The sequence below is a fragment of the Rhodococcus sp. NPDC003382 genome, from assembly GCF_053589135.1.
This window is the reverse complement of record NZ_JBSFRH010000006.1, coordinates 114,122-171,481: the sequence shown is the minus strand read 5'-3', so window position 1 is coordinate 171,481 and position 57,360 is coordinate 114,122. Positions and strand designations below refer to the sequence as shown.

The window sequence follows — 57,360 nt, the reverse complement described above, 5'->3', positions numbered from 1 at the left end:
CGGACGACTCATCGCCCCGCTGAAGCGCACCCTCGTCACGGCCGGTGTCGTCCAGGCCGTCGTCACCCTGATCCAGCTCGCACCGTTCGTGCTCCTCACCGAACTGGCCCGCCGCATGCTCGACGGCGCACCGTCGTCAGCGCTGTGGCGCCTCGGGATCTGGACGGTCGGGCTGGTGAGCTTCGGTGTGCTGCTCGCGGCGGCCCTGTCCCTGTGGCTGCACACCGTCGATGCCCGCTTCGAACGCGATCTGCGGCAACGACTTCTCGGCAAGCTCGCGAAACTGCCCCTCGGCTGGTTCACCGCTCGCGACTCCGGCCGGATCAAACGACTCGTGCAGGACGACACCCTGTCCCTGCACTACCTGATCACCCACGCCGTGCCCGACGCGGCCGCCGCGGTCGTCGCGCCGATCGCCGTGCTGGTCTACCTGTTCACCGTGGACTGGCGGATCGCGCTCGCGATGTTCCTGCCGATCCTCGTCTACCTCGCGGCGATGATCATCATGATGACCCAGTCGGGGCCGAAGATCGCCCAGTCCACGCGCTGGGCCGAGCGGATGGACACCGAAGCCGCGGGCTACCTCGACGGCCAGCCCGTCATCCGGGTGTTCGGTGGTGCCGCGGCCTCCACGTTCCGGGCGCGCCTGCACGAGTACATCCGGTTCCTCGACGACTGGCAGCGCCCTTTCACCGGCAAGAAGACCCTGATGGATCTCGCGACCCGGCCGGCCACCTTCCTGCTGCTCATCACCGCCCTCGGCACCGTGCTGGTCAACGGCGGCACGAACCCGACGACGCTGCTGCCGTTCCTGTTCCTGGGCACCACCTTCGGCGCCCGCCTGCTCGGCCTCGGCTACGGCCTGTCCGGGCTGCGCGACGGCATGCTCGCCGCCCGCCGCATCCAGGTCGCGCTCGACGAACCCGAACTCGAGACTCGGAACCGCTCGGGTCGCCTCGGCGACGACGTCACCGCCGTGCAGTTCGACGGCGTCCGCTTCTCGTACCGACCGGGTGTTCCGGTGCTCGACGACATCTCCCTCGAGCTGGGCTCCGGCACGGTCACCGCGCTCGTCGGCCTGTCCGGTTCCGGTAAGTCCACGCTGGCGTCGCTGCTCGCACGGTTCCACGACGTCGACGAAGGCGCGATCCGCATCTTCGGCCGCGACATCCGCGAGCTGACCCCGGACGAGCTGTACAAGCAGGTCGGCTTCGTCTTCCAGGACACCCAGCTGATCCACGGCACGGTCCGGGAGAACATCGCGCTCGCCGTCCCCGATGCCACCGATCAGATGATCGAATCGGCCGCACGCAGCGCCTACATCCACGAACGCATCATGGAGCTGCCCGACGGCTACGACACGATGCTCGGCACGAATCCGCCGCTGTCCGGAGGTGAGCGGCAACGCATCACGATCGCCCGGGCGATCCTCGCGGACACACCGATCCTCGTGCTCGACGAGGCCACGGCCTACGCCGATCCCGAATCCGAGTACTTCGTGCAGCAGGCCCTGAGCCGGCTCACCGAGGGTCGCACCGTCCTGGTGATCGCCCACCGCCTGCACACCGTCGTCGGGGTCGACCGCATCGTCGTCCTCGACCACGGCCGCATCGCCGAGACCGGCACCCACACCGAACTGCTGGCCCGCGGCGGCCGCTACCGGAAGCTGTGGGATGCGGGCTCTCTTCCGTCCAGCATGCTCGCCGACGCAGATCAGGAGCCGGCCCGATGATCCGCACCCTGCTCACGCTGCTGCCGTCCGACAGCCGCCGCACCGTCGCCGTCCACCTGACGCTGACCGTCGTCGGCGTGTTGCTCCGTGCCGCCGGGGTCGTGCTGCTCGTGCCGCTCGTCGGCGCGCTGTTCGGCGAGACCCCCTCCGACGCGTGGCCGTGGCTGGGCGCGCTCGCCGCCGTCACCGTCGTCGGCTGGGTCGTCGACGCGTGGGGTTCCCGCTTCGGATTCGACCTCGGATTCGGGTTGTTGGCGCACGCCCAGCACGAGGTGACCGAGCGGATCGCCCGCATCCGGCTCACGTGGTTCACCGCCGAGAACACCGCGACCGCCCGTCAGGCCATCGCCGCGACCGGCCCGGATCTCGTCGGTCTGATCGTGTACCTGGTGACGCCACTGCTCGGTGCGGTGCTGCTGCCGCTGGCGATCGCGATCGCCCTCTTCCCGATCTCGTGGGTGCTCGGTGTCGCCGCGCTCGCCGGTGTCCCGCTGCTGCTCGGCGCGTTCCTCGCGGCGGGCCGGTTCTCCCGCAGCGCCGATCGCGTCGCATCCGACACCAATGCGGCGCTGACCGAGCGGATCGTCGAGTTCGCCCGCACCCAGCCGGCGCTGCGCGCGGCACGCCGCGTCGAGCCGGCCCGCAGCCACGTGGGCAAGGCCCTGTCCGAGCAGCACTCGGCGACCTTCCGGTTGATCCGCATGCAGATCCCCGGGCAGCTGGTGTTCAGCCTCGCCGCGCAGCTCGCGCTGGTGATCCTGGCCGGTACCGTCGCGGCGCTGACCGTCCGCGGCGACCTGGACGTGCCCGAGGCGATCGCCCTGATCGTCGTCATCGTCCGCTACCTCGATCCGTTCACCACTCTCGGCGATCTCACCGCCGGGGTCGAAGCGTCGATCACGACGCTGCGCAGGATCCGCGAGGTACTGGACGCGCCGGTCGTCGACGAGCCCGGGACGATGACGATCGTCGGCCATCCACCACGAATCGAATTGCAGGGCATCGGTTTCCGCTACGACAACGCTGCGGTGCTGGACGGTCTCGACCTGACGTTCGAGGCCGGCACCACCACCGCGATCGTCGGGCCGTCCGGATCCGGCAAGAGCACGGTCCTGGCGTTGCTGGCCGGCCTGCACGAACCTCACGCCGGGCGCATCCTCGTCGACGGCATCGACGCCGCGGACCTGGACACGATCTCCCGGCGCAACCTGGTGGGGGTGGTCTTCCAGCATCCGTACCTGTTCGACGGCACGATCCGCGAGAACATCCTGGTCGGCAACCCGGACGCGGACGACGCCGCACTCGCGACCGCCGCGACCCTCGCGCAGGTCGACGAGATCGTCTCCAACTCCCCCGACGGCTGGGACACCCGCGTCGGCGAAGGCGGCAGCGCGCTGTCCGGGGGTGAGCGGCAACGCGTTTCGATCGCGCGGGCGCTGCTGAAACCGGCACCGGTGCTGCTCGTCGACGAGGCCACCAGCGCGCTGGACACGGAGAACGAAACCGCGATCGTGCAGGCCCTGACCGCCGACCCGACGCCGCGCACCCGTGTGATCGTCGCGCACCGATTGGCCGGCATCCGCACCGCCGACCGGGTCGTGTTCCTCGAGCGCGGCCGCGTCGTCGAGGACGGCGGCGTCGACGAACTGCTCGCCGCAGGGGGCCGCTTCGCGGAGTTCTGGCGACAGCGCGACGCCGCGTCCGCATGGCGGCTGGAAACCTCACCCAAGGGGTAGTGCCGGGAGCCCCGGAAAGCTCGTAGGGTGCGCAATACGGGAAGTCCGTGCCGAAACCCGCCGTCCGGTTCCATGATGGATCCGGCCGGAATCCATCGATACCGGCCGGAGAGGACACCATGCCCACCGCTATCAACACCGCACCCGCGGTCACGCACGCCGCACTGCTCGGAATCGGGGCATACCGCCCTCGCCGCGTCGTGCCCAATGCCGAGATCGTCGACCGCATCGATTCCTCCGACGAGTGGATCCGGACCCGCTCGGGCATCGCCACCCGCCGCTGGGCCGAACCCGACGAGACGATCGTGTCGATGAGCGTGGCCGCCTCCCGCGAGGCGCTGTCCGCAGCCGGGCTGGACGTGGACCAGATCGACGCGGTCGTGCTGGCCACGTCGTCGCAGATGGTGCTCGGCCCCTCCGCCGGGGCGGTCGTGGCCACCGAACTCGGTATGCACGACACCGCGGCGTTCGACATCTCCGCGGGCTGCGCGGGCTTCTGCTACGCGCTGGGGAACGCGGCGGCCCTGGTCCGGGCAGGACAGGCCCGTCACGTTCTCGTGATCGGCGTCGAACGACTGTCGGATCTGCTCGACCCCACCGACCGCACGTGCGCGTTCATCTTCGCCGACGGGGCCGGCGCCGCCGTGGTCGGGCCCTCCGACACCGAGGGCATCGGACCGGTCGCGTGGGGCTCCGACGGCTCCCAGACCGACGCCATCAAGCAGGACAAGGACTTCGCGCGCTACTTCGCCGAAGTCGAGGCGGCGGGCGGCAGCGGGACCGTGCCCGAACGGCCCTACATCCGCATGAACGGTGCCGCGGTGTTCCGGTGGGCCGTCACGTTCCTGGAGAAGGCGTGCCGCGACGCCCTCGGCAAGGCCGGGGTCACCGTCGACGACCTGGACGCTTTCGTGCCACACCAGGCCAACAGCCGCATCACCGACGCGCTGGTTCGCGCGCTGGCCCTGCCCGATTCGGTCGCGGTCGCGGGGGACATCGCCGAGACCGGCAACACGAGCGCCGCGTCGATTCCGCTCGCGATGGAAGAACTCCTCCGGTCCGGCAAGGCGAAACCCGGCGACACCGCACTGCTGGTGGGGTTCGGCGCCGGGCTCGCGTACGCGGGGCAGGTCGTGAAGCTTCCCCCGCTCGGTTAGACGCCGGAACGACAGCGGCGCTGCGGCCCCCACCGGGGACCGCAGCGCCGCGTTCGGCTTGATTCAGTCCTTCGGACCACCGGCAACGTAGATGACCTGGCCGGACACGAAACCGGAACCCTCGGACGCGAGGAACGACGCGGTGTGGGCGATGTCCTCCGGCTTGCCGACGCGCGCGACCGGGATCTGCGCCGCGGCGGCCTTCTTGTAGTCCTCGAACGGGACGCCGACACGCTCGGCGGTCGCGGCGGTCATCTCGGTCTCGATGAAGCCCGGGGCGATCGCGTTGGCGGTGACACCGAACTTGCCGAGCTCGATCGCGAGGGTCTTGGTGAAGCCCTGCATGCCGGCCTTGGCAGCGGAGTAGTTCACCTGACCGCGGTTGCCCTGCGCGGACGTGCTCGACAGGTTGACGACGCGGCCGAACTTGTTGTCCACCATGTACTTCTGGCAGGCACGCGTCATGAGGAACGCGCCGCGCAGGTGCACGGCCATGACTGCGTCCCAGTCTTCGACGGTCATCTTGAACAGCAGGTTGTCGCGGGTGATGCCGGCGTTGTTGATCAGGACCGTCGGCTCGCCGAGTTCGGTGGCGACCTTCTCCACCGCAGCGGCGACGGACTGCTCGTCGGCGACGTTCGCGCCGACCGCGAGGGCCTTGCCGCCGACGGACTCGATGGCGGCGACGGTGTCGGCGCAGGCGTCGGCGTCGAGATCGAGCACGGCGACCTGGAGGCCGTCCTCGGCGAGACGCTTGGCGACGGCGGCACCGATGCCGCGGGCGGCTCCGGTGACGATGGCGGTGCGGACTGTCGAGCTCACTACGAAACCTCCAGTAGATGGTGAACGGTCAGTTGATGGTAAGGCCGCCGTCGACCGCGAGGGTCTGCCCCGTCACATACCCGGCCGCGTCGGACACGAGCCATACGAGGGTCGCGGCGAGTTCGGCCGGGTCACCGGTGCGGCCCAGGACGATCCGCGACTTCATGCTCTCGATGTAGCCCTCCGGGTACTCGTCGGTCATCTCGGTCGCGAAGAAGCCCGGGGCGATCGAGTTGACGCGGATGCCCTTGCGCAGACCCCACTGCTGCGCGAGGTCGCGGGTCAGGCCGATGACCCCGGCCTTGCTCGCGGCGTACGCGGCCTGCGGCAGGCCCGCGGTGGTGATGCCGAGGATCGAGGAGATGTTGACGATCGAGCTGCCCGGCTGCATGACGCGACCGGCGGCCTGCGCGGCCCAGTAGGAGCCGTTGAGGTTGATGTCGATGACGCGGCGGAACTGGTCCGGGGTCTCCTTCGTGGCGGGGACCGCGGTGCCGATACCGGCGTTGTTGACGAGGATGTCGACCTTGCCGAGTTGCTCGACGGCGGTGTCGACCATGCGCTGCGCCTGGTCCGGATCGGCGATGTCGGTTTCGACGGTGACGGCGCGACGGCCGGCGGCGCGGACGAGTTCGGCGGTCTCCGCGAGCCGGTCGGCGCGGCGGGCCGCGAGCACCACATCGGCACCGGCTTCTGCCAGCGCCTGCGCGAACGCGACACCGAGACCGGACGATGCGCCGGTGACGATCGCGACGCGATCGTCGAGGCGGAACCTGTCGAGAGCGGACACAGTTGTCTCCTCGGAAGTGACGGGGCTACCGATGTGTATAGCCCGGAGAGGTGGTGGAATTCAAATGGACACGCCCGAAAAACATTAAGCCGCATGCCTTTTCAGACATACGGCCTAACGGTGTGTTTGCCCTTGCCTATGCGGGCGTCAGCTCAGGCGCTCGAGGACCATCGCCATACCCTGGCCGCCGCCGACACACATGGTCTCGACGCCGAACTGCTTGTCGTGGGCCTGCAGGTTGTTGATCAGCGTGTTCGTGATGCGCGCACCGGTCATACCGAACGGGTGGCCGAGCGCGATCGCACCGCCGGAGACGTTGAGCTTGTCCTCGTCGATACCCAGCTCGCGGGCCGAACCGAGCACCTGCACGGCGAACGCCTCGTTGATCTCGAACAGGTCGATATCGGAGATCGACTTACCGGCCAGCGCCAGCGCCTTCTTCACGGCCTCGATCGGGCCGAGGCCCATGATCTCGGGCGACAGACCCGACACGCCGGTCGAGACGATCCGGGCGAGCGGGGTCAGACCCAGCTCCTTCGCCTTGGTGTCCGACATGATCACCAGCGCCGCGGCACCGTCGTTGAGCGGGCACGCGTTGCCGGCGGTGACCGTGCCGTCCGGGCGGAACACCGGCTTGAGCTGGCTGACCGCCTCGTAGGTGGTGCCCGCGCGCGGGCCGTCGTCGGTGGAGACGACGGTGCCGTCGGGCAGGGTCAGCGGGGTGATCTCCTTCTCGAAGAACCCGGACTTGATGGCATCCTCCGCGCGGTTCTGCGACCGCACGCCCCACCGGTCCTGGTCCTCACGGGAGATCCCGGTGTACGAGGCGACGTTCTCGGCGGTCTGGCCCATCGCGATGTAGACGTCGGGGAGCAGGCCGTCCCGGCGCGGATCGGTCCACGGGGTGCCGCCCTCGGCGAGCTTCGCGGTGCGGGCCTCGGCGTCCGCGTAGAGCGGGTTCTTCGTGTTCGGCAGTCCGTCGGCGTTGCCGGTGATGTAGCTCGACACCGACTCGACACCGGCGGAGATGAACACGTCGCCCTCGCCGGCCTTGATCGCGTGCATCGCCATGCGGGTGGTCTGCAGCGACGACGAGCAGTACCGGTTGACGGTCACACCCGGCAGGAAGTCGTAGCCGAGCTGCACCGCGACGGTCCGCGCGATGTTGAAACCCGACTGGCCGGCGGGCTGGCCGCAACCGAGGAGAAGGTCGTCGATCTCGGTGGGGTCGAGTTCGGGCACCTTCGCGAGTGCGGCGGCGACCATCTGGGCGGCCATGTCGTCGGGGCGCAACGACTTGAGCGAGCCCTTCATCGCGCGGCCGATGGGCGAACGTACTGCGGAGACGATCACTGCTTCGGGCATCGGAAGCTCCTTCGAAAAGAGTGGAGTATCGGGGACTACAGGCCGAGGTCGCGGCCGATGAGTTCCTTCATGATCTCGTTGGTGCCGGCCCAGATCTTGGTGACGCGGGCATCCTTCCAGGCACGGGCCACACGGTACTCGTTCATGAAGCCGTAGCCGCCGTGAATCTGCACGCAGGCGTCGAGAACCTCGGACTGCGTCTGCGCCGTCCACCACTTGGCCTTGGCGGCGTCGACGGCGCTGAGCTCACCGTCGGCGTGGGCCTCGACGGCCTGGTCGACGTACGCCTCGGCGACCTCGATCTTGGTGACGAGCTCGGCGAGCAGGAACTTGTTGTACTGCATGGTGCCGATGGCCTGGCCGAACGCCTTGCGCTCCTTGGCGTACTCGATGGTCTCGAGCAGGATGTGCTTGGCGTGGTGCACGTTGTTGATGGCGGAGCCGAGACGCTCCTGCGGGAGCAGCTTCATCATCGAGATGAAGCCCATGCCCTCTTCACCGAGGAGGTTCTTGCCCGGGACGCGGACGTCCTTGAAGAACAGTTCGGCGGTGTCGGCCTCGGGCTGGCCGACCTTGTCGAGCTTGCGGCCGTTCTCGAAGCCCTCCATGCCGCGCTCGACGACGAGCAGCGAAATGCCCTTGGCGCCCTTCGACGGATCGGTGCGGGCCGCGACGACAACCAGGTCGCAGTTGTAGCCGTTGGTGATGAAGGTCTTCGCGCCGTTGAGGATCCAGTCGTCGCCGTCGCGGACCGCGGTGGTCTTGAGGTTGGCGAGGTCCGAACCACCGGACGGCTCGGTCATGCCGATCGCGCAGATGAGCTCACCGGTGGCGCAACGCGGCAGCCAGCGCTCGCGCTGCTCCTCGTTACCGAGGTGGACGATGTACGGCACGGTGATGTCGGAGTGGATGCCGATCGACGACGACAGCGCCATGTTCGCCCGGGCGAACTCCTCGGCGACGATCGCGTTGAAGCGGTAGTCGTTCGCTTCCATGCCACCGAACCGCTCGGGGATCTCGAGCCCCAGGAAGCCCGCCTTGCCCGCTTCGATCCAGATGTCGCGGGGGATCTCGTGACGTTCGATGAGTTCCTCGGCACGGGGCAGCACGAACCGGTTCACGAACTCGCGAGCCGACTCGCGGAACGCCTCGTGATCGGGACCGTACAGGGTGCGTCGCATTCAACCGCTCCTAATCTAAGCACGCGCTTATAATCTAAGCGTTTGCTTATAGTGGCCCCGATGCGGCAAGTTGTCAACTGCCGGAACACAGGGAGAGCACAGTGGCCACATCGAGAGACGACGTGATCAGCGGATCCAAGGCGGCGGCCCGCCTGCGGGAAGCCGCCATCGAGGTATTCGCCGAGAACGGGTACGGCGGCACCACCACCCGCCAGATCGCCGCGCGCCTCGACATGAGCCCGGCCGCGATGTATCCGCACTACAAGTCCAAGGAAGAACTGCTCTACGCGATCGGCTACGAGGGCCACGACCTGGCGTTGCGGGTCGTGCAGGACGCCGACATCCCCGGCGCCGACGCCACCGAACGTCTCGCCACGATCATCCGGCGCTTCGCGGAATGGCAGGCCGAGAACCACAGCCGTGCCCGCGTCGTCCAGTACGAGCTCACCGCTCTCACGCCGGAGCACTACCGCGTCATCACCGGACTGCGACGACGGACGACGCAGGTGGTCCGCGACGTCGTCGACGCCGGCCTGGCCTCCGGCGAGTTCACCGTGCCCGACGCCGAGGGCGTGACCCTCGCCCTGATGTCGCTGTGCGTCGACATCTGCCGCTGGTATCCGTCGGGCCGCTACCAGGACCCCGAAACCATCGGCGCGCTCTACGCCGATCTCGCGCTGCGACTCGTCGGCGCCGTGCACTGAATCGCGAAATCCGCACGGCCACTAGACAACCGCCGAGCTCCTCCGGCGCGCGGATGTCGCCACCCGCGCGCGGATGTTGCAACGGAGTGCGGTTGTCCGGGAGTAGTCTCGACGGCATGACCGAGCGTGATCGGGACCCCGACGGCAAGCCGAAGAACGCCCGCCCCCGCGACGCGCTGGGCCGCCCGCTCCCCTACGGTGAGGAGGGCGTCGAACCCATCCCCGAAGACCTCGACCTGTCACCCAACGAGGCCATCACCGAGGCCCAGCGGCTGTTCGACCACGGATACCCCTTCCACGCACACGAGGTGTTCGAAGGATCGTGGAAATCGGCGCCGGTCGAGGAACGCACCCTGTGGCAGGGACTCGCGCAGCTCGCGGTCGGGCTCACCCACCTGCTGCGCGGCAATCCGTCCGGTGCCGCGTCACTGCTCCGGCAGGGGCAGGCCCGGGTGCGGCACTACGAGGACGCACCGCCGCACGGCCTCGATATCGACGGCCTGTCCGCGTGGGCGGACCACCTGCTCGCCGAGATCGAGCGCGGCGATCCGATCCCCGAACCGCCCGTACCGCGCCTGCGGATGCCATGATGCGGTGATGCCGATCCTGCCGATGTTCCCGCTGGGAACAGCGCTGCTGCCGGGCGATCACCTGCCGTTGCGGGTGTTCGAACCCCGCTACCAGCAGCTGGTCCACGACTGCATGGCCGCACCCGACGGACCGCGCTTCGGTGTCGTGCTCATCGCGCGCGGACACGAGGTCGGCGGCGGCGACGTGCGGCACGACGTCGGGACGGTCGCGCGGATCGTCGTCGACACCGAACTCGGCGGCGGCCACCACCGGCTCGAATGCATCGCCGAGGAACGTATCCGGATCCTGCAGTGGCTGCCGGACGATCCGTATCCGCGCGCCGAGGTCGAGCCGTGGCCCGACGCCCCGTCCGACGGCACGGACCTGTCCGGTCTGACCGGACTGTTCGGGAAGCTGTACGGACTACTCGACCGGCTCGTCGAGAACGGCGTGAACCCACCGCGCGCCGACGACCTGCCCGACGACCCGGGCGCCCGGCTCTACGCGTTGTCGCGGTGGGTGCCGATGGGCGAGGCCGACAGACACGCCCTGCTCGCCGCGCCGGGACCCGACGAACGACTGGCCGTGCTCACCGAGGCGATCGCCACGGCCATCGACCTCGCCGAATGGCAGTTGAAGGACCAGTGATTCCGAAGAAGGGGTGATACGGAAGCGGCGGCACGGTGTGTGAACACCGCGCCGCCGCACCGTCGCTTCCCGGATCGCTCACCGATCGCGCAGGGCTGCCAGAGCCTCGGTTCGCTGGTCGATCCACGTGCGCATCGAATCGATGCTCACCTGCAGGGCTTCCTGCGTGAGACCGTCGGTGACCGGGACGGTCTCGGCGATGTCGTCCAGCAATGCAGTCGCGCGTCCGCTGCCGTAGATCTGCTCGAACAGATCCCAGTACGCGCTCTCGTACACGGCGGTGAACGCGTCCGACTCGAGGAAGCGGGTCTTCAGCGGATTGCCCATCGACATTCCCGGAGGTCCGCCTTCCGGCCCGCCGGGGAAGGCAGGCACTCCGTTCGGCATTCCCTGAGGCATCCCACCGCCACCCTGCGGCGGGGTCACCCCTGCGGGAGGTGTCATGCCCTCGGGTGGTGTCATGCCCTCGGGTGGTGTCATCCCCTCCGGAGGCGTCATGCCCTCCGGCGCCGTGCCCCCGGCCTGCGGCGTGCCCTCACCGGGTGCTGCGCCCGTGCCGTTCATGCCCGGCGGCATGCCACCACCCGGCCCACCCGGTCCCATCATGCCGACCGAGTCGTGCGGTCCGGCACTCGTACCGCCCTGCATCGCCAGGTTCAGATCCCACGAGACGACGGCGAGCTTCTCGGTGCCCAGGTCGTACCAGAGGTAGTAGTTCTGGCCCGGGCCGGCCATGTCGTCGCCGTTGACGAGGAGGTTCTGCGTCGCGACGTAGCGGGCGAAGGATTCGACGTCGACCCAGTCTCCGAGGTGCGCGTCGAACTCCTCGTCGCTCGCCGTGTTCATCCACTTCAGGAAGTTCACGATCGGCTGCAGGTTGCCGCTGCCGACCGCGTTGATCTGCTTGAACTGATCGGCGTAGGACGACTGGTCGTCGTCGACGTACTCGAAACGTGAACTGGCATCGGCCTTGTACAGATAGCCGTCGCCGTCGAACAGCGAGTTGGCGTAGCCGTCGTCGGGATGCTCGAGCAACAGTCGTGTCGTGGTGGCACTGTCGTTGATCGAGTACACCGTGTACGCGTACCGCTGCGTCGGCTGGCCGGTCTCCGCGGTGAGCGACAACGCCATCGCCTCGTTCAGCACCGGCGTGCCCGGCCGCACCGACAACTCGGTCATGCCCTGATAGGCACGGCCCGAGGCGTTCTCGTCGAAGCTGATGAGCAGGGGCAGCGACGTCGGATCGTCCTCCGACGCCGACGACATCATGGGGCCCATCCGTCCGGGATCGAAACCCTCGGGGAATTCGAATCCTTCCGGTAGTTCCATACCTTCCGGGGGCCGGAAGCCCGAACCACCGGGCCTGGCGTCGTCGCCGCGCACGCCCATCAGAGTCGAGTTGCCCTTGAGCCGGACGGACACGTCGTTGACGAACGTGCCGTCGATGGTGAGGTCTGCGGTGACCCACTTCTTGTCGCCGGTCTTCTGGAACGTGGTGATCATGTCCCGATATTCGGCATCGGTGATTTCCAGCGATACCTCGTGCTGCACAGAACTGTCGAACAGGTCGACGGTTCCGGCGATGTTCTCGGTGATCTCCGAGGCGATAACCGTTGTGTCCCCGACGATGTAGGGACGGATCCGGGCACTGCCGAACACGGTCGCCATGATCGTGACGAACGCGACGAACACCACCAGCAGCTTCCAGTGCTGACGCAGCGATGTCGGGATCCGATGTCTGAGCCGACGCCGCGGTCGGGGCTCGCCGGCGGTGTTCGTCCCGCTCATCAGATGTCCGTCTGGTCGTATCCGGTCAGGACGGTGACGCGCTGGCCGGTGTTGACCGCGCTCAATGCCGCGATCAGCTCGGATGCCTTCTTACCCTTGCGCAACTGCGCCGTGTAGTACAGCTCGTTGAGTGCTCCCGCACGGACGGATTCGGTGGAGACCAGCTCGAATTCCGTGCAGAACTCGATGAGGACGTCTTCGACGAGCGCGTCGAACCCCGGCTCCGGCGGCACTTGCACCTTCACGACCTGACGCTGCACGTCGAGCTTGAACCAGTTGAACTTGTTCATGATCAGCAGCACGAGGCAGATCGCGACGGTCGCGGCCACCGCGAGGATGTAGAAGCGGGTGCCGGTGGTCATGCCGATCGCCATCACGAGGAAGATGAACCCGACGTCACGAGTTTCTTTGATGGCGTTGCGGAATCGCACGACCGACAGCGCGCCGACGAGCGCGAACGCCCGGGCGATGTTGGAGCCGACCACGAGCATGATCAGCGAGATGATCATGCCGACCATCACGAGGGTCTGCACGTAGGACTGGCTGTAGGAGACGTTCTTGTGCGTGTATCGGTAGACCCAGCCGATGACGGCGGACAGCACGAACGACAATGACAGCGACACGATGATGTCGAATGTCGAAAACGTCCCGCTGAGGTCCTGAAGATCGAAATTCATGGTTGTCCTGGTGTCCGAATGGTTGGAAATCTATGAAAAATGCTGCGTGCGTGGTTAACCCACGACCGGAGCGGGTTCGCCGAAGAGATCCGGCGGGACGGGCTCGTCGAACCCTTCGGGCAGGATCGGTTCGGGTGTGCCGGTGATCGAGCGCGGTGCCAACCCGAACGCCTGCACCGACTGGCAGTACTTCGAGATCCGGATGACCGACATGTTCAGTCGCGCGGTCAGATCCGTCGCCCAGTACGGAACCCGTTCGTTCGCCTTGAGTTCCACGATCGCCAGCTTCGGCGGGATGATGAAGCGGTTCTCGGCGCCGGATGCGAAATGGAAGTCGCGGTCGCGGCCGTGCACCTTGTGATCGATCGTCACCCGCAGGCCCAGATCGGCTTCGCGGCCGACGAACGCCTCCCGCAGGTAGCCGGTCGTGACGACCGGCCGCAGATCGAGATTGCCGATCAGGGTGGTCACCTCGTTCACGAACGGTCGCTGCGACGGATCGCACTCGATCTCCTCGCGGCCGTCCAGCCACCGCCGCGCCTGCCCGTAGGGCAGCGTGATCCGCCGCTTCTGGGTCACGCGGTTGACGCGCTGCTTGATCTCGATCTGCACCGAGGTGTCGTCGGTGCAGTCCGCCGGATTGCCGTACAGCCGCATCCGGAGCTTGCGCCGGAACTTCAGGCCCTCGATCTTCTCCCAGTAGAAGCGCAGATCCGCGGTGTCGTAGTACAGCGACGTCACCGGATATCCGCCGTGCGGCGAGAACGGATCGGCGTCCATGCGGGCGGCGAGCTCGGCCCGCAGCTCCGGGACCTTCATCTCGTCGACGAGGTACTTGATCTCGTACCGGTTGAAGGCGTGCAGCTTGCTCGCCGTCTGCTGATAGCCGACGGGACCGGCCGGAACGTCCTCGACCGATTCGGTTGGATCATCCGACGAGGATCGCTTCCGGAATCGATCGATGAGGCTCATGGCGGCGGCAGCTCCCGGCTGATCGGTGGCGAACGGGTGAACGCTCCGAGTACACCCGACGACGTTTCCGGGAAGCTGGAAGGAAGCTGGCAATCGCCTGTGAGTCGATCTTGCCGCTCAGCCGACGATCACGACCTCGAGGTTGCGCGGACCGTGCACCCCCTCGACGCGTTCGAGTTCGATGTCCGAGGTCGCGGAGGGACCGCTGATCAGGGTGGTGGGCCGCTCCGGCACGAGCCGGGCCAGAGCTTCGGGCACCCCGACCTCGACGGTGTCGAGCGGCACGACGCACACGTGCAGATCCGGCACGAGTGTCAGGGCCCGGCGACCCTGGTCGGCGCTGCCGTCGAGGAAGATGGTGCCCGTCTCGGCGCACGACACCGCCGACGCGGTGACGACCCCGTCGAGCGCTTCGAGCTGCGGCGCCGGCACGTCGGCCGAGTCCACGACGATCTCCCCGTCGAACGCGGCGAGCCACGAGTCGTCGAGACCGGCGGGCACACCCACCCGCGCGACCTTCCGGTCGGCGAGCACCCGCGCGAGGACCGTCGGTAGTTCGGCTGTGGTGCAGCGGTGCACGTGGGCCTTGTAGTCGAGCAACCGGTCGGCGAACAGTTCGTAGCGTTCGTCGTCCGGCAGGGTTCGGCCGGTGCGGTAGGCGCGGGGGATCTCCGTGGGCGCGGACGGCGCGAGCGCCAGGGCGTCGCGGATGCGGCCGAGCACCGTCTCGCGGGCGCTCATCGTTCGCCCCCTTCCTTCCGCGCTGCGGCCATCGCCGCGCGACCTTCGTCGGAATCCCACCACTGCCGGAACGTCTGCTTCGGCGGTGCCGGGATGTCGCGGGCAGCGGTCCAGCCGCCGAGCGGACCGGGCAGCGCCGAGATCGCGCCCTTCTTCCCCGCGACGATCCGGCCGCCGATGCCGCCAGCCTTCTGCGCCGCGGTCCACCGCCGCGAGGACGACATCGCCAGCGACGCCGCCTTCATCGCCGCGGCTTCAACGGTGAGTCCCGCCTGTTCGACCTTCTGGTGCCGCAGTTCGACGAGCAGCGACGGGATGTCGATCTTGACGGGGCAGGCGTCGAAGCACGCGCCGCACAGGCTCGACGCGAACGGCAGCGTCGCGTTCGGGTCGCCTGGTTCGTTCATGCCCGCGAGTTGCGGGGTGAGCACCGCTCCGATCGGACCCGGATAGGTCGAGCCGTAGGCGTGGCCGCCGGTGCGTTCGTAGACCGGGCACACGTTGAGGCACGCGGAGCACCGGATGCAGTGCAGCGCTTCGCGTCCCACCGAATCGGCGAGCGCGGCGGTGCGGCCGTTGTCGAGCAGGATCAGGTGGAACGCCTGCGGTCCGTCACCCGGGGTGACACCCGTCCACATCGACGTGTACGGGTTCATCCGCTCCCCCGTCGACGACCGCGGCAGCAGTTGGAGGAACACCTCGAGGTCGCGGTAGGTGGGGAGCAGCTTCTCGATGCCCATGACGGTGATGAGGGTCTGCGGCAGCGTCAGGCACATCCGGCCGTTGCCCTCGGATTCGACGACCGCGAGGGTGCCGGTCTCGGCGATCCCGAAGTTCGCACCCGATACCGCGACCGGGACGGTCATGAACTTGTGGCGCAGGAACTTTCGCGCCGCCTCCGCGAGGTGCGCGGGATTGTCGTCGAGATCCGGGTCCACGCCCGGCATTTCGCGCAGGAAGATCTCACGGATCTCGGAACGGTTGCGGTGGATGGCCGGGACGAGGATGTGCGACGGCCGGTCGTGGCCGAGCTGGACGATGAGTTCGGCCAGATCCGTCTCGTGCGCGACGATGCCCTGGGCTTCGAGATACTCGTTGAGGCCGATCTCCTGGGTGGCCATGGATTTGACCTTGACGACCTCGCCGGATCCGGTGTCGCGCACCAGTTGTGCGACGAGAGCGTTGGCCTCGTCGGCGTCGGCGGCCCAGTGCACGACGCCACCCCGTTCGGTGACGGCGGCTTCGAGCTGTTCGAGCAGTTCGGGCAGGCGCGCCAGCACGTCCTTCTTGACGGCGGCACCGGCGTCGCGCAGTGCCTCCCAGTCGGGGACCTCCCCGGTCACGCGGAGCCGCTTGGCGCGGATGGTGTGGGTGGCCTTGCCGATGTTGCGCCGCAGCTGACTGTCGGCGAGTTCGTGATGTGCTGCGTCCGGGAACTTTTCGACGCCGCGCAGGTTTCCCGAGCCGCGCGGCGGGACGGTGGGCGTGCCGAGCGCGGTGATGCTCATGCGGTCACCACCGGGGCGTCGGCGGAGGCGAGGATCTCGGCGAGGTGCACGGTGCGGCCGCCGGTTTTCAGGCGCGACATGCCGCCCCCGATGTGCATCAGGCACGACGAGTCGCCGGCCGTGCAGTATTCGGCGCCGGTGGCGGCGATGTTGCGGAGCTTGTCGGACAGCATGGCGGTGGACGTTTCGGCGTTCTTGATGGCGAACGTGCCGCCGAAGCCGCAGCACGAGTCCGCTTCGGGGAGTTCGACGAGGTCGATGTCGCGGACGTTGCGCAGCAACTGCAGCGGTTTGTCGCCGACCCGCAGCATGCGCAGGGAATGGCAGGTCGGGTGGTAGGTGACGCGATGCGGGTAGCGGGCGCCGACGTCGGTGACGCCGAGGACGTCGACGAGGAACTCGGACAGTTCGTACGTTTTGGCCTTGACCGTGTCGACCTTCCCGCGCAGCGCGGCGTCGCCGTAGCGGCCGGCGACGATCTCGTGCTGGTGCCGGACGGATCCGGCGCACGATCCGGACGGAACGACGACCGCGTCGATGGAGGGGTCGCCGAAGGTGTCGGCGTAGTTGCGGACGAGGGGCAGTGCGCCGGGTTGGTATCCGGTGTTGATGTGCATCTGCCCGCAGCAGGTCTGGCCGGGCGGGAACACGACGTCGTGGCCGAGCCTCGCCAGGAGCAGGGCAGTGGCCTTGACCGCGCCGGGGAACAGGGTGTCGCCGAGGCAGGTGGCGAACAACGCGACTCGCATGGTGGATCTCCGCATCGAATCTGTGTGGTCTGACCACACTAACCCACGTTCGGGAGCCACGCACGAGAAAAAGGCGGCCTAGGCTCTGCTGACATGTCGTCGCCGTCCGCACCCCGCGCCTGGGAGCAGGTACTCGCCCGCCTCGAGGAGAAGCTGATCTCCGGTGAACTCGCGCCGGGGCAGCGGCTCCCGGGTGAGCGCATCCTCGCGGCCGAACTCGGCGTGGGCCGGTCGTCGGTGCGTGAGGCGCTGCGGGTGATGGAGGCGCTCGGCCTCCTCACCGCGCACACCGGGTCGGGTCCCAACGCCGGGGCGATGATCGTCTCCCGGCCGGTGGGCGGAATGTCGATGCTCATGCGCATGCAGGTCGCGGCCCAGAACTTTCCGGTCCGCGACGTCGTGCAGACCCGGCTGGTCCTCGAGACCGAGGTCGTGCAGACGCTCGCCGGTACACGCCCGGTCCCGGACCTGTCCCACGCCGAGGAGTTGCTCATCGCGATGGACTCCCCCGAGCTGTCCGCGCACGAGTTCCTGGTCCTCGACTCCCGGTTCCACATCGCCCTGGCCGACGCCGCCGGAAACCTGGTCATCGCCTCGATGATGGCCGCGCTGCGCGAATCGATCGAAAGCTATGTGCTTGCCGGAGCACCCCTCGCCACCTGGCCGGAGACCTGCAGCCGCCTGCGCCACGAACATCACGGCCTCGTCGCGGCGGTGCGGGCCGGGGACGTGGAGGCGGCCCGGCAGCGCATCGGCGACCACATCCGCGGTTACTACGCCGAGAGCCTGTCGAACCCCCTGAACGGAGCACCCCCGCCGGTGGTGTAGTGTTGTTCGTGCAACGCGGGGTGGAGCAGCTCGGTAGCTCGCTGGGCTCATAACCCAGAGGTCGCAGGTTCAAATCCTGTCCCCGCTACCACCACCGGCCCGGACTCTCACGAGTCCGGGCCGGTTTTGTTTCGGGTTATAGGCCAAATTGTGTGTACGGCCCTCGGTGTGTCGTCCTGGTTCAGGGGTGTGATCTGCCCGCCCAGCCGTGTTGGAGACCGTTGCCGTCCTCCCAGCTGAAGTCGGTGCCCATCGTGGGTCCGATCGGTTCGTCCGCGACGGCGTCGCGGCGCTGGGTCCGGGGTGGTGCGTAGTGCTCGGGCCGGACCAGAGTCCACGGGTCGCGGGGTTCGGCGGTCAGGCTGTTGAGTTTCCATTCGGCGGCCCGGCGGGCGTGCTCGACCGGCAGGCCGCGGTGGGTGCGGAACAGGTCCTTGATCGCCTTGTTCGGGCCGCCCTCCAGCGGTGAGGTGGTCCGCTGCAGGGGGTGCGCGTCGTCGGTGAGGTCGGGGTCGATCCAGGTGAACAGGTGGTTGTCGGCGATCAGGCGGCGGAACAGGCCGCGGGTCTTGCGCAGGTCCCGGTGGGTGTACCACCACTGTTGGTCGTCCGGGACCCCGCGGGGTCGGGTCACGTGTGTTTTCGCGTAGGTGCGGTGCCGCAGGAAGCTGTCCCAGCGCGTTTCCCACGCCGCGTACGCCTGCAGCCACAGCACGGCCTGGTCGATACCGCGGACGTTCATCAAAGCCCGGGTGAGGGCGAGGATTTCGCGGCCGGCGTCGAGTCGGGGCGTGAGGGTGTGGTGGCGGCGCACGACCTGGAAGATGTGGAAGTAGCAGCGTTGGATGCGGGTGCCGGGCCACTGCTCGGCGAGCGCGGCGTGCAGGCCGGTGCCGCCGTCGATGACGGCGACGGTCGGGGCCGGGTGGCGCTCCAGGATCTGGAGCCACGCGATCTTCTTCTCGCGGTCGCACCATTGCCAGTCGATGACGTGGTGGCCGTCGGTGGCGATGAGCAGGCACCAGGACTGGAAGTAGGTGCCGTCCAGGATCACCAGATCGGTGGGTGTCGGGGCCGGGGTCGGTGGTGGGACTTCAATGTTCCAGCACCAGGCGGTGTCGCGGCGGAAGGTGCGGGCGCTTGAGGCCACCTGGGAGGGTGCGCGGCCGTCGAGCAGCCAAGCCCGGAACGCGTGCAGTTGGGCTTTGCGGGTGATGTCCGGACGGGACCGGGTCGTCGAGGCACCGCAGGTTGGGCAGCGCCAGCGGGTGCGGCCGGCGGTGGTGGTGCCGTTCTTGACCAGCTTGGCTCCGCATACACCACAGAGCGGGGAATTCCGGGTAGCTGACACCGAACATGCTTTCAGAGCATGTTCGGATCACTATCATTCGAGCTCAGCGTCAGGAAACGGCGGGTTCTGTACACACATTCTGGCCATTAACCCTTTGTTTCGCCCGCGCGAAGGGGTCTCGACGAATCCGCTCGGCCGCCAGTTATCCGCTGTGACGATTGCGTCGGCGTATGACCGGCGACCACGCGGATACGAGGACCCGTTGTCGTTCCCGGAGTAGATTCCGCCTTGACCCGTCAGGCAGACAACCGGGAGGGTGCGATGAGCGAGGACCATCCGAGCGACCCGCCCCGGCAGCGCACCACACCCCGCTGGCTGCGGCCCGCCGTCTTCTACGTCCTGCTCGCCGTCGCCGCCTACCAACTCTCGGGCTGGCTGTTCTTCAACCTCCGCGACTTCCTCGGACTGCTGTTTCTGGCGTGGTTGCTCAGCATCACCCTCGAGCCGGTCGTCGACTGGCTGGAGCGGTTCGGGATGCGCCGCGGCGCCGCGACCGGTCTGGTGCTGTTCGGCCTGCTGGCGTTTCTGATCGGGTTCGTCGCGCTGTTCGGGACGCTGCTCGTCGAACAGCTCGGTCAGTTGCTCAAAGCACTGCCCGATGCCATCACCACGGTCACCGAGTGGTCCAACCGCACGTTCGACACGAACTTCTCGACCGGCGACGAACTGATCAAGCTGACGCCGGAGACCATCAGGGATCTCGTGCAGCGGTTCACGCCCGGGGTGCTCGGCGTGGTGTCCTCGGTGGTGAGCGTGGTGTTCCAGGCCCTGACGATGCTGCTGTTCGTGTTCTACATGTCGGCGGAGGGTCCCGCCCTGCGGCGCACCATCTCGAGCTGGTTCCCCGCCCGGCAGCAGAAGATCATCGCGACGGTGTGGGAAACGTCCGTCGAGAAGGCCGGCGGATACGTCGTCTCCCGGCTGATCCTCGGAGCCATCAGTGCCATCGGTACCGGCATCTTCCTGATGATCATCGGTGTGCCCTACTGGCTGCCGCTCGCGCTGTGGACGGGCATCGTGTCGCAGTTCGTCCCGACCCTGGGCACGTATCTGGCGATCGCCCTGCCCGCGATCATCGCCGCCGCCAACCAGCCCATCGACGGGCTGTGGGTGGTGCTGTTCGGAACCGGCTATCAACAGGTCGAGAACTACGTGCTGCACCCGCGCATCACGTCGAAGACCGTCTCGATCCACCCGGCGGTCGCGTTCGGTTCGGTGATCGTCGGAGCGTCGTTGTTCGGCGCGATGGGTGCGCTGGTGTCCGTCCCGGTCGTGGCGGTGCTGCAGGCTCTCGTCGAAACATACGGTCACCGTTACGAACTGGTCGTCGAGCCGGGTGACATCGACCAACCAGGCGACACCGACACCGACAGCGCCGAAGCCGAGTAGTGCGCCTGCGGCGCCCGTGTGCCTTTGTGGCGGCTCCCACCGCCACAAAGGCACACGGGCGGCGAAGCCGCCTAGCGCTTCGCCATGTCCCGTACCGCCACGTGCGCGAACAGCATGCTCGCGCCGATGGGGTTGCCGCCGCCCGGGTACACCGTGCCGCTGACCGCGGCCATCGTGTTGCCCGCCGCGTACAGGCCGGGAATCGGTTCACCCGCGGGGGTCAGGACCCGCGCCGACGTATCGGTGCGCAACCCGCCCTTGGTGCCCAGATCGGAGATCCCGAACGCCGCCGCGTGGAACGGGCCCTTCTCGATCGGGACCATCGGGGACTGCCCGCCGGAAAACGCGCGGTCGTACGGTTCGTCGCCGCGGCCGAAGTCCTCGTCGACGCCCTCGGCGGCCATCTCGTTGTAGCGGGCGACGGTCGCGACCAGTGCGTCGGCGGGGACCCCGATCTGTTCGGCGAGTTCCTCGAGGGTCTCCCCCGTCTTCCACAGGCCGGCCGCGATGTACTTCTCGGGTTCGACCATCGGCACGTTCGTCGCCTGGACGGGCGGAACACCGCCGTCCTTGTCGTCGTAGATCATCCAGAACGGCAGGGTCAGCGAACCGGCGTCCATCTGCGCGATGACATCGCGGCCGAGTCGGTCGTAGGGCGCCGACTCGTTGACGAAACGCTTGCCGCCCTGGTTGACGAAGATGCCGCCCGTGAACCACAGCGCGAACGCGGAGCGCCCGTCCGGGTGGGTCATACCGGGCGACCACCAGGCCTCGCCCATGAGATCGACGTCGGCGCCGGCGGCGATGCCCGCCTGGTGTGCCTTACCGAGATTCGACCACGGCCCCATCGAATCCCGCGCCTCGCCGGGCACGCCGTACTCGGCGCGCATGGCGTCGTTCTGCTCGAACCCACCGGCCGCGAGCACGACACCGCGGCGGGCACGGATCGCGCGACGCTCGCCGTCGTGTTCGACGATGCCTCCGACGACCGCGCCGTCCTCGACGACGAGATCGACCAGCGGCGTGTTCAGATGGGTGCTGACGTCGGGGAACTTCTTCAGCGCCACCAGGAATCGTCCGACCAGTGCGCGACCGCCGATGAGGTGACCGGGCAGGGGTTCGCCGTTGCGTTCGCGGCCGAGGGGACCGCGGATGGACTCGTTGAGATCCTCGATCCCCTTCGCGGACAACGGCGACGGAATGATGTGCCGGCCCGTCGCGCTGGCCTTGGGCGCCTTGCCGAAGTAGTCGGGCCACGGCAGGACCTGGAATTCCAGGTCCGCGTCGATTTCGAGATAGTCGATGAGCGAGGCACCTCCGGTGACGAACGCATCCTGCAGTTCGCGGGGCGTGCGGTCGCCGACCACCGCGTGGAAGTAGGTGAGGGCGTCCTCGATCGTGTCCTCGTCGCCGGCGCGGCGCAGCACCGCGTTCGTCGGGAACCACATGCCGCCGCCACCGGAGTAGGAGGTGGTGCCGCCGAACTGCTCCGATGCTTCGACGAGGATCACCGACAGGCCCTCACGGGCGGCGGTGTACGCGCCGCAGCACCCACCTGCTCCCGACCCGACGACGAGCACGTCGCATTCTTCCGCCCAATCCACCACGCTGCCTCCCGAAGACCGTTCCCTGAACGGTTGATCACGGTAGGCGCAGCCGACGGCTCGCGGGACGGAATGTCCTACTGGGCGGGAAGTTACCCGGGCGGGTGCCCGCCGCGGAAAACACGTCGTCCGCCGACCCCCCTGCAGGCCGGCGGACGACGTGGTCGAGCGTCAGACGATCAGCGTCGCGGCGGTCGCGGCGACGACCTCGTCGACACTCACACCGGGGGCCGTCTCGACGAGCTTCAACCCCTCGTCGGTGACGTCGATGACGGCCATGTCGGTGATGATCCGCTGGACGCAGCGCTTGCCGGTGAGCGGCAGCGTGCATTCCTCGAAGATCTTCGGCTCACCCTTCTTCGTGACGTGTTCCATCATCACGATCACGCGCCGCGCGCCGTGCACGAGGTCCATCGCGCCGCCCATGCCCTTGACCATGGCACCGGGGATCATCCAGTTCGCGATGTCACCCTTTGCGCTGACCTGCATCGCACCGAGGACGGCCACGTCGATCTGGCCACCGCGGATCATCCCGAAGGACTGCGACGAGTCGAAGAACGATGCGCCGGGCACGACGGTGATGAGTTCCTTGCCGGCGTTGATGAGTTCGGGGTCGATCTCGTCCTCGTACGGGTACGGGCCGACACCGAGCACACCGTTCTCCGAGTGCAGAACGACCTCGATGCCCGGGTCCAGGTAGTTCGGGACCAGCGTGGGCATACCGATGCCGAGGTTGACGTACTGCCCGTCGGACAGTTCCTGTGCGACGCGCGCGGCCATTTCCTCGCGGGTCAGTTTCCGGGTGGCTGCCTGGGTCATGAACGGACCGTCCTGTTCTCGATGCCGACGGTGACCGGGCCGACCGGCACGACGCGCTGCACGTGGATGCCGGGGGTGTGGATCTCGTTGGGATCCAGCTCGCCGGGTTCGACGAGGTATTCGACCTGGGCGATGGTGATGCGGCCCGAGGTCGCGGCCGGAGGGTTGAAGTTGCGGGCGCTCTGCCGGTAGACGAGGTTGCCGTGGCGGTCGCCCTTCCACGCGTGGACGAGGGCGAAGTCGGCGACGATGCCGCGTTCCATCACGTAGGTGACGCCGTCGAACTCGCGGGTCTCCTTCGGCGGGGACGCGACCGCGATGCCGCCGTTGCCGTCGTAACGCAGCGGCAGTCCGCCCTCTTCGACCTGCGTGCCGACACCGGCAGGGGTGAAGAACGCCGGGATGCCCGCGCCGCCGGCGCGCATGCGCTCGGCGAGGGTGCCCTGCGGGGTCAGTTCGACCTCGAGTTCACCGGCGAGGTACTGGCGCGCGAATTCCTTGTTGGAACCGACGTAGGAGGAGATGGTGCGGCGGATGCGGCCCTTCTCCAGGAGCACCCCGAGACCGAAACCGTCGGTTCCGCAGTTGTTGCTGACCGTCTCGAGGTTGGTGGCGCCCTGCTCGAGGAGGGCATCGATGAGGATTTCGGGGACGCCGACCAGGCCGAATCCGCCGACAGCGATCGTGGCGCCGTCCGGGATGTCGGCTACGGCCTCGGCGGCGGTGGCAACGACTTTGTCCATGACCCAAGAGTAGCGCGTTCCGTACGCAATGTGAACCCTCGTACGTATCGCGAACAAGGGCTATGCTGGGGGACATGACCGTCACGCTCAATCACGAACGGCACGGCGACCCTGCCGCCGCACCCGTGGTGCTCCTCGGCTCGCTCGGATCCGACCTGTCGATGTGGGCACCCCAGATCGAGGCCCTGTCGGCCGTCGCGCACGTCGTTGCCGTCGACCATCGCGGACACGGGAAATCCCCTGCGCCCCAAGGCCCCTACACCCTCGACGACCTCGGCGGCGACATCCTGGCGCTGCTCGACGACCTCGGCCTGGACTCCGTGCACTTCGTCGGGCTGTCCCTGGGCGGGGCCGTCGGACAGTGGCTCGCCGCGCACCACCCGGAGCGCGTGCGCACCCTCACCCTGCTGTGCACCTCGGCCGCGTTCGCCCCGCCCGGACCGTGGCACGAGCGGGCCGCGACCGTGCGCACCGCGGGTCTGGCCTCCATCGCCGAATCGATCGTCGACCGCTGGTTCACCCCCGGCCTGCGCGACCGCGACCCGGCACTCGTCGCCCGGCACGTCGACATGGTGAAGTCGACGACCGACGAGGGCTACGCCGCGTGCTGCGAAGCACTCGCGGGCTGGGACGGCCGCGCCGACCTCGCGCGCATCACCGCACCCACCCTGGTCGTCGCCGGCGAGCAGGACCCCGCGACACCGCCCGCCACCATGCGGGCACTCGCCGACGGCATCGCGGACGCCACCTTCCACGTCGTCGACCCGGGCGCGCACCTCGCGAATGTCGAACAGGCCGAACGGATCACGGAACTGGTGCTCGCGCACATCGCCCGCACCCCGGACGGTCGCTGAACACACCCGCGGACACGTGGAAGTATTCGGGCACACCGACACCGAGGGGGATTTCCGGACCATGAGCGAAATCGACGCCGCCACCGCGCCGCAGCAGAACCCGTCAGCCGACGACACTCCCGCGGCCTCACCCGACTTCGTGCAGTCGCTGGCCCGCGGGCTGGCCGTCGTCAAGGCGTTCGACGCGACGCACCCGCGGCGCACCCTCAGCGACGTCGCCAAGGCCACCGGCCTGACCCGCGCGACCGCCCGCCGGTTCCTGCTGACCCTCGTCGAACTCGGCTACGTCCGGACGGACGGGTCGCTGTTCTGGCTGACCCCGCGGGTGCTCGAGCTCGGCTACAGCTACCTGTCCAGCCTGACGCTGCCCGACGTCGCGCGGCCGCACCTCGAAGCGCTCGCCGCTTCGGTGCACGAATCGACGTCGGTGTCGGTGCTCGACGGCGACGACATCGTGTACGTCGCGCGGGTGCCGGTCAGCCGGATCATGACCGTGTCCATCACGCTCGGCACCCGCTTTCCGGCGCACGCGACGTCGATGGGTCGCGTGTTGCTCGCGGGCCTGTCCCCCGAGGACCTCGACGCCTATCTCGACCGCGCCGACCTGCGGCCGCTGACCGGACGAACCGTGGTGACCCCGGACCAGCTGCGCGCCGAGCTCGACACCATCCGCCGCGACGGCTTCTGCATCGTCGACCAGGAACTCGAGGAAGGGCTGCGGTCGCTGGCCGCACCGATCCGGGACGCCTCCGGCACGGTGATCGCCGCCGTGAACATCTCCACCCACGCCGCCCGCTACACGCTCGACACAGTTCGCGGCGAACTGGTCCCCGCGGTCGTCGCGACCGCCGCTGCGATCTCCACGGACCTCGCACGTACCCAAACCCATTAGAAATCAACGGAACCGAGGAATAACATGCTCGACGCAGTGATCTGCGAACCACTCCGCACCCCGGTCGGCCGCTTCGGCGGCGCGCTGAAGGACATCGCCCCGGAGGACCTCGCAGCCACCGTCATCCGCGAAATCATCACGCGCACCGGAATTTCCGGCTCGGACGTCGACGACGTGATCCTCGGTCAGGCGTCCCCGGGTGGCGAGGCCCCCGCGATCGGCCGCGTCGCGGCACTCAACGCGGGGCTCGGCGTCGACGTTCCGGGTCTCCAGGTCGACCGTCGATGCGGCTCCGGCCTCCAAGCGATCATCCAGGCCGCCATGCAGGTTCAGACCGGCGGCAGCGACCTCGTTCTCGCCGGCGGCACCGAATCGATGAGCCAGGCCGAGTTCTACGCGACCGGAATGCGCTGGGGCGTCAAGGGTGAAGCGGTCGCGCTGAACGACCGGCTCGCCCGCGCCCGCGTCACCGCCGGCGGCCGCGACTTCCCCGTTCCCGGCGGCATGATCGAGACCGCCGAGAACCTGCGCGCCGAGTTCTCCATCTCCCGCGAGGATCAGGACGCCCTCGCGGTGCAGTCCCACCAGCGTGCCGTCGCCGCCCAGAGCAGCGGCGTGTTCGCGCAGGAGATCGTCCCGGTCGCGGTGCCGCAGCGCAAGGGCGATGCGGTGCTGTTCGACACGGACGAGCACCCGCGCGCCGACACCAGCATGGAATCGCTCGCGAAACTCCGTCCCATCCGCGGCAAGATCGACCCCGACTCCACCGTCACCGCCGGCAACGCCAGCGGCCAGAACGACGGTGCCGCTCTCGCCATCGTCACCACCCCGGAGAAGGCCGCACAGCTCGGTCTGCGACCGCTGGCCCGCCTCGCCGGCTGGGCGGTCGCGGGAGTGCCGCCGCGCACCATGGGCATCGGCCCGGTCCCGGCGACCGAACAGGTCCTGAAGCGCCTCGGCCTGACCCTGTCCGACCTCGACGTCATCGAACTCAACGAGGCGTTCGCCGCCCAGACGCTCGCCGTCACCCGCACCTGGGGTCTCGAACCGGACGATCCGCGGCTGAATCCCAACGGCTCGGGCATCTCGCTGGGGCACCCGGTCGGGGCGACCGGTGGCCGCATCCTCGCCACCCTGCTGCGCGAACTCGACCGTCGCGAGGGTCGCTACGGTCTCGAAACCATGTGCATCGGCGGCGGCCAGGGTCTCGCCGCGGTGTTCGAGCGCCTCGCCTGAACCCACCGGATCTACTGAACCCGGTGGCGGGAACCATCGGTCCTGACCGGATGATGGTTCCCGGCACCCGGTCAGGACTCCGGGGCGACCTTCACGACGAGCTTGCCGAAGTTCTTCCCCTCGAGCAGCCCGATGAACGCCTCCGGCGCGGCGCCGAGACCGTCGACGATGTCCTCCCGGTACCGCAACCTGCCGCTGCGGACCCATTCGGAGGCGTCGCGCAGGAAGTCGTCGTGCATCTCGCGGACGAACTCGGACTGGATGAACCCGCGGACGGTCAGGCTCTTGACCAGCACCGTCGAGAAGAACGCCGGCAGCCGGTCCGGCCCCTCGGTCGGGAGGGTGTTGTACTGCGCCACCAGACCGCACACCGGCATCCGCGCATACAGGTTCAGCAGCGGGATCACCGCTGCCTGGACCGCTCCGCCGACGTTCTCGAAGTAGACGTCGATGCCATCCGGCACCGCCTCCCGCAACCGCTCCGCGAAATCGGGGGCACGGTGGTCGACGGCCGCGTCGAACCCGAGGTCGTCGAGCAGATGCCGGCACTTCTCGGGGCCGCCGGCGATCCCGACCGCGCGTGCGCCCTTGATCTTCGCGATCTGCCCGACCGCGGACCCGACGGGACCGCTCGCCGCCGCGACCACGACGGTCTCGCCCTCCTTCGGTTGCCCGATCTTCAACAGGCCCGAATAGGCGGTGAAACCCGGCATACCGAGCACACCGAGCGCCGTCGACAGCGGCGCCGCCTCTGGATCGAGCTTCCGTACGGCCCGCCCGTCGACGACCGCGTGCGTCTGCCAACCAGTTCCCGCCAGCACGTAATCACCCTCGGCGAAGTCCGGGTGACGCGACGTGACGACCTGCGCGACCGTCGCCCCGACCATCACGTCACCGAGTTCCACGGGCGGCGCGTAGGACTTCGCGTCGCTCATCCGGCCCCGCATGTAGGGGTCCAGCGACAGGTACACCACCCGCACCAGGATCTGACCGTCCCCGGGTTCGGGAACGTCGACGGTCTCGGTGCGGAAGTTCTCCGGAGTGGGTGCGCCGACCGGGCGGGAGGCAAGGACGATCCGGGTGCTCTGGACGTTCGTGGAGTCGCTCATGCCCCTCAGTGTGCCCGCCCGAAGCGGTACGTATGCGCCGGTTCCCTTCACCCGGTGGACACGGCGGCGGTCGCGGCCGAATTGAGCGCGCGCACGCGACCCGAGACCGTTCGGGCCTCACCTGTCCGCTGCAGTGCGACGGTGCGGCGGCCGCCGGGCGGCAGGTGGAACCACGAGTCGGCGGGTTCGAATCCGCGCAGTTCGAGCGACACGTACTGGGCGGCACCGTCGGTCGCGACCTCCAGCGACCACTCACCGGACTCCGATTCGATTGCGGTGGCGGATAATCCGATGCTGCGTTCGTACGGGCGCACCGCTTCCCCGACCAGGTACACGTCCTCGGACAGCACGCTGCCGTCGGCCGCGACGAGCCGCGCCGTGGCGGATTCGTAGGTCTGCGGTCCGAACCTGTACGTGTGGGTGACGTCGGTGAAGCGACCGAGCAGTTCGTCGAACGACCACGTAGACGCGCTGTGCGCGGCGAGTTCCACCGACAGCGTCTCCTCGTGCGCGACGACGCCGCTGCGGGTGTGCACCAGCAACTCCAGGCGCGCCTCCACCGCAACCGCGGTGTCGTTGAACGCGTCGATGCGCAGACCGTCGATCCCGTCGTCGCCGAGGAGCACCGCGACCGGCGCCCAGATGCGGCGCAGCACGAACCACGGGGCCTTCGGCACACCGGAATGCTCGAGCACGCCCCAGCCGGCGCCCGGCTCGAGATCGCGCGCCGCGAGGATCAGCGCGCCGTGGCATCGCGAATCGGGGCGACGCCAGAATGCCAGGGTCGCGGCGAACGCCTCGCACACCGCGGCCCGCCCGAGATCCAGATACCGCTCCGGGTCCGACCATCGCACAGTCGCCGGATCCTGCTCGAAGACCGTGCGCACGTAGTGATCTCGCACGTCCTCGAAGTCCCAGGACGCGCCGTGGTCGCGCGGCACGGCCGTCTTCCACCGCGGGTGGTGCCCCGCGACCGCGACCGTCCCGAAATCCGCCTCGATCGCGTCGTTGCCCGGCGGGATCGAGAACGCGAGGCATTCGGCGGCGAATCGCACACCCGCAGAGCGCACGTCGGTCAGCGGACGCCGATACCCGCCGACACCGAAGTAGTGCGCGATCCCCGACCCGACGTGGGTGGGCAGCACCCGCGACCCGGGCGGGGCCGACGGTGACGACGAAACCCACACCGCCGCCGGAGCCTCCGCCGCGACGACCGCGGGCAGCCACTCGTCGAGCGCAGCGATGGGCGGACGCCCGAGACCGAGCATCGTGGGCTGCTGTTCGGTCTCGCTGCCCCCACACACGACGGCGAGCGCCGGATTGCCGGATACGGACCGCAGCACACCTCGTACCTCGTCGACGAGAAGTGCTCGGAACTCTTCGGTTTCGGGCGGGTCGGTCGTCGCGAGCATCACGTCCTGCCACACCAGGATTCCCGATTCGGCGCACGCCGACCAGAAGGCGTCGTCCTCGTAGACCATCGTGCCCGGAATGCGGATCAAGTTGACACCCGCGTCGATGCACCGCTCGAGCATACGCCCGGTCTGCTCCGGGGAGGTCAGTGCGACGGGGTCCGCGGGCGTCCACACGAGACCGCGGCAGAATACGCCGATACCGTTGATACTCAATCGGAATCCGCCGTCGGACCGGTCCACGGTGAGGTCGCGGAACCCGACCGCACCGACATCCACGCGGTCGCCGCCCACCTCCAGTGAGACCGGGTACAGCGCCGGTTCACCGTGGGTGTGTGGCCACCAGCGCCGCACGTCGGGCACCTCGACGCGGGCGCGGACCCTGCCGTCCTCGATCGTCGCCGACGCCACCGCGGAGCCGACCCGTGCCGTCACCGAATCACCCACCGCAACACCGGACAACGTCACGTCCAGATCCACGACACCGCTGTCGCCGTCGACCGTCACGCGGATCCGGCGGTCGACGAGGCGCGGCGCACTCGCATCCACCAGCGCGACGCGACGCCACGGCCCGACGGGAGCCGGCACCCCGGAGAACACCGGGGCGCGACCGAGCATCGTGGTGCGGATCCACCGCAATCCCTGTGCCCGGATCATCGACGACCGCCACCGTCCGCGCGGGCGCCTCTTCGCGACCGCCGCATCAAGGGACGCGAATCGCAGTGCAAAACAGAAGTTCTCGGGAATCGAGTCCAGTTCGACCACCAACGGAACGAACATCGACTCCGACACGGCGACCCGCTCGTCTCCGACCCACACCTCGGCCAGGGTGGCGAGACCGTCCAGTTCCAGTCGCCACGGCCCGGTGCCGGATCGCTGTACCTGCGTGACGAACCACCAGTCGGAGGCGTCCGTGTGCGCCTCGCGGGCGGCCGTCGCGCCGTGCGCGGTGCGGATCGCTCCGGCCGCGGTACCGGGCACCTCGGCCACCAGCCGGGATCCGAGCTGGTCCGGCAACTGATCCGGAGAGAGCACCGCCCCCGGAGGCGTTGCGACACAATGCCAGACGGCTCCGTCGAACAGATCCATCAGGCCGGCCCGGACACCCGGCTCGGAACGGCCTGTCCCGCGGCCGCCGCGACGACGGTCATCGCACGCTGCCACGCGTCGGCCATCGCGTCGAGTTGTTCGGTGGGGTCGACGGCACGTCCCCGCGCCGCGCGGGCCATCCGGAACTGCACGGCCTTGGCGCCCTCGGCGACCGCACGGAAATCGTCGATCGCACGGCCCGCGTCCGGATATCCGGCGTTCTGCATGTAGGCGCACACGTCGGCGGCGAGTTCGGCGGTCGCACCGCACTGACGCAGCACCCCGAACGACCACCGGTGGAATCCGTCCACGCCTGCGGCACCGAGCCATTCGACGTCCGCGAGGACACGGGCCGCGAGGTCGCGCACCGGGTTCCCCCGAGGCCGGGCACGCAGATGTCGGCGCAGTGCGGTATCGAAGGCGTCGACGTTCAGTGTCGCACCCGGACGGAACCGGATCTGTTCGACATACGGAGGCCACGCCGGTGGCTCCGGCTCGTCGAGGCCGAAGACACCGCGGAAGTCGGCACCGGTGAGGCGATGGCAGCCGCTGTTGTGGAAGTACTGCAGTTCTTCGCGGTCGCGGTCGACGAGCACCGGCACGATCGTCGTCTTGCCGTGCGCTTCACGGTATCCGGTGCCGGCCGTGTCGGGCAGCCAGAACGAGTCGACCTCGACGGTGGAGAGGATGCCCGCGGTCGCGTTGTCCTCGATGTGCTCGATCGGTCGCCGCCACACGTTCATCTCGTCGACCTCGATGCCGTACAACGCGAACAGGTCCTCGGGCTTGAACTTGAGGAATGTCCACTGCGCCCCGTCGAATCGGGCGCCGAACGCGCACACCGCCACCGGCACCGGGTCGAGACCCAGCGAATGCAGGATCTCGATCCACAGGTCGGCGTAGCAGTTCGTCTCGGTCCAGATACGGTTGCCCCCGTGGATCGGGTGCGGGACGTAGTCGTCGGCCGAGACCCCGAGCAGCCGGACCGTCACGGAAACATCCTGTCCTTCACCGCGACCGGCCAGCGCTCCGGGTCGAAACCGTGGGTACGCAGCAGCGTTAGCGCGATGCGTTCCATCCCGAATCCCACACACGCACTGTGCGCGACGTCCCCGTCGGCCGTGGTGATACCGAAGGTGTCGCCGAAGTGGTCCTGGTGGCAGTTGCAGGACACGACGGCCGTACCGTCCCCGAGGTCGCCGTAGAGCCGCACCGTCAGTTCGGTCTTGAGGTTCTCGTGCCGCTGGTTCGCAGCGAGCATCCGCCCGGCACGCCCGAAGAACGGGTCGTTCGCGACCTCCGCCGTCGCGTCGAGACCCAGGTCCGCGAGCACCTCGAGTCCCCGCTCGATCCACGAATCGCGGTGCCGGGCAGCATCGTCCGCGGTGCCGATGCGCACGAACTCGTGCATCCGGAACGCCTGCATGCGTGCCGGGTCGACGGCCGGTTCGTGGCGGAAGCAGTAGCCGTACACGTCGAGGAGTTCACCACCGTCCCGCAGGGTTCCGCTGTACCGCGCATAGGCGGGATGGCAGGCCGCGGAGACGAGGACGGTCTCGGCCGGTTCGAGCCACGGATCCCACGTCTCGCCGCGCGCCCGCGCCGCGAGCAGTTCGGCATGCTCGGCGTTGCTCCCGGCGAAGGTGTTGATCGCCCCGGTCAGGTGTGGGAACGACGCGATGTAGTCGGTGCGTTCGAAGCTGGTGCGCGGGAACACCGGTGGGAAACGCAACCGGGTCGCGGCCCGGCCGGGTCCCGCCGCGACGACGACCCGATCGATGCCGTCGACGATGTCCTCGAAAACGCCGGAGCGCCCGTACAACCCGGGAACCCCGGTTTCGACGAGCAGGCCGGCGGCGATCAGTTGCTGCTGGAATTCCCGGCGCGCCCGATCCAGTTCGGTGCGGTCGTCGATCGATGCGGTGCTCATATCGTTCCTCGGTAGGCAAGTGACATCTGGGCCGAATTGGCCATGATGCGATCGTTGTTCACCATCACCGCGGCGCCGAGAGCGTCGCGCATGTGACGTCCCAGGGAATAGCGGCCGTCCTCGCGGTATCCGTCGATGCCGCAAATGAGCAGGGCCTTGGTGACGAGTTCGACGACGAGTGTCGACGCGGTCACCTTCAGGTTGTTCATGGCCAGCGAGAATCCCAGGCCGCTCGGGTTCTCGGGCTCGACGATCGCGGCGTCGAACCGGGCCGCGGACGCGAAGACGAGATCGGAGAACTGCTGGTGCACGCCGGCGGCCTCGGCCAGGCGCAGGGCGCCGGGTGGCGTCACACCGGGTTGCTTGCGTCCCGCGGCCCGAACGAAGCTGCGGGCCTTGTCCATTGCGGCGTCGGCGATGCCGAGCCACACCGCGGACCACACGCAGTGGGACACGGGCAGCATCGTGCGGGACGAGATGTCGGCGTAGGACGCGGGGACGATCATGTCGGCGCTGCTGCGGGCCTCGAGCACGAAGCCGGGGCTGCACGTGCCGCGCATTCCCAGGGTGTTCCAGTCCCCGGTGCGCTCGAGCGTCACATCGTCGCGGCGGCACACCACGAGCACCTGATCACTCGCGGGGCTGTCCTCGGTCCGCCGTGCGGTCACGAGGATCGCGTCGGCGTACTCCCCGTACGAGACGACGGGGGTGTTCTTGCGCAGGGTCAGAGTGTCCCCGTCGACCCGGGCCGCACACAGGCTGCTGCGGACGTCGCCGCCGGTTCCGAGTTCGGTGGTCGCCGACGCGAGGAGAAGCTCGCGGGCGGCCACGTCGCGGACGAAGTCGACCAACGCGGCGCTGTCGGCGTGGTGGACGAGCGAGACGATCTGGGTCTGGTGCATCGCGAAGACCATGGCGGTGGACGCGCAGTAGCGGCCCAGGATCCGGGTGATCTCGCACAGTTCGCCGAGGGAGGCGCCGGCGCCGCCGTGCTCCGGCGGCACACCGCACGACAGCAGCTTGTGGGCGCCCAGTGCCGCGAGGGCTTCGTGAGGGAACCTGGCGTCGCGATCCACCTCGTCGGCCCACTGTGCCGCGATGTCACGACCGACGCTCTCGGCACGCTCGCGAAGTGGCGGGGGCCCATCGGTTTCGGCGTTGCGCTCGTCGAGGAGGCTCATCACACACCCAGTTCGGTGAGGGCCACGTGGATGGCATCGACGCTCGCGAACGTGCTCTTGCGCAGCAATTCGTCGGGGAATTCGACGTCGAACGCGTCCTCGAGCGCGAGCATCACGTTGACGCTCGCATGCGAGGTGAGACCCAGTTCGTAGAGATCCGCGGACCGTTCGACGGTGGTCGAATCGACCGACAGCCGCCCGTGCTCGCCGAGGATCTTGCGGATGGCCTGCTCAGTCATGCTGGGTCACTTCCTGTTCTACGTTCCTGCGACGACCGCCGTCACGGTCGCGAGGGCATACCGGGGTTCGTGCGAGATCGAGACCTGGATATCGATCACCTGTTGATCTCGGGCGAGTGCCGCAGCGTTACCGCTGAGTTCGACGGTGCACCCGCCCCACTCGGCGCGCCGGATCTCGATGGAACGCCACGGCACCGCGGTGTCGCCCGGGCGCAGCACTTTCAACACCGCTTCCTTGGCCGCGAACCGCGCGGCGAGGCGTTGGGACCGGTGTGCGCCCGTGCACGTCTCGAGTTCGTGAGGCGTGAAAGTGCGGGTCAGGTAACGATCTCCGAAGATTTCGATGCTGTCCGCCACGTCCTGCACGGTCACCAGGTCGCACCCGATCCGTGGGGTCCACGTGGGACGGCGGTCGTCGACGGTCACGGGCCTCCTGCGGTTTTCCGGGCCCGATGCGGCACCGGCGTCTGCCGTACAGGACACCGCCGGAAACGCACCGAGTGTGCCGAACACTGTAACCGCAGGTCGCGGGGCGCTGTGAAGCCCGATCGGACTGTCCGCCAACGAATTCTGGATTTTCACCCCATGTTTCACCCACACAGGGTCTACGCGGCGCCGTCCCCACAACGAGCTGCGCCCCGGACGGTGATCGTCCGGGGCGCAGCTGGTCGGTATCGGGTCAGGCGGTCGGTCTCGGTCAGGCGATGGCCGGTGCGGGTTCGCGTTCGTCGTCCGGCGTATCCGTGGCCACCGGTTCCTCCACTTCCGCGGCCGGTTCGATCGCGGCCGGGACCGGCTCGGCGGTCTGCGCGTAGTAGAAGTGCGGACGCCGGCGGCCGAGGAACGAACCGCACCACGACATCACCGCGATGTAGCGGTTGCGGAAGCCCACCAGGTAGACGAGGTGGACCGCAAGCCACAGAACCCACGCGATGAAGCCGGTGAGCTCGATCTTGCCGATGCGAGTGATCGCGCGGAAGCGGTTGATGATCGCCATGCTGCCCTTGTCCCGGTACTGGAACGGGGTGCCGGCGGGGATCTTGCCGAGGATCATCTTCGCGACGTGGCGGCCACCCTGCATCGCGAACGGCGACTGCGCGGGCAGATTGTCGAGCGTGACCATGTCGCCGATCGCGTAGATGTTGTCCGCGCGGCCGACGGTGAAGTCGTTGTCGACGAGCAGACGGCCACCGCGGACGGTGTCGCAGCCGGTGCGCTCGGCGAGCACGCCGGCGAAGTCGTTTGCCTGGATACCGGCCGACCAGATGATCGTCTCGGCGGTGAGCCGGCGTGTTTCCTCGGTCGACGGCGTCGTCAGGGTCGCTCCGTGCTCGTCGATGTCGGTGACCATCGTGTTGAGCACGACGTCGACACCGGCCTTCTCGAGCGATTCCTTCGAGTAGTCGCTGAGCTTGCCCCCGAACGGCGGGAGCACCTTGTCCGCGCCCTCGACGAGGGTGACGGTGACGTCGTCGGCATTGATGTTGCCGATCGATTCCGCGAAGTAGCGCTGCGCGAGCTCCTTGATCTGGCCGGCCAGCTCGACGCCGGTCGGGCCTGCGCCGACGACGATGAAGCTGAGCAGGTTCTTGCGGAGCTCGGGGTCGGTGGTGATGTGCGCTTCCTCGAAGCACCGGATGATCTGGCGGCGCAGCTTCTCGGCGTCGTCGACGGTCTTGAGGGCGTACGTCAGCTCGGCGAACTCGTCGCGGCCGAAGTAGGCCTGACGGGCGCCGGTCGCGGCGACGAGGTGCTTGTAGCCGAGGGTGTGCCGCTTGCCGGCGGCCTCGTAGACGACGGTGTTCGCGTCGGGGTCGACGTCGACGACGCGACCGAGCCGGACGTCGGCGTTGGGATACTTGGCGAGGATGGCGCGGACCGAGGGGGCGATCTCACCGGGCGAGATGACGCCCGTGGCGACCTGGTACAGCAGCGGCTGGAAGAGGTGTTCGGTGGTCTCGGAGATCAGCACGAACGGGGTACCCGCCTTGCCGAGCTTCTTCGCGGCCGCGAGGGCACCGAAGCCCGAACCCACGATGACTACGTCCGTCCGGTCGAACTCTGCATCGGCCATAACCTGCCAAACCTCCACGCTGAAGTCTTCTGATGTCGATGTATGAGTTCAACCGTATGTATCTCCCCGGGCGCGGTCCACTAACCTGGGATATTCGAAATACTGTTATCTGGTTTGCTCATAAATAGGAGGGCGATGGACTTCCGGCAACTGCGGTACTTCGTGGCCGTCGGAGAGGAGTCGAGCTTCTCGCGGGCCGCGCAGCGCTGCTTCATCTCGCAGTCGGCGATCAGCCACCAGATCGCGAAACTCGAGAACGAGCTGGGAACGAGCCTGTTCGAGCGATCCACCCGCGCCGTCCGGCTCACCGACGCGGGCCGCCGTCTCATGCCGATCGCCGCCGAGGTCCTCGCCCTCGAGGCACGCGCCCTCGAGGTGGGCAAGCCGCCCCGCGACCGCATCCGGATCAGCGCGAACATGAGCTTCGCCGCGCAGAGCCTCGACGCGATCTCCCGGGTCCGCGAGCAGCACCCCAACCTCGACATCGAGTTCGTCATCCGGGACTTCGCGGACCGCGTGGACGCGGTGGCGGCCGGCGACGCCGACCTCGCCCTCATTCGCGGCGACATCGACCGGCCGGAACTCGAGGCGATCGAACTGGGCGTCGAGGACCTCGTCATCGTCACTTCCAGCCAGCATCCGCTGTCCGCGTTCTCGACCGTCGATCTGCGCGACCTCGCGCACTATCCGCTGCTGCTGCCCCCGCGGCACAGCCAGATCCTCATCCACCGGGTCGTCGAGAACGCGTTCCTCGAGGTCGGGCGCCGCGTCCGGCTCGGTCCCGCCATCGCGAGCGACCACACCGCGACGCTCGAGGTCCTCACCAATCCGCGGGCGTGGACGGTGCTGTACGCGGGCACCGTCGATGCGACGCCCCGCACCGGACTGCGGATCATGAGCGAAGCCCGGCAGCGGTTGCGCGTGCCTGTGTGCGCGGTCGTGCGCGCCGGCGCGACCCGCAGCCGCGAGTTCGACCACCTCATGCAGGCCCTGGCCGGGTCGATCGTGCCCTCGGATTAGGGGCGTGTGTCGACCCGTTCGACGACGTCGAGCGGGTGGTCGATCTCGTCGGCCGGCATGCGCCCCACGGTCAACGCAACCAGCGCGAGGACCAGCGGAACCGTGCCCACGACGACGAAGATCACCGGAACCGGCACCACCGTCGCGAGCGGTCCGGCCAGCGCGACCGACACCGGCATCAGCGCGAGCGACACGAAGAAGTCGAGGCTCGACACGCGACCGAGCAGTTCCCCGGGCACGCGGCGCTGCAGCAACGTGCCCCAGATGACCATTCCGGCGCCGTCGGTGAGTCCGACGACGAACAGCGCGGTCGCCATCACCCAGAACGACGAGGTGTATCCGAGCACCGCGAACGGCACCGACCCTAGACCCCAGCACAGCACCATCACGGTCAGGTACCTGCGCGGCATGCGTCCCGCCGACACCGCAAGCGAGCCGATCGCTCCCCCGACACCGAACGCGGTCAGGAGCAGGCCGAAGGCCCGTTCCCCGTCGGCGAAGTTGTCGCGGACCAGGAACGGCAACAACACCTCGATCGGACCCATGACCACGAGCACCATCAGGCACGCGAACAGCAACGTCCACAGCAGCCACGGGGTTCGCACGGTGAACGCGAAACCTTCGCGAAGATCGGCGAACACGTTCGAGTGGGCCTCCGGTGTCGACGACTCCGGCGGGGACACCGGCAGGGGCCGCACGAACAGCAGCAGGACCATCGACGCGGCGAAGGAGGCGGACACGACGAAGGCGCCCGTGGCCGGCACGAACGCACCGACCACCATGCCCGCCACGGCGGGGCCCAGCGCCTGCTGCAGCGTCGGCCGCAACGCGCCTTCGAGCCCGTTCGCGGCGAGCAACTCCTCCGCGGGCAGCACGCTGGGCAGATAGGCGCTGTACGCCGGGAAGAAGAAGGCGCCGCCGGCGCCGAGCACGACGGACGCGACGGCCATGTGCCACAGGTCGAGCACGCCGGTCGATCCGAGCGCGGCGACCACCGCGACCGCGACCAGGCTCGCGCCTTGGACCGTCACCAGGATCGCGCGTTTGGAAAGACGGTCCGCTGTGACACCACCGACGAGCGCGAACGCGATCAGGCCGCCGCTGAAGCAGGCCGCGACCGCGGACAGCGCGGTCGGTGAATCCGCAAGCGCCAGAACCTGAAAGACCATCACCACGGTCCACATGCCGCTGCCGAACAACGACAACGCGACCGCCGCGATCAACAGCCGGTAGTCGCGGCGGCGCAGCGGTGCGAACGCACGCAGGCGCCGTGCGTCCACGGTCGTCGATTCGAGGGAAGTCACGAATACCAGGCTCCCACCTAGGACGGGTCCCGAGCCACGCATTTTCCGCCCGGGCCCTCCTCGCGCCGGCCCGGTCACCGGTACGGGGCACACACCACGGCGTCTCGTGCAAGGATGCGGTTCGTCACGCACGTCGAGTCCACGGCAGGGAGACGCCATGCAGCACTCCGAGTCCTCGTTCACCGGTGGGTCCGCGACGCGGATCGTCTACGACATCTGGTCGCCCGACGGCGATCCCCGCGGCGTCCTGGTGTTGTGCCACGGCCTCGGCGAGCATGCCCGGCGGTACGACCATGTCGCCGAGCGGCTCACCGAGATCGGGCTCGTCGTCTATGCCCCGGACCATCGCGGTCACGGACGGTCCGGCGGTAAGCGCCTGCACCTGAGGGAGATGACCGAGTACACCGACGACATCGCCGGGCTGTTCGCCATCGCCGGCGAGGCGCATCCCGGGCTGCCACGTTTCCTGCTCGGGCACTCGATGGGCGGTGCGATCGCCCTGAGCTATGCGCTCGACCATCCGGGGGAACTGGCGGCGCTGGCGCTGTCCGGTCCCGCGGTCGTCGTCACCGCGGGCACGCCCGGGGTGGTCGTCGAGGCAGGCAAACTGATCGGCCGGTTCCTGCCGGACCTGCCGGTACAGAAACTCGACAGCAAGCACGTGTCCCGCGACCCGGCGGTCGTCGCCACGTACGAGGCGGATCCGCTCGTGCACCACGGCCTGGTGCCCGCGGGGGTCGTCCGTGCCCTCGTACTCAGCGAGCAGTCGTATCCGAAGCGCCTGCCGTCGCTGACGGTGCCGGTGCTGCTGCAGCACGGCACCGAGGACAAGCTCACCGATCCGTCGGGCAGCCGGTTGGTCGCGGACCTGGCCGGCTCGGACGATGTCACGCTGAAGATGTACGACGGCCTGTACCACGAGATCTTCAACGAGTACGAGAAGGACAAGGTCCTCGACGACCTCACCGAGTGGCTGAAACCGCGCCTGGCGGCGTAGCCGCCGGTGTGCCTTTGTGGCGGTGGGAACCGCCAGAAAGGCACACGGGCAGCGCAGCCGCACCTACGCGGTGCGGCTGCTTCCCTCGGTGGCATCGGTGGCGACGGACCGGCGCGCGAAGTCGATGCTGAGGTCGAGCAGCGCGCGGGCCTCCGGCAAGGCCTGACCGATCACCGGGAACGCGTGGACCTGACCGGCCCAGATGTGGGTTTCGATCGGACGCCCGGTCCGTTCGATCGCCTCGGTGACGATCTCGACGTCGGGCCGGGTGATCTCGTATTCGGCGACGGAGAAGAACACCGGCGGGAACAGGGTGGGATCGGCGTCGACCGGTGACTGGGCGCCCTCGATGTGGTCCGGACCGTCGAGCCACTTGTCGCGCAGCTTCTCGAGCTGGCGCATCGGCAGGTACGCGTCACGCTTCATGTAGTCGGGGTCGTGGGATTCGAGGTTCAGGTTGAGCAGCGGCGAGAATCCGATGACGGCGGCCGGTCGTGTCATTCCGCGCAGCGCTGCGATCTCGGCGACCTTCATCGCGAGGTAACCGCCGGCGGAGTCACCGGCGACGATGACGCGGTTCGGGTCCTCGGCGACCGAAAGAACCGCGGTGTACGCGGCCATCGCATCCATCACGGACGTGCCGATCGATCCGTCCGGCAGCTGCCGGTAGGCGGCGGAGTAGACGGGCACGCCCGACTTGGCGGCGAGCAGCGAACACACCGTGCGGTGCGTCGCGAGTCCGCAGAACACGAATGCACCGCCGTGGAAGTACAGGATCGTCGCGCCGGCGAGGGAGTCGGTGGCGGGACGCGGCGGCTCGATCCGTTCACTGGGCACTCCGCCGAGCGTCACCGGGTCGATGTCGACGCCACGCGGCCGGGGCAGCAGCTTGTCGACCTGCCGGTCGAGCCTGCTCAATACGGAGATACCGCGGTCGGTGGCGGGCCACCAGGTCATGATCGGCTTGATGAAGATCCGGGCGAACCAGAAGATCAGCCAGGCCTTCACGCTGATCGACCAGTGCCAGACCGTCGCTCCGTGGGTGCGCATGTACGCCACGATAAGTCGGGTACGACGGCTCCGGCGACGTACTGTCGCTCACAGACGCACCCCCGGCGTCGCCCGGATCATCAGGTGTGCAGGCGGATCGGATCCGGCGACAGCAACGGAATCAGCAGTTCGTCGTCGGTGAGCGCACCGTGCTGGCCGGGCATCCGCGCCATGACGAGCTCCCCGTCGGTGCGGATCACCGACGATTCGCCGCGCCCGATCGCGACGATGTCGCCGACGCGGCTCGCCGCGTCGGGGGACGGTTCCGGCCCGAAGAGTCCGGCGGCGAGCACGTCGTCGCGGGTGCCGACCCACATCTCGTCGCCCAGTTCGTTGCGCCAGCGTTCGAGGACCGCGTCGGGCCGTTCGGTATGGACGTGGCGGCAGCGGGGTTCCCCGGCGATGTAGGTGACGTCCTCGGACAGACCGTCGCAGTGGTCGTAGTCGAAGCGCCGGCCCCGGGTGGTGTCGACCATCCCGTGGTCGGCGGTGACGACGAGTCGTGTTCCGTCCGGTAGCGCGTCGGCGAGTTGTTCGACGAACCTGTCGACGACGGTGAGCTGCGCGAGCCACGCCGGGGACTCCGGACCGTAGAGATGGCCGAGGGTGTCGACCTCACCGAGATAGCCGTAGACGAGGGTGCGTTCGGCGGATCCGACGGCGGTGACGATCCGGGCGAGCAGGTCGCCGTAGGCGGAGACACCGACGAACCTGCCGCCGCGCAGCACGGCCCGTGTCAGTCCGCTGCCTTCGAATGTCCGCGGGACCACGGTGGTGACGGCGATACCGCCGCGCTCCGCGCGTTCGAACACGGTCGGGTGCGCCTGCACGAGTTCCGGGACGAGCTGGGTGCGCTGGTCGATCGCGGTGCCGGCGAGTGTCCAGCGCAACCAGTTGAACGGGCTGCGGATCTCGCGCAGGTACGCCTGGTATCCGGTGACGCCGTGCCGCCCCGACGGCAGACCGGTTCCCAGCGACGCGAGGCTCACCGCGGTGGTCGTCGGGAATCCCGCGCGGATCGGCTCCCCCGTCATCCCGGTCAGGAACGGTGCGGCACTGCTGTTGCGTTGCAGCAGATTCCAGCCCATTCCGTCGACGAGCAGCACGACGGTCCGGGCGCACTCGGTCAGTTCGAGCCGGTTGCGTTCCCCGGCCACGCCCGCGGATGCGAGCACCGACGGCAGCAGATCCGCGAGGGTCGGCTGTTCGTAGACGTCTCGGAGCGGCAGACTCATACCCCGAGTATGGACCGTCGACGCGTGTTTACTCCTTGATGTCCGATCCGTGCCTGGTCAACGGCATGATTTCGATCTTCATGAAGGGGAACAGCGGAAGGTTCCACAGGATCTCGTGCAGTTCGTCCGCCGAGTCCACGTCGAAGATGCTGATGTTGCTGTACTGGCCGACGATGCGCCAGATGTGCGGCCACTTGCCCTTGCGCTGCAGTTCCTGGCTGTACGCCTTCTCCTTCGCGATGGTGTCGGCGCGCACCTCGGGGTCGAGGTCGCGGGGGATGTCGACGTCCATGCGAACGTGGAACAGCGCCATGGTCGATTCTCCTGATCGGGGCTTGTCTGATCTTGGTCTGATCGGTCGGGTCAGTCGCGGGCGAGGTGCTTGACGACGTCCATGTCGAGTTCGACGCCGAGGCCGGGGCCCTGTGGGAGGTGCACCTGACCGTCGGAGTAGTCGAGCGGCGTCTGCAGCAACTCGACGGCGAACAACTGCGGACCGAACAGTTCGGACCCGTAGTCGATGCCGGGTTCGGCGCACGCGAAGTGGACGGACGCGGCGGTGCCGATCGGACCTTCGATCGAGGTGGCTCCGTGACAGCGGAGCCCGGCAGCCTTCGCGACCGCGACGACCTGCTTGCTGCGTTGCAGCCCACCACATTTCGTCGTCTTGAGTGCGATGACGTCGGCGGCGCCGCGCTTGGCCACTTCGTATGCGTCGTGCGGGGTCTGCACGGATTCGTCGGCCATTACCGGCGCTGCAACCCTCCGGTTGATCTCGGCGAGAACGTCGAGTTGCTCTGCGGGGGTGGGCTGTTCGATGAGCTCGACCCCACCGTCGACCAGTTCCGGCACGTGACGCAATGCGGTGAAGCGGTCCCATCGGGCATTGACGTCGATGCTGAATCCGACCTTGCCGTCGAACGCCTCGACGACCTTGACCACGCGTTCGGTGTCGACCGCCGGATCGAGCGCACCCATCTTGAGCTTGAAGGAGAAGTTCAGGCGCTGCTCCATCTTGTGGGTGACCTCCTCGACGATCTCCTCGAGGGGAGCGGCGCCGAGAGCCCACCGCACGTCGACGCCGGTGCGGAACGCACCGCCGAGCAGCGTGTGCACCGGGACGCCGAGACTGCGCGCCCACGCGTCGTGCAACGCGACGTCGACAGCGGCCTTCGCGAATCGCGCGTTGGCGACGATGCGTTCGAGATCGACCATGATGCCGGTGATGTCGTCGACGCCGCGGCCGGTGATGTACGGGCCGATGTAGCGGTCGACGATGGCCTTCATCGTCTCGACCGATTCGCCTCCCCACCACGGTCCGCCGGGCACGACGCCTTCGCCGTAGCCGGTGACGCCGCCGGCGGTGGTGACGGCGACGAGCAGGATCGGCTGCGCCTCGGCGGTCGTGGTCGCGAACTTGTGGGGGCGGATCAGCGGGACGTCGAGAATCGTGGTCTCGACGGAGACGATCTTCAGGTCCGTGTCGGACATCGAGGGAACTCGCATTCGGGTCGGTTGCCGGTGGACTCGCGCTCGTGCGTGGTTTCGGTAGGGGGTGCTACCGAAACCACGCACGAGGGGCGGGGGCCGGTCAGGCCTCGGGGTCGAGCGCGAAGTTGTAGGTCACCTCGGCGACACCGTCGGCATTCGGCTTCGGGTCCAGGATGAGCTCCGGCTTCGTCGCGGAGGCGACGTCGCTGTCGACCCAGTCGCCACCCTTGAAGTAGAGCTGGGTGGTGATCGAGCGGTGTCCGGCACCCTTGACCATCAGGTGGAGGTGCGCCGGGCGCCACGGGTGGCCGCCGTAGGAGTTGATGAACCAACCGGTCGGTCCGTCGTCCGGGATCTGGTACGGCGCGGGCTTGAGCGTGGTGATCTCGAAGTAGCCCTCGTCGTCGCAGACGATCGTGCCGCGCAGGTTCCACTCGGGAATGCCGGGAGCGAACTGGGAGTAGAAGCCGTCCTCGTCGGCGTGCCACAGTTCCACCGTGGCGCCGGGCAGACCCTTGCCGTCGAGGTCGGTGACCTGCCCCTTGAAGATCAGAGACGGTGCCGCAGCATCCTTCTCACGCATCGGCATCGTGCACTTGGACGGGAGCTTCGGCGAGTTCTCGACGTAGTACGGGCCTTCGATGCTGCCCTTGGTGCCCGCGTAGTTGTTGCGCTCGTAGTGCACGGCCTCGACCTCGTGCTCGAGGTACACGTCGAGCCACAGCGGCCATTCGCCGTACTCGCCGACGTCGATGAGCCACTGCTTGAGGACGCGGTACTCGTCGTAGGTCACCTGGTGCTTGTGAACGACGTCGGTGAGGGCCTTCAGCACATCCTGGATGATCGCGCCGGCGCGCTCGACCGAGGTGTCGGACGTGACGCGCTCGCCCTTGAACTTGTCGGTGGCGGCATTGCCCGAGCCGAAGGCGGTGGGGTTCTCCGTGGTGGTCATGGACACTCCTCGTGAGGTCGAACTGGTCTGACGCGACAGTCGCGAAAGTTGTTGGGGGGCTTTGCAGGGGGCTGGCCTGTGGCCCGAGGCGAAATACGCTCTGCGTACAACGGCGCGCACTGCGTACGTTGGATACTGTGCGCGCTGTCACATCGGTTGTCAACCACATGTCGAGACACATCCCGCAAATCCGCAGGTGAGTGGAGTCGATGCCTAGCTGAAACCAGGTAGATGCCCGAGGTACCGTCGGCCCCCACTCCCACCGGCGCCGAACTCGCCAGTGCCACAGTGCTGTCCCCACCCTGCCGCCCCGGGATCCGGTCGACCCTGCGAAAGCCGGTCCATGTCAACGACACCGGTGTCCGGCGGGTACCGACCTCACGCAGTGTCGGAAGTCCCGGTCGAGACCGTTGCTCCGCACCTGATCGAACCCTCGGTTCGCACAACCGAATCCGACCCGGGGCCGGCCCCGGCCTGCAACGACTCGCTCAGGAACGCAGCGTCTCGGACGGCGCGACGCCGTACTTGCGCCGGTAGGCGGCGGCGAACCGGCCCGTATGGGTGATACCCCACTTGAGTGCGACGTCGGTGACGCAGACATCGCCCCGATCGGCTTCGGAAAGCTCCGCGTGGATGCGCTCGAGGCGCAGGTCGAGCAGGTATTCGCGGGGGCAGACCCCGACGTACTCGCGGAAGCCCTCCTGCAGCCGGCGGACGCTGACCCCGGCGACCTCTGCCATGTCGGCGCTGGTCCAGGCCAGTGACGGATCCTCGTGCAACCGGTCCAGAACCCGCTTGATGATGCGCGGCCGCGCGACCGCGCCGGGGTCGGTCTCCTGCATGACAGCGAGGACGAACGCCGAGATGATCGCCCCGGACAACTGGTCGGCGACCAGCGGATTGTTCCAGGGTGAGGCGCCCGATTCGAGGTTTCCGACCATCGCCCCGAGCATCGACAACCAGTTCTTCCCGGCCTCGGTCGTCAGGTCCGCCTGCGGAGGCAGCTGCAGTCCCGGCCGCCCGAGCACCCGGGCCATCTCCCGGTGCAGGTAGTCCCGTTCGAGCTTGACCCCGACGATCTCGCAGTCCGCCGTCCACCGCGTGATCGCCGCCGCGGTGTCGGGACGGAAAACCGTGGCGTAACCGTGCGGGGAGACGACCTCCCGCCCCTCGCTCACCGACTCTATCTGCCCAGCTAGAGGGATGTTTACGGCGTAGGCACCGGGGTGATCGGACTCGAGCGACACCTCGGCGCCCCAGCCGACGCGGGCGAGCCGTAACGGACCGAGATCGACCTTCCGCAACGTCACCTGCGGGGCGGTGACGGCATCGGACGGACGCAGCGAATGCGGGAAGTAGGCGTCGGACACCACTACTTCCGCTTCATCCCAATTGTCGGGAATCTGCACGTCATCGGTGCGCATTCACCCTCCTCGGCTCACGTTTCGGGGCTTTGGTCCCAGTGTGACCGGCAACACTACCTCCTGCAAACAAGGTCGCCGGTCACTTCGCCGCGCAAGGTGGATAGTCGCCGCGCTCAGCGGATCGCGCACCCCCTTCCGCTCGGAATATGGTCTGGATCACACCACGACGGATCGACCGGAAGGGCCTCCGAGATGGACCAGCGAGAGCTTCGAAACATCTTCGGGCAGTTTGCAAGTGGCGTCACCGTCATCACCTGCAACAACCACGAGGGCACCCCGCACGGGGCCACCGTCACCGCATTCACCGCGGTTTCGCTCGAACCGCGACTGTGCCAAGTGACCCTGACGCGCACTTCGAAGGCGTGCCGCTTCCTGTCCGGTGCGCCGTTCGCGGTGAACATCCTCGCCGACGACCAGATCGACACCGCCATGCACTTCGCGGGACGTCCCCAGTCCCCCGAACCCGTGTGGGAGCAGGGCCCGACTGCCCCGATCCTCGCCGGCACCGCAGCCACCTTGTCGTGCGTGCCGTGGCGCGAATACGACGGCGGCGACCACATCATCTACATCGGCGAGATCGTCGACGCCACCGCCCGCGCCGACGCACAACCGCTTCTCTTCTACCGCAGCACATTCCACGACCTCGGCAGACCCAGCGCGTCCGCCGCATGGAACGGATCGCTCGACGACCCGCACAGCGGATGGTTCGACGCATCCACCCGCTTCACGCCCATGCGCATCGCCGTCCCCACGGCGTGACCCCCGTACTTCTTCATCACCTTCCCCGTCACCAGGAGAAATGACATGACCACGACCGAGCCCCGCCCCACCGAGACGGTCGACCGATCCAAGGTCAACGTCGCCGCCGACTGCGCGGCCAACCAGCAGCAGAACTTCACGAGCCGCCCGATGACGGGGGACGAGTACATCGAGTCGATCAAGGACGGTCGCGAGATCTACCTGCACGGAGAGCGGGTGAAGAACTACACCGAGCATCCGGCCTTCCGCAATTCGATCCGCATGACGGCCCGCCTGTACGACGCGCTGCACACCGGCGAGCACGTGGACAAGCTCACCACCCCCACCGACACCGGCAACGGCGGCGTCACCATGCCGTTCTTCCGTACCCCCAAGTCCGCGGACGACCTGCGCGCCGACCGCGACGCCATCGCCACCTGGGCCCGCCTGACCTACGGCTGGATGGGCCGCAGCCCCGACTACAAGGCCTCATTCCTCGGCACCCTCGGCGCCAACGACGAGTTCTATTCACCGTTCCAGGACAACGCGAAGCGCTGGTACCGGGAATCGCAGGAGAAGGTCCTGTACTGGAACCACGCGATCATCAACCCGCCGGTGGACCGGTCGCTGCCGCCGGACGAGGTCGGCGACGTGTTCATGAAGGTCGAGAAGGAGACCGACGCCGGTCTCATCGTCTCGGGCGCCAAGGTCGTCGCGACCGGCTCGGCGATCACGAACTACAACTTCATCGCCCACTACGGCCTGCCGATCAAGAAGAAGGAATTCGCGCTGATCTGCACGGTGCCGATGGACGCCCCCGGCATCAAGCTCATCTCCCGTGCGTCGTACTCGCAGAACGCCAACGTCGTCGGCTCGCCGTTCGACTACCCGCTCTCCTCGCGCATGGACGAGAACGACGCCATCTTCATCTTCGACAAGGTGCTCGTGCCCTGGGAGAACGTCTTCATGTACGGGGACGTCGAGAAGATCAACAACTTCCTCGGCGGGTCCGGCTTCCTCCAGCGCTTCACCCTGCAGGGCTGCACCCGCCTCGCGGTCAAGCTCGACTTCATCGCCGGTCTGCTCATGAAGGCCCTCGACGCCACCGGCGCCGGCGGATTCCGCGGCGTGCAGACCCGCGTCGGTGAGGTCATCGGCTGGCGAAACCTGTTCTGGTCGCTGAGCGATGCGATGGTCAACAACCCCGAGCCGTGGATCGGTGACACCGTCACCCCGAAGCTCGAATACGGTCTGACCTACCGGATGTTCGCGATGCAGGGCTACCCGCGGATCAAGGAGATCATCGAGCAGGACGTCGCGTCCGGCCTGATCTACCTGCCGTCCTCGGCCGCCGACTTCCAGAACCCGGACGTCCGGCCCTACCTGGACAAGTACGTCCGCGGCTCGGACGGCATCACGGCCGTCGACCGGGTCAAGGTCATGAAGGCACTGTGGGATTCGATCGGATCCGAGTTCGGTGGCCGCCACGAACTGTACGAGCGGAACTACGCCGGCAACCACGAGAACGTCAAGGCCGAGCTGCTGTTCGCCGCCGAGGGACGCGGTGACGTCGCCTCCATGAAGGGCTTCGCCGAGCAGTTCATGAGCGAGTACGACCTCGACGGCTGGACGGTTCCGGACCTCATCGGAAACGCCGACGTCAGCGCCTTCTACAAGAAGTAACCCAGACTGCCGCGCGCGGGCAGCAGTGCCCCTACCTGCCCGCGCGCGGTATCGAACCACCACCTCGCGAAGGAGCGCCCGATGTTCCTGGCACAGCCGGATTCCCGACCCCCCTGCATCCCGGAATTCGATGTAGCCGTCGTCGGGCGCTCCTTCGCCTCCCTTCGCGCAGCGATCCGCCTGCGCAACGAGCTCCACCTCTCGGTCCTCGAAATCGACACCGCCACATCGGCTTCGTACGACGAGATCGACAACCGGTGGGACATCCGGTGCGACCGCGAGGTCGTCGCCCACGCCAAGTTCGTCGTCGACGGCGACGGGCACGTGCCACTGAAAGGCCGCGACGGCAACGCATTCGAGGCATCCGACCTCACCGCGTACGGATTCCCCAACCTGTTCCGTCCGGTCCACACGACCCGCACCGACAGCGTCGGATACACGGTCCGGTGCATCGGTCACATGCGGACGCACGGCCACGACTACGTCGAGCGACGCCTGCACACCCCGATCGCCGACGACGACTATCCCGAACTGTCCTTCGACCGTCCCGTCCCGCCCATGTGGGTCGGATAGCACCGCACCCACCTCCCCGCAAGACAGCCGCACACGTCCTGAACGTGTGCGGCTGTCTTTGTGTGCGCAGACACCCGCCGGCGTGGCCGTGTCCAGGGCCTTTCGGCATCACCGCCGGGGGTCCTAGGCACCCCTAGGCATTTCCCCGGTGTGACCGGAGACACAGGGTGGCATCGTAGAGGCATCACGGCGCAGATCCAGCCCACCGAGGATCCGAGCCGGAACCCCCGGACCGATCCCCGCATCGCCATTCCCCCGGTACGACGCCACATTGGAGTTCCCCATGACCGACACCATCGACCACGTGCGTTCCCACCTCGACGACGCCCTCGTCGAGGACGCTGCGAACGGCCGCTACCAGGTGCGGCGCGACATCTTCACCGACGAAGAGATCTTCGAGATGGAGATGAAGCACATCTTCGAGGGCAACTGGGTGTACCTCGCGCACGAGAGTCAGGTGCCCAACGCCGGGGACTACTTCACCACCTACATCGGCCGCCAGCCCGTCGTCATCACCCGCGACAAGGACGGCGAACTGCACTGCCTCATCAATGCGTGCAGCCACCGCGGCGCGATGCTGTGCCGGCGCAAGACCGACAACCGGACCACGTTCACGTGCCCGTTCCACGGCTGGACGTTCCGCAACAACGGCAAGCTGCTCAAGGTCAAGGATCCCCGCGACGCCGGCTACCCGGAACAGTTCAACACCGACGGCAGCCACGACCTGACCCGTGTCGCCCGCTTCGGCAACTACCGCGGATTCCTGTTCGGCAGCCTCAACCCCGACGTCGACTCCCTCGAGGACCACCTCGGCGACACCACCAAGATCATCGACATGGTCGTGGACCAGTCCCCCGAGGGACTCGAGGTGCTGCGCGGCGCGTCCACCTACACCTACGACGGCAACTGGAAACTGCAGGCGGAGAACGGCGCCGACGGCTACCACGTGTCCGCGACGCACTGGAACTACGCGGCCACCACCGCCCGTCGCACGGCCGGGGAATCGGCCAACGAGACCCGGGCGATGGACGCCGGCACGTGGGGTAAGCAGGGCGGCGGCTACCACTCGTTCGAGAACGGCCACCTGCTGCTGTGGATGTGGTGGGGCAACCCGCAGGACCGCCCCCTCTACCCGCGCAAGGACGAGCTCGCCGCCGAGTTCGGGGAGAAGAAGGCCGAATTCATGGTCGGCGCGTCACGCAACCTGTGCCTGTACCCGAACGTGTATCTGATGGACCAGTTCTCGTCGCAGATCCGCCACTTCCGGCCGATCGCGGTGGACAAGACCGAGGTGACGATCTACTGCATCGCCCCCAAGGGTGAGTCCGCCGAGTCCCGCGCCAACCGGATCCGCCAGTACGAGGACTTCTTCAACGCGACGGGCATGGCGACCCCGGACGATCTCGAGGAGTTCCGGTCCTGCCAGAAGACCTACCTCGCGACCGCAGCACCGTGGAACGACATGAGCCGCGGCGCCACGCACGTGCTCAACGGCCCGGATCAGGTCGCGAAGGACCTGGGCATGACCAACGTGCTGTCGAGCGGCGTGAAGACCGAGGACGAGGGCCTCTACCCGATCCAGCACAGGTACTGGCTCGAGACGATGCGCAAGGCCGCCGAGGCCGAAGCCCGGTCCACCGCCGCGAACGAGCGCTGAGGGAAACGAAACAATGACCATTGCAACAGAATTGACGCAGACCGCGATCGAGCAGTTCCTCTACAAGGAAGCACGGTTGCTCGACGACCGCGAGTTCGAGAAGTGGCTCGAGTGCTACCACCCGCAGGCCGAGTACTGGATGCCCGCGTGGGACGACAACGGTGAACTCACCGAGGACCCGCAGCGCGAGATCTCGCTCGTGTACTACCCGAACCGCGGCGGGCTCGAGGACCGGGTGTTCCGCATCCGCACCGACCGCTCGTCGGCGACGTCGCTGCCCGAGCCCCGCACGGGCCACAACATCACCAACGTCGAGATCCTCGAGCGCCGCGGCACCGAGATCGACCTGCGCCACAACTGGTTCTCGCTGTACTACCGCTACAACACGACCGACACGTACTTCGGCACGAACTTCGTCACCCTCGACGTGTCCGGACCCGAGCCGGTGATCCGGAAGAAGAAGATCGTCCTGAAGAACGACTACATCCACCACATCGTGGACGTCTACGTCGTCTGATCACCCCGATTCACGAAAGAAGGCACATGCCATGAGCTTTCAAGTGGCACTGAGCTTCGAGGACGGGGTCACCCGCTTCGTCAAGTGCGGCCCGAACGAGACGGTCGCGGACGCGTCGTACAAGGCGCGCATCAACATTCCCCTCGACTGCCGGGACGGCGCGTGCGGCACCTGCAAGGCGCTGTGCGAGTCCGGTAGCTACGACGGCGGCGACTACATCGAGGAAGCGCTGACCGACGACGAGGCCGAGCAGGGCTACTGCCTGCCCTGCCAGATGACACCGGAATCCGACCTGGTGCTGCAGATCGCGACGACCTCCGACGTCGCGAAGACCGCCGCCACGACCTACTCGGCGACGATCACCGACATCCGCCGGTTCTCGGACAGCACGATCGGTTTCAGCGTCGAGATCCCGAACCGCGACGATCTGGTGTTCCTGCCCGGCCAGTACGTGAACATCACGGTGCCCGGCACCGACCGGAGCCGCTCGTACTCGTTCAGCACCGGCCCGAACGACGAGCACCTGTCGTTCCTGGTCAAGATCACCGAGGGTGGACTGATGTCGGAATACCTGCGCGATCGCGCGCAGGTAGGCGACACCCTCGAGTTCACCGGCCCGCTCGGCAGCTTCTTCCTGCGCGAACGCAAGCGCCCCGCGCTGCTGCTCGCCGGCGGCACCGGTCTGGCCCCGATCCTCGCGATCCTGGCCACGATGCAGGAACAGGGCAGCGACCTGCCCGTGCACCTGATCTACGGTGGCACCTTCGACCGCGACATCGTCGAACTCGACACCCTCGAGGGGTACACGAAGTCGCTGCCGAACTTCAGCTTCGACTACTGCGTCGCGGATCCCGACTCGGCAGCACCGAACAAGGGGTACGTCACCTCGCTGTTCGAGCCGAAGCATCTCAACGACGGCGACGTCGACGTGTACCTGTGCGGCCCACCGCCGATGGTCGAGGCGGTGCGCACCCACTTCGGGAACGAGGGCGTCACCCCCGCCAACTTCTACTTCGAGAAGTTCAACAATTCCGCGGCCGGTTCCGACCAAGGTGCCGTGCAGGTCACCGAGCCCACCGACGCCGAGCGTGCCGCGGCCGAGAAGGCTTCCGCCGAAACCGGTCTGCCCGTCTCGCTCGGAGCCGCGAACCCCACCGTGGCGGACAACTACGAGATCGGCGAGGAGCACCCGCCCGTCGCGGAGTCCGATGCCCAGTTCGACGCCCGCATGGCACTCGAACTCGGCGCGCTCGAACTGACGATCGGCCGGCTCACCGACGCCCAGCTCGCCGAGTTCCGCTTCCTGGCCGAGGCATCGACCGCGTCGATCGAACGCGACCGGTTCACGGACGCCGCCGCGTTCACCGACACCAACGCGGCGTTCCACGAATTCCTGTTCCGCTGCTGCGGCAACCCGGTGCTGCTCGAGGCGTACAACCGGCTCGAGGTCACCCAGCTGATGCGCCGCGTGCTGCGCACCGCGCAGTGGGTGGACGAGCAGGTCCCCCACGACCATCTGAAGATCGTCGAGGCGTTCGAACGCGGAAACCGTGCCGCGGCACGCGATCTCATCGTCTCCCACGCCCAGCACGCGAAGGAGACCATGCGTCGCGCCATCGAGGACCGCAAGAAGGCGGAAATCGCATGAGCCCCCGCGTCTTTCCCGGCCGGTTCGACGACCGCGCGGTCGTCGTGACCGGTGCCGCACAGGGCATCGGATGCGCGGTCGCGAGGCGGATCGCGGCCGAGGGCGGCGACGTCGTCCTGATCGACCGCGCCGACCTCGTCCACGACGTCGCGAAGGAACTGCGGGAGAACGGCGCCCGCGCGCATTCCGTGACCGCCGACCTCGAAACGTTCGAGGGCGCACAGGCCGCGATCGACGAGGCGCGACAGCAGAACGGGCGCATCGACGTGCTGATCAACAACGTCGGCGGAACCATCTGGGCCAAGCCGTACGAGCACTACACGCCCGAGCAGATCCAGGCCGAGGTGCAGCGCTCGTTGTTCCCCACACTGTGGACGTGTCGGGCGGTCCTGCCGCACCTGATCGCGCAGAACTCCGGCACGATCGTCAACGTCTCGTCGGTCGCGACCCGCGGCGTCAATCGCGTCCCGTACGCGGCCGCCAAGGGCGGGGTCAACGCGATCACCGCGGCACTGGCACTGGAGGTCGCGCAGTACGGGATCCGGGTGGTCGCGACCGCACCGGGCGGCACCGACGCCCCGGCCCGCCGGGTCGCGCGCGGACCGGCAGCGCAGACCGACCAGGAGAAGACCTGGTACCAGCAGATCGTCGACCAGACCGTCGACTCGTCGCTGCTCAAGCGGTACGGCACGCTCGACGAGCAGGCCGCCGCCATCACGTTCATGGCATCAGAGGAAGCCTCGTACATCACCGGCACGGTTCTGCCCGTCGCCGGCGGCGATCTGGGCTAGCCCGCCGCCCCCGGGCCTCACCGACAGGGCCATTTCCGGCCCCGACGGTGAGGCCCGTTTTTCTCTCCCGATTGTTTTGTGACAGCCCTCACCAACTGGAGTGATCATGACCCAGCCCACAGAATGGGCGAGTGCGCGGCACCGCCGTTCCGTCCTCTGGATCGTCGCGCTGGCGACGCTCGCGATCGTCTTCGACGGCTACGACCTGGTCGTCTACGGCACCATCCTGCCCACACTGATGGCCGACCCGGGCCAGCTCGGGCACATCTCCGCCGAGCAGGGCGGTGCGCTCGGCTCGTACGCACTGGTCGGCGTCATGGTCGGCGCGCTGGTCACCGGCGCCTTCGGTGACCGCGTCGGGCGGCGGAAGATGATGCTCCTGCACATCGTCTGGTTCTCCGTCGGCATGGCCGCCGCGGCACTGTCGACGAACCTCGCGATGTTCGGCGCGCTGCGGTTCTTCACCGGCATCGGCGTCGGAGGGCTCGTGGCCACCGCCGGTGCCGTCGTCGCCGAGTTCGCACCGGCAGGCAAGCGCAATCTCTACAACGCGATCGTGTACAGCGGCGTCCCCGCCGGCGGTGTCCTCGCGTCCCTGCTGGCGATCGTGCTGCGCGACGCGATCGGCTGGCGTGGCCTGTTCCTGATCGGCGCGCTGCCGCTGGTGATCCTGCTGCCCCTCGCCTTGGCGAAACTCCCCGAGTCGCCGCAGTGGCTGATCTCGCGCGGTCGCACCGACGACGCCGCCGCGGTCTCGTACAAGTTCGACATCCCGGTGCCCGCACCCTCGGCGCCGACCGTCGAGAAGGCCGGTTTCGCTGCGCTCGCCACCCGTCGGTATGCTTGGGGAACAACACTTCTCGGACTGATGAGCTTCTCCGGACTGCTGCTCACCTACGGGCTGAACACCTGGCTTCCGAAGATCATGGCGGACGCCGGGTACAACGCGAAGGGCTCGCTCGCGTTCCTGCTCGTCCTCAACGGCGGCGCGATCCTCGGCGGCCTGCTCGCCTCCCGAGTCGCCGACGGTCGCGGACCCCAACCCGTCGTCGTCACCACCTTCGGTCTCGCCGCCCTCGCCCTGGTGCTGCTCACCTTCGGGTTCCCGCTGCCGGTGCTCCTCGCCGCGGTCGCGATCGCCGGTGTCGGCACGATCGGCACCCAGGTGCTCATCTACGGCTTCGTGTCCAACTACTACGAGACCCGGGCCCGAGCCGCGGGCGTCGCGTGGTGCGCCGGGTTCGGCCGCCTCGGCGGGATCGTCGGACCGATCATCGGCGGCGTGCTCATCGGTGCAGGTCTGAGCAACAACGTCAACTTCTACATCTTCGCCGGAATCGCACTCGCCGGTGCGGTCGTCACCTTCTTCGTGCCGGCCCGTCCGACCGCGCCGAACACCGAACCGGAGCCTGCGGTCGCGGCTACCGTGGATGTGTGACGGGATCTTCCATGCTGGTCGGACGTACCCGCGAGCTCGCAGAGCTCGAACGGATCCTCGACGAGGCGCGAACCGGTACCCCCGGGCTCGCCCTCGTCGAGGGTCCGCCCGGTATCGGAAAGACCACCCTGGTAAGAACTTTCGCCGAATCGCTGTCCGGCTGGACGGTTCTCGGTGCGACCTGCGCAGAGTGGGAGTCGCACCGGGAGTGGTCCGTCGCCGAACAGCTGCTGCAGGCGCCGGTGACGGCGACGGAGCCCGTCGACGTCGCTCACGAGATCCTCGCCGGCCTGACGGGCCCCACGGTGATCGTCGTCGACGACGCGCATCGGTCCGATCCCGCGTCGCTGCAGGCGCTGTCGTCCTTGATCCGCCGCGCCCACGGTCACCCGCTCTTCATGATGTGGCTGATCCCCGACGTTCTGCCCGAGACCGTCGACGGCGAGGTCGCCCACATCCTCGACATGCACCGCACCGTCACGGTGCACGTCGGGCCGCTCTCCCCCTCGGACATCTCCCAGCTGGCCCTAACACGTGCCGGCGTCGACCTGTCCGCGTGGACGGCGCGACGCCTGTACGAACACACCCTCGGAAGTCCCCTTCCGACCCTGCAGGTCATCGACGAGATGCCCCGATCACAGTGGCAGCACTGGCAGGACCGGTTCCCGGCGCCGAAGCAACATGCCGCGACGGTGCGCCGGAGGCTCGCCGGCTGTTCGGAAGAAACTCGCCTGCTCGTCGAATCGGCGGCGATCCTCGGTACCGACAGCTCCCTCGCGCATGCCGCGTCACTCGCCGAACTGGACGACCCGACGACCGCCCTCGACGACGCCCACACGGCCGGGTTGCTCACGATGCGGGAACAACGCGGTGTCGTCACGCTGTCGTTTCCGGACCCGATGACCCGAGCAGCCGTGGTCGACGGGCTCGGCCCGGCGCGACGGCAGGAACTGCACGCCCGGGCAGCGGAGATCGTCGACGACGAGGGCGCCTCCCTGCTCCATCTGGTGTCCGCCACTCACCGGTCCGATGCCGGCCTCGCCGACCGCCTCGATCGGTACGCGCAGGCGCGCGCGTCGGACGGAGCGTGGTCGGATGCGGCCGAGGCCCTCATCATCTCGAGCCGGATCACCCCGGACCGGGAGTTGCGGACCGAACGCCTGATCCGCGGAGTCGACGCACTCACCGGTGCCGCCGACCTCCCGCAGGCGCTGACGTTCGTCCCCGAGATCGAAAGCGCCCCTGGTGGTCCCATGCGTGACGCCGTGCTCGGGTACCTGGCCATCCAACGCGGGCGCGCCGCCGAAGCACACGAACTGCTCACCCGCGCCTGGACATCGATCGACGACACCGACGCGGATCCACAGCTCGCTGCGTTGATCTGCCAGCGCATGGTGCTGCACTCGCTGGCCGGGCTGCGCGGTGACGAACTCGTCGAGTGGGCCGACCGTGCCGCCGCACTGGTACCCCGGGCCACGCCGGCCGCCGTCGAATCCGCGGCCGTCCGCGGTCTCGGTCTCGCCCTGACCGGTCGTGTCGACGAGGGAGTGGCGTCGTACGCGACCCTCTCCGACCACGTCGGATCGGGCGCCCAGAGCCAACGTTTCCGCATGGCCGAAGGCTGGCTGGCGCTGGCGCTCGACGACCCCGGCCGGGCGCGGGCGGAACTCGAATCGGCGGAACCGACCGCGTTCCGGGGAGGCTCGCTACGCATCTCGCTGTGGGCGCAGGCATGGCTGGCCCGCACCCAGTTCGCGCTCGGCGAGTGGGACGATGCGATCCGCACGGTCGATCGTGCGGCCGCCCAGCTCGACCGCACCGGACTGGATCTCCTTCGCCCCCTTGTGCACTGGACCGGCGCTCAGATCCATGCGCTGCGCGGGGACCGCGCCAGGGCGCGCGAACACCTGCTGCGAGGCCGCGCGGGCACCCACGACTACGCGATGATGCTGGCGCCGTCGGCGATCTCGGCAGCGCAGGTCTCCGAGATCGCAGCGGAATACGGCGACGTGCTGCGGCATCTCGAACCGCTTGCCGCCGTGCAGCACCGGCAGGGACTCGACGAACCGGGCTTCTGGCCGTGGCCGGACCTGTACGCCAACGCACTCGTCATGACCGGACGGGTGGACGAGGCCGACGTATTCCTCCGCCCCTTCGAGGAACGCGCCGCGGCACGCGGACACCGGTCCGCGATGGCGCGCGTCGGATACGTGCGCGGTCGAATCCAGGGCTCACGCGGCGACATCGACGCGGCACGTGACACTTTCGAGTCTGCTCTCGCGCAACTGGCGCCGCTGCCGTTGCCGTACGACCGCGCCCGGGTGAGCTACGCCTACGGGCAGACGATGCGCCGGGCGGGTCGACGCCGCGAGGCCGACGCGGTGATGCGCTCGGCCCGGGAACTGTATTCGACGCTCGGCGCGACCAGTTACGTCCAACGTTGCGATCGTGAACTCAAGGCGGGCGGCCTGAAGGCCGGCGAGGAGACCGCGGACCGTTCGGTCGACGCCGTCGCCCTCACCCCGCAGGAACAGGCGGTGGCGGCACTCGTCGCAGCCGGCCACACGAACAAGGAAGTGGCCGGCGAACTGTTCCTGTCCGTCAAGACCGTGCAGTATCACCTGACCCGGGTGTACGCGAAGTTCGGCATCCGTTCCCGGAGCGAACTCGCGGCCCGGTTCCGAGAACAGGAGTAGTTGTTTCAGAATGACCGCAGTCGACGAAGACGCCCGGACCGGCGCCGATACCGTCCTGTTCGAACGTCCCGCGCGACCACGCACCACTCTGCGTCGGCTCGGTCGCGACCTCGGGCCCGGATATGCAGCCAACGGCCTTGTCGGGCTGATCTTCTCGTGCACCGGACCGGTCGCGGTGATACTCGCCGCCGGCGCCGCCGGAGGACTGAGCGCACCGCAGCTCGCGTCGTGGATCTTCGGGGTGTTCGTACTCAAC

Annotated in this window: 51 protein-coding genes, 1 tRNA gene and 1 pseudogene (2 of these 53 only partly in view); 24 read left to right on the top strand and 29 right to left on the bottom strand. The window is 68.2% G+C overall.

The window, feature by feature from the left end:
• The 3 genes from ACWDUD_RS06965 to ACWDUD_RS06955 form a co-directional block, all read left to right on the top strand.
• On the top strand, nt 1-1,732 hold the 3' portion of the coding sequence (locus ACWDUD_RS06965) for an ABC transporter ATP-binding protein/permease (protein WP_450108815.1). The gene continues 881 nt to the left of window position 1, outside the view; 1,732 of the gene's 2,613 nt are visible here — the last part of the coding sequence; its start codon lies off the left edge, out of view; its stop codon occupies nt 1,730-1,732.
• Entirely contained in the window at nt 1,729-3,468 is a 1,740-nt protein-coding gene (locus tag ACWDUD_RS06960) for an ABC transporter ATP-binding protein (protein WP_450108814.1), read from the top strand. The genes ACWDUD_RS06965 and ACWDUD_RS06960 overlap by 4 nt, the downstream gene beginning before the upstream one ends.
• 119 nt (nt 3,469-3,587) lie before the next feature.
• On the top strand, nt 3,588-4,625 hold the full coding sequence (locus ACWDUD_RS06955) for a beta-ketoacyl-ACP synthase III (protein WP_197252937.1): 1,038 nt from the start codon (nt 3,588-3,590) through the stop codon (nt 4,623-4,625).
• 63 nt (nt 4,626-4,688) lie between these two features.
• On the opposite strand, the gene fabG is transcribed toward ACWDUD_RS06955, so the two are convergent.
• From fabG to ACWDUD_RS06935, 4 genes are all read right to left on the bottom strand, one after another.
• Nucleotides 4,689-5,447, bottom strand: a complete 759-nt coding sequence (gene fabG / locus ACWDUD_RS06950) for a 3-oxoacyl-ACP reductase FabG (RefSeq protein WP_450108813.1) — start codon at nt 5,445-5,447, stop codon at nt 4,689-4,691.
• 28 nt (nt 5,448-5,475) lie between these two features.
• The gene (locus tag ACWDUD_RS06945; protein WP_420752640.1) at nt 5,476-6,237 is read right to left on the bottom strand and encodes an SDR family NAD(P)-dependent oxidoreductase; all 762 of its coding nucleotides are present in this window, start codon (nt 6,235-6,237) and stop codon (nt 5,476-5,478) included.
• Between the two features lie 147 nt (nt 6,238-6,384).
• Complete coding sequence (locus ACWDUD_RS06940) at nt 6,385-7,602, bottom strand: acetyl-CoA C-acetyltransferase (protein WP_420752639.1); 1,218 nt, start codon at nt 7,600-7,602, stop codon at nt 6,385-6,387.
• A gap of 35 nt (nt 7,603-7,637) precedes the next feature.
• Nucleotides 7,638-8,783 carry an acyl-CoA dehydrogenase family protein gene (locus ACWDUD_RS06935; protein ID WP_197252933.1) on the bottom strand — a complete coding sequence of 382 codons (1,146 nt, stop codon included), beginning with the start codon at nt 8,781-8,783 and terminating at the stop codon, nt 7,638-7,640.
• A gap of 101 nt (nt 8,784-8,884) precedes the next feature.
• Here ACWDUD_RS06935 and ACWDUD_RS06930 point away from each other — a divergent pair, with 101 nt between their 5' ends.
• From ACWDUD_RS06930 to ACWDUD_RS06920, 3 genes are all read left to right on the top strand, one after another.
• The gene (locus ACWDUD_RS06930; RefSeq protein ID WP_420752638.1) at nt 8,885-9,487 is read left to right on the top strand and encodes a TetR/AcrR family transcriptional regulator; all 603 of its coding nucleotides are present in this window, start codon (nt 8,885-8,887) and stop codon (nt 9,485-9,487) included.
• A gap of 116 nt (nt 9,488-9,603) precedes the next feature.
• Nucleotides 9,604-10,077: a DUF309 domain-containing protein gene (locus ACWDUD_RS06925; RefSeq protein WP_197252932.1), complete on the top strand. Its 474-nt coding sequence runs from the start codon at nt 9,604-9,606 to the stop codon at nt 10,075-10,077.
• A gap of 7 nt (nt 10,078-10,084) precedes the next feature.
• A complete protein-coding gene (locus tag ACWDUD_RS06920; RefSeq protein ID WP_248674191.1) occupies nt 10,085-10,705 on the top strand; it encodes an LON peptidase substrate-binding domain-containing protein in 621 nt (206 codons plus the stop codon).
• 78 nt (nt 10,706-10,783) lie between these two features.
• Here the strand turns inward: ACWDUD_RS06920 and ACWDUD_RS06915 are convergent, their stop codons facing one another.
• The 6 genes from ACWDUD_RS06915 to ACWDUD_RS06890 form a co-directional block, all read right to left on the bottom strand.
• Nucleotides 10,784-12,493: a CotH kinase family protein gene (locus tag ACWDUD_RS06915; RefSeq protein ID WP_450108812.1), complete on the bottom strand. Its 1,710-nt coding sequence runs from the start codon at nt 12,491-12,493 to the stop codon at nt 10,784-10,786.
• The gene (locus ACWDUD_RS06910) at nt 12,493-13,170 is read right to left on the bottom strand and encodes a DUF4956 domain-containing protein (protein ID WP_450108811.1); all 678 of its coding nucleotides are present in this window, start codon (nt 13,168-13,170) and stop codon (nt 12,493-12,495) included. Before ACWDUD_RS06910 ends, ACWDUD_RS06915 begins: the two co-directional genes overlap by 1 nt.
• 54 nt (nt 13,171-13,224) lie before the next feature.
• Entirely contained in the window at nt 13,225-14,142 is a 918-nt protein-coding gene (locus ACWDUD_RS06905) for a VTC domain-containing protein (RefSeq protein WP_450108810.1), read from the bottom strand.
• Between the two features lie 117 nt (nt 14,143-14,259).
• Nucleotides 14,260-14,883, bottom strand: a complete 624-nt coding sequence (locus ACWDUD_RS06900; RefSeq protein ID WP_450108809.1) for a LutC/YkgG family protein — start codon at nt 14,881-14,883, stop codon at nt 14,260-14,262.
• A complete protein-coding gene (locus ACWDUD_RS06895; RefSeq protein ID WP_450108808.1) occupies nt 14,880-16,391 on the bottom strand; it encodes a LutB/LldF family L-lactate oxidation iron-sulfur protein in 1,512 nt (503 codons plus the stop codon). The genes ACWDUD_RS06900 and ACWDUD_RS06895 overlap by 4 nt, the downstream gene beginning before the upstream one ends.
• Nucleotides 16,388-17,140 carry a (Fe-S)-binding protein gene (locus ACWDUD_RS06890; protein ID WP_450108807.1) on the bottom strand — a complete coding sequence of 251 codons (753 nt, stop codon included), beginning with the start codon at nt 17,138-17,140 and terminating at the stop codon, nt 16,388-16,390. The genes ACWDUD_RS06895 and ACWDUD_RS06890 overlap by 4 nt, the downstream gene beginning before the upstream one ends.
• Nucleotides 17,141-17,233: 93 nt before the next feature.
• On the opposite strand from ACWDUD_RS06890, the gene ACWDUD_RS06885 reads away from it, so the two are divergent.
• Both ACWDUD_RS06885 and ACWDUD_RS06880 read left to right on the top strand, forming a co-directional pair.
• Nucleotides 17,234-17,968, top strand: coding sequence for a FadR/GntR family transcriptional regulator (locus tag ACWDUD_RS06885; RefSeq protein ID WP_248674198.1), 735 nt, complete (start codon nt 17,234-17,236; stop codon nt 17,966-17,968).
• Nucleotides 17,969-17,982: 14 nt separating this feature from the next.
• Nucleotides 17,983-18,059, top strand: a tRNA-Met gene (locus tag ACWDUD_RS06880).
• Between the two features lie 90 nt (nt 18,060-18,149).
• Here ACWDUD_RS06880 and ACWDUD_RS06875 read toward each other — a convergent pair.
• Nucleotides 18,150-19,319 carry an IS1249 family transposase gene (locus tag ACWDUD_RS06875; RefSeq protein ID WP_450108806.1) on the bottom strand — a complete coding sequence of 390 codons (1,170 nt, stop codon included), beginning with the start codon at nt 19,317-19,319 and terminating at the stop codon, nt 18,150-18,152.
• 261 nt (nt 19,320-19,580) lie between these two features.
• Here ACWDUD_RS06875 and ACWDUD_RS06870 point away from each other — a divergent pair, with 261 nt between their 5' ends.
• Nucleotides 19,581-20,708 carry an AI-2E family transporter gene (locus tag ACWDUD_RS06870; protein ID WP_248674199.1) on the top strand — a complete coding sequence of 376 codons (1,128 nt, stop codon included), beginning with the start codon at nt 19,581-19,583 and terminating at the stop codon, nt 20,706-20,708.
• A 71-nt stretch (nt 20,709-20,779) separates the two neighbouring features.
• On the opposite strand, the gene ACWDUD_RS06865 is transcribed toward ACWDUD_RS06870, so the two are convergent.
• From ACWDUD_RS06865 to ACWDUD_RS06855, 3 genes are all read right to left on the bottom strand, one after another.
• A complete protein-coding gene (locus tag ACWDUD_RS06865) occupies nt 20,780-22,315 on the bottom strand; it encodes an FAD-binding protein (protein ID WP_450108805.1) in 1,536 nt (511 codons plus the stop codon).
• A gap of 168 nt (nt 22,316-22,483) precedes the next feature.
• Nucleotides 22,484-23,131 carry a CoA transferase subunit B gene (locus ACWDUD_RS06860; protein WP_450108804.1) on the bottom strand — a complete coding sequence of 216 codons (648 nt, stop codon included), beginning with the start codon at nt 23,129-23,131 and terminating at the stop codon, nt 22,484-22,486.
• A complete protein-coding gene (locus tag ACWDUD_RS06855) occupies nt 23,128-23,874 on the bottom strand; it encodes a CoA transferase subunit A (protein WP_197251941.1) in 747 nt (248 codons plus the stop codon). The genes ACWDUD_RS06860 and ACWDUD_RS06855 overlap by 4 nt, the downstream gene beginning before the upstream one ends.
• Nucleotides 23,875-23,948: 74 nt before the next feature.
• On the opposite strand from ACWDUD_RS06855, the pseudogene pcaD reads away from it, so the two are divergent.
• The 3 genes and pseudogenes from pcaD to ACWDUD_RS06840 form a co-directional block, all read left to right on the top strand.
• Nucleotides 23,949-24,707 (top strand): annotated as a pseudogene (gene pcaD / locus ACWDUD_RS06850) (3-oxoadipate enol-lactonase); the annotation flags it as partial.
• A gap of 82 nt (nt 24,708-24,789) precedes the next feature.
• Nucleotides 24,790-25,620, top strand: coding sequence for an IclR family transcriptional regulator (locus ACWDUD_RS06845; RefSeq protein ID WP_450108803.1), 831 nt, complete (start codon nt 24,790-24,792; stop codon nt 25,618-25,620).
• A 24-nt stretch (nt 25,621-25,644) separates the two neighbouring features.
• Nucleotides 25,645-26,856 (top strand): acetyl-CoA C-acetyltransferase, encoded by a 1,212-nt coding sequence (locus tag ACWDUD_RS06840; RefSeq protein ID WP_450108802.1) that lies wholly within the window; start codon nt 25,645-25,647, stop codon nt 26,854-26,856.
• Between the two features lie 71 nt (nt 26,857-26,927).
• Here ACWDUD_RS06840 and ACWDUD_RS06835 read toward each other — a convergent pair whose 3' ends face one another.
• From ACWDUD_RS06835 to ACWDUD_RS06800, 8 genes are all read right to left on the bottom strand, one after another.
• The gene (locus ACWDUD_RS06835; RefSeq protein WP_450108801.1) at nt 26,928-27,965 is read right to left on the bottom strand and encodes an NADP-dependent oxidoreductase; all 1,038 of its coding nucleotides are present in this window, start codon (nt 27,963-27,965) and stop codon (nt 26,928-26,930) included.
• 47 nt (nt 27,966-28,012) lie between these two features.
• Complete coding sequence (locus ACWDUD_RS06830) at nt 28,013-30,466, bottom strand: glycosyl hydrolase (RefSeq protein ID WP_450108800.1); 2,454 nt, start codon at nt 30,464-30,466, stop codon at nt 28,013-28,015.
• A complete protein-coding gene (locus ACWDUD_RS06825) occupies nt 30,466-31,458 on the bottom strand; it encodes a DUF1839 family protein (protein ID WP_248674206.1) in 993 nt (330 codons plus the stop codon). Before ACWDUD_RS06825 ends, ACWDUD_RS06830 begins: the two co-directional genes overlap by 1 nt.
• A complete protein-coding gene (locus ACWDUD_RS06820; protein WP_450108799.1) occupies nt 31,455-32,396 on the bottom strand; it encodes an amino acid--[acyl-carrier-protein] ligase in 942 nt (313 codons plus the stop codon). The genes ACWDUD_RS06825 and ACWDUD_RS06820 overlap by 4 nt, the downstream gene beginning before the upstream one ends.
• Complete coding sequence (locus ACWDUD_RS06815; RefSeq protein WP_248674208.1) at nt 32,393-33,577, bottom strand: acyl-CoA dehydrogenase family protein; 1,185 nt, start codon at nt 33,575-33,577, stop codon at nt 32,393-32,395. The genes ACWDUD_RS06820 and ACWDUD_RS06815 overlap by 4 nt, the downstream gene beginning before the upstream one ends.
• The gene (locus ACWDUD_RS06810) at nt 33,577-33,816 is read right to left on the bottom strand and encodes an acyl carrier protein (RefSeq protein ID WP_248674209.1); all 240 of its coding nucleotides are present in this window, start codon (nt 33,814-33,816) and stop codon (nt 33,577-33,579) included. The genes ACWDUD_RS06815 and ACWDUD_RS06810 overlap by 1 nt, the downstream gene beginning before the upstream one ends.
• 18 nt (nt 33,817-33,834) lie before the next feature.
• Nucleotides 33,835-34,242, bottom strand: a complete 408-nt coding sequence (locus ACWDUD_RS06805; protein ID WP_248674210.1) for a holo-ACP synthase — start codon at nt 34,240-34,242, stop codon at nt 33,835-33,837.
• Nucleotides 34,243-34,513: 271 nt separating this feature from the next.
• Nucleotides 34,514-35,890, bottom strand: coding sequence for an NAD(P)/FAD-dependent oxidoreductase (locus ACWDUD_RS06800; RefSeq protein WP_248674211.1), 1,377 nt, complete (start codon nt 35,888-35,890; stop codon nt 34,514-34,516).
• Between the two features lie 135 nt (nt 35,891-36,025).
• Here ACWDUD_RS06800 and ACWDUD_RS06795 point away from each other — a divergent pair, with 135 nt between their 5' ends.
• Nucleotides 36,026-36,910 carry a LysR family transcriptional regulator gene (locus ACWDUD_RS06795; protein ID WP_450108798.1) on the top strand — a complete coding sequence of 295 codons (885 nt, stop codon included), beginning with the start codon at nt 36,026-36,028 and terminating at the stop codon, nt 36,908-36,910.
• Here the strand turns inward: ACWDUD_RS06795 and ACWDUD_RS06790 are convergent.
• On the bottom strand, nt 36,907-38,190 hold the full coding sequence (locus ACWDUD_RS06790) for an MFS transporter (protein WP_450108826.1): 1,284 nt from the start codon (nt 38,188-38,190) through the stop codon (nt 36,907-36,909). The two genes, ACWDUD_RS06795 and ACWDUD_RS06790, sit on opposite strands and share 4 nt — an antisense overlap.
• Before the next feature lie 181 nt (nt 38,191-38,371).
• Between ACWDUD_RS06790 and ACWDUD_RS06785 the strand changes: the two genes are divergently transcribed.
• A complete protein-coding gene (locus ACWDUD_RS06785; RefSeq protein WP_450108797.1) occupies nt 38,372-39,211 on the top strand; it encodes an alpha/beta hydrolase in 840 nt (279 codons plus the stop codon).
• A 63-nt stretch (nt 39,212-39,274) separates the two neighbouring features.
• Here ACWDUD_RS06785 and ACWDUD_RS06780 read toward each other — a convergent pair whose 3' ends face one another.
• The 6 genes from ACWDUD_RS06780 to ACWDUD_RS06755 all read right to left on the bottom strand — a co-directional run bounded on the left by ACWDUD_RS06780 (nt 39,275) and on the right by ACWDUD_RS06755 (nt 45,363).
• Nucleotides 39,275-40,261, bottom strand: a complete 987-nt coding sequence (locus tag ACWDUD_RS06780) for an alpha/beta hydrolase (RefSeq protein ID WP_450108796.1) — start codon at nt 40,259-40,261, stop codon at nt 39,275-39,277.
• A gap of 80 nt (nt 40,262-40,341) precedes the next feature.
• Entirely contained in the window at nt 40,342-41,496 is a 1,155-nt protein-coding gene (locus ACWDUD_RS06775; RefSeq protein WP_450108795.1) for an alkaline phosphatase family protein, read from the bottom strand.
• A 28-nt stretch (nt 41,497-41,524) separates the two neighbouring features.
• A complete protein-coding gene (catC, locus tag ACWDUD_RS06770) occupies nt 41,525-41,809 on the bottom strand; it encodes a muconolactone Delta-isomerase (protein WP_197251925.1) in 285 nt (94 codons plus the stop codon).
• Nucleotides 41,810-41,859: 50 nt separating this feature from the next.
• Complete coding sequence (locus tag ACWDUD_RS06765; RefSeq protein ID WP_248674216.1) at nt 41,860-42,987, bottom strand: muconate/chloromuconate family cycloisomerase; 1,128 nt, start codon at nt 42,985-42,987, stop codon at nt 41,860-41,862.
• 100 nt (nt 42,988-43,087) lie between these two features.
• Entirely contained in the window at nt 43,088-43,939 is an 852-nt protein-coding gene (catA, locus tag ACWDUD_RS06760; protein WP_450108794.1) for a catechol 1,2-dioxygenase, read from the bottom strand.
• Between the two features lie 488 nt (nt 43,940-44,427).
• Entirely contained in the window at nt 44,428-45,363 is a 936-nt protein-coding gene (locus ACWDUD_RS06755; RefSeq protein ID WP_450108793.1) for an AraC family transcriptional regulator, read from the bottom strand.
• Between the two features lie 192 nt (nt 45,364-45,555).
• On the opposite strand from ACWDUD_RS06755, the gene ACWDUD_RS06750 reads away from it, so the two are divergent.
• The 10 genes from ACWDUD_RS06750 to ACWDUD_RS06705 form a co-directional block, all read left to right on the top strand.
• The gene (locus ACWDUD_RS06750) at nt 45,556-46,122 is read left to right on the top strand and encodes a flavin reductase family protein (protein ID WP_248674219.1); all 567 of its coding nucleotides are present in this window, start codon (nt 45,556-45,558) and stop codon (nt 46,120-46,122) included.
• Nucleotides 46,123-46,167: 45 nt separating this feature from the next.
• Nucleotides 46,168-47,784 carry a 4-hydroxyphenylacetate 3-hydroxylase family protein gene (locus ACWDUD_RS06745; protein WP_248674220.1) on the top strand — a complete coding sequence of 539 codons (1,617 nt, stop codon included), beginning with the start codon at nt 46,168-46,170 and terminating at the stop codon, nt 47,782-47,784.
• A gap of 81 nt (nt 47,785-47,865) precedes the next feature.
• Entirely contained in the window at nt 47,866-48,357 is a 492-nt protein-coding gene (locus tag ACWDUD_RS06740; RefSeq protein ID WP_248674221.1) for a hypothetical protein, read from the top strand.
• Nucleotides 48,358-48,640: 283 nt separating this feature from the next.
• Nucleotides 48,641-50,014, top strand: a complete 1,374-nt coding sequence (gene benA, locus ACWDUD_RS06735) for a benzoate 1,2-dioxygenase large subunit (RefSeq protein WP_248674222.1) — start codon at nt 48,641-48,643, stop codon at nt 50,012-50,014.
• Nucleotides 50,015-50,027: 13 nt separating this feature from the next.
• A complete protein-coding gene (gene benB / locus ACWDUD_RS06730) occupies nt 50,028-50,531 on the top strand; it encodes a benzoate 1,2-dioxygenase small subunit (protein ID WP_450108792.1) in 504 nt (167 codons plus the stop codon).
• A gap of 31 nt (nt 50,532-50,562) precedes the next feature.
• Nucleotides 50,563-52,179: a benzoate 1,2-dioxygenase electron transfer component BenC gene (benC, locus tag ACWDUD_RS06725; RefSeq protein WP_450108791.1), complete on the top strand. Its 1,617-nt coding sequence runs from the start codon at nt 50,563-50,565 to the stop codon at nt 52,177-52,179.
• On the top strand, nt 52,176-52,970 hold the full coding sequence (locus tag ACWDUD_RS06720; RefSeq protein ID WP_450108790.1) for a 1,6-dihydroxycyclohexa-2,4-diene-1-carboxylate dehydrogenase: 795 nt from the start codon (nt 52,176-52,178) through the stop codon (nt 52,968-52,970). Before benC ends, ACWDUD_RS06720 begins: the two co-directional genes overlap by 4 nt.
• A gap of 106 nt (nt 52,971-53,076) precedes the next feature.
• Nucleotides 53,077-54,408, top strand: a complete 1,332-nt coding sequence (locus ACWDUD_RS06715) for an MFS transporter (RefSeq protein ID WP_450108789.1) — start codon at nt 53,077-53,079, stop codon at nt 54,406-54,408.
• 11 nt (nt 54,409-54,419) lie between these two features.
• Nucleotides 54,420-57,104, top strand: a complete 2,685-nt coding sequence (locus ACWDUD_RS06710) for an AAA family ATPase (protein ID WP_450108825.1) — start codon at nt 54,420-54,422, stop codon at nt 57,102-57,104.
• 10 nt (nt 57,105-57,114) lie between these two features.
• Nucleotides 57,115-57,360: the 5' end (the start) of a benzoate/H(+) symporter BenE family transporter gene (locus ACWDUD_RS06705; protein ID WP_450108788.1), read on the top strand. Its footprint extends 1,008 nt past the window's final position; only the first 246 of its 1,254 coding nucleotides appear in the window; it begins with the start codon at nt 57,115-57,117; its stop codon lies off the right edge, out of view.

Bases quoted from the DNA above. Each gene is read 5' to 3' on its own strand.
- ACWDUD_RS06960 (WP_450108814.1), top strand. From the start codon at position 1,729: ATGATCCGCACCCTGCTCACGCTGCTGCCGTCCGACAGCCGCCGCACC.
- ACWDUD_RS06955 (WP_197252937.1), top strand. From the start codon at position 3,588: ATGCCCACCGCTATCAACACCGCACCCGCGGTCACGCACGCCGCACTG.
- ACWDUD_RS06940 (WP_420752639.1), bottom strand. From the start codon at position 7,602: ATGCCCGAAGCAGTGATCGTCTCCGCAGTACGTTCGCCCATCGGCCGC.
- ACWDUD_RS06935 (WP_197252933.1), bottom strand. From the start codon at position 8,783: ATGCGACGCACCCTGTACGGTCCCGATCACGAGGCGTTCCGCGAGTCG.
- ACWDUD_RS06925 (WP_197252932.1), top strand. From the start codon at position 9,604: ATGACCGAGCGTGATCGGGACCCCGACGGCAAGCCGAAGAACGCCCGC.
- ACWDUD_RS06920 (WP_248674191.1), top strand. From the start codon at position 10,085: ATGCCGATCCTGCCGATGTTCCCGCTGGGAACAGCGCTGCTGCCGGGC.
- ACWDUD_RS06915 (WP_450108812.1), bottom strand. From the start codon at position 12,493: ATGAGCGGGACGAACACCGCCGGCGAGCCCCGACCGCGGCGTCGGCTC.
- ACWDUD_RS06910 (WP_450108811.1), bottom strand. From the start codon at position 13,170: ATGAATTTCGATCTTCAGGACCTCAGCGGGACGTTTTCGACATTCGAC.
- ACWDUD_RS06905 (WP_450108810.1), bottom strand. From the start codon at position 14,142: ATGAGCCTCATCGATCGATTCCGGAAGCGATCCTCGTCGGATGATCCA.
- ACWDUD_RS06900 (WP_450108809.1), bottom strand. From the start codon at position 14,883: ATGAGCGCCCGCGAGACGGTGCTCGGCCGCATCCGCGACGCCCTGGCG.
- ACWDUD_RS06895 (WP_450108808.1), bottom strand. From the start codon at position 16,391: ATGAGCATCACCGCGCTCGGCACGCCCACCGTCCCGCCGCGCGGCTCG.
- ACWDUD_RS06890 (WP_450108807.1), bottom strand. From the start codon at position 17,140: ATGCGAGTCGCGTTGTTCGCCACCTGCCTCGGCGACACCCTGTTCCCC.
- ACWDUD_RS06885 (WP_248674198.1), top strand. From the start codon at position 17,234: ATGTCGTCGCCGTCCGCACCCCGCGCCTGGGAGCAGGTACTCGCCCGC.
- ACWDUD_RS06870 (WP_248674199.1), top strand. From the start codon at position 19,581: ATGAGCGAGGACCATCCGAGCGACCCGCCCCGGCAGCGCACCACACCC.
- ACWDUD_RS06860 (WP_450108804.1), bottom strand. From the start codon at position 23,131: ATGACCCAGGCAGCCACCCGGAAACTGACCCGCGAGGAAATGGCCGCG.
- ACWDUD_RS06855 (WP_197251941.1), bottom strand. From the start codon at position 23,874: ATGGACAAAGTCGTTGCCACCGCCGCCGAGGCCGTAGCCGACATCCCG.
- ACWDUD_RS06845 (WP_450108803.1), top strand. From the start codon at position 24,790: ATGAGCGAAATCGACGCCGCCACCGCGCCGCAGCAGAACCCGTCAGCC.
- ACWDUD_RS06840 (WP_450108802.1), top strand. From the start codon at position 25,645: ATGCTCGACGCAGTGATCTGCGAACCACTCCGCACCCCGGTCGGCCGC.
- ACWDUD_RS06835 (WP_450108801.1), bottom strand. From the start codon at position 27,965: ATGAGCGACTCCACGAACGTCCAGAGCACCCGGATCGTCCTTGCCTCC.
- ACWDUD_RS06830 (WP_450108800.1), bottom strand. From the start codon at position 30,466: ATGGATCTGTTCGACGGAGCCGTCTGGCATTGTGTCGCAACGCCTCCG.
- ACWDUD_RS06820 (WP_450108799.1), bottom strand. From the start codon at position 32,396: ATGAGCACCGCATCGATCGACGACCGCACCGAACTGGATCGGGCGCGC.
- ACWDUD_RS06815 (WP_248674208.1), bottom strand. From the start codon at position 33,577: ATGAGCCTCCTCGACGAGCGCAACGCCGAAACCGATGGGCCCCCGCCA.
- ACWDUD_RS06810 (WP_248674209.1), bottom strand. From the start codon at position 33,816: ATGACTGAGCAGGCCATCCGCAAGATCCTCGGCGAGCACGGGCGGCTG.
- ACWDUD_RS06800 (WP_248674211.1), bottom strand. From the start codon at position 35,890: ATGGCCGATGCAGAGTTCGACCGGACGGACGTAGTCATCGTGGGTTCG.
- ACWDUD_RS06795 (WP_450108798.1), top strand. From the start codon at position 36,026: ATGGACTTCCGGCAACTGCGGTACTTCGTGGCCGTCGGAGAGGAGTCG.
- ACWDUD_RS06785 (WP_450108797.1), top strand. From the start codon at position 38,372: ATGCAGCACTCCGAGTCCTCGTTCACCGGTGGGTCCGCGACGCGGATC.
- ACWDUD_RS06780 (WP_450108796.1), bottom strand. From the start codon at position 40,261: ATGCGCACCCACGGAGCGACGGTCTGGCACTGGTCGATCAGCGTGAAG.
- ACWDUD_RS06775 (WP_450108795.1), bottom strand. From the start codon at position 41,496: ATGAGTCTGCCGCTCCGAGACGTCTACGAACAGCCGACCCTCGCGGAT.
- catC (WP_197251925.1), bottom strand. From the start codon at position 41,809: ATGGCGCTGTTCCACGTTCGCATGGACGTCGACATCCCCCGCGACCTC.
- ACWDUD_RS06765 (WP_248674216.1), bottom strand. From the start codon at position 42,987: ATGTCCGACACGGACCTGAAGATCGTCTCCGTCGAGACCACGATTCTC.
- catA (WP_450108794.1), bottom strand. From the start codon at position 43,939: ATGACCACCACGGAGAACCCCACCGCCTTCGGCTCGGGCAATGCCGCC.
- ACWDUD_RS06755 (WP_450108793.1), bottom strand. From the start codon at position 45,363: ATGCGCACCGATGACGTGCAGATTCCCGACAATTGGGATGAAGCGGAA.
- ACWDUD_RS06750 (WP_248674219.1), top strand. From the start codon at position 45,556: ATGGACCAGCGAGAGCTTCGAAACATCTTCGGGCAGTTTGCAAGTGGC.
- ACWDUD_RS06745 (WP_248674220.1), top strand. From the start codon at position 46,168: ATGACCACGACCGAGCCCCGCCCCACCGAGACGGTCGACCGATCCAAG.
- ACWDUD_RS06740 (WP_248674221.1), top strand. From the start codon at position 47,866: ATGTTCCTGGCACAGCCGGATTCCCGACCCCCCTGCATCCCGGAATTC.
- benA (WP_248674222.1), top strand. From the start codon at position 48,641: ATGACCGACACCATCGACCACGTGCGTTCCCACCTCGACGACGCCCTC.
- benB (WP_450108792.1), top strand. From the start codon at position 50,028: ATGACCATTGCAACAGAATTGACGCAGACCGCGATCGAGCAGTTCCTC.
- benC (WP_450108791.1), top strand. From the start codon at position 50,563: ATGAGCTTTCAAGTGGCACTGAGCTTCGAGGACGGGGTCACCCGCTTC.
- ACWDUD_RS06720 (WP_450108790.1), top strand. From the start codon at position 52,176: ATGAGCCCCCGCGTCTTTCCCGGCCGGTTCGACGACCGCGCGGTCGTC.
- ACWDUD_RS06715 (WP_450108789.1), top strand. From the start codon at position 53,077: ATGACCCAGCCCACAGAATGGGCGAGTGCGCGGCACCGCCGTTCCGTC.
- ACWDUD_RS06710 (WP_450108825.1), top strand. From the start codon at position 54,420: ATGCTGGTCGGACGTACCCGCGAGCTCGCAGAGCTCGAACGGATCCTC.